Origin of the sequence: Micromonospora sp. DT15 (assembly GCF_049841475.1) — a bacterium.
In the GTDB taxonomy this organism is placed as follows: Bacteria; Actinomycetota; Actinomycetes; order Mycobacteriales; family Micromonosporaceae; genus Micromonospora.
The window spans coordinates 1-56,879 of sequence record NZ_JBNCKJ010000015.1; the positions used below are offsets into that span (position 1 = coordinate 1).

The window sequence follows — 56,879 nt, forward strand, 5'->3', positions numbered from 1 at the left end:
AGCGCCGATGGTACTGCACTCGTGAGGGTGTGGGAGAGTAGGACGCCGCCGGACAATCTTCCAGAGAAGCCCACCCCGATTCGGGGTGGGCTTCTCTGCGTCTCCCCCTTTTTTCCGGGGGTCATCAGGGTCCCTGAACCCGGAGACCCGTCAAGGTCACGCTCGATCCTGGTTGTAGTGGTTTCGCGGTGTGTGGAGACCACTACATCCAGGATGTTGCACGATCTTGCGGCCGGCGGGGCAGCCCGCGTACTCGCTCAGTTTCGGGTCTGCATGCCGGCGCGGAGGTTGCGCAGCAGGCCGCCGGCGTCGCTGACCGACCGGCCCGGGAACATCGCCATGACCACGCTGCCGTGGTCGGCCCAGCCGCACACCGCGAAGTCCCCGCCCTCGCCGCTGGTGCTGCCACACTTCAGGACCCCGCCGAAGTCACCCGCGGGCAGCTCCCGCAGACCGTTCACCGCACCGGTCTCGTCCGACATCAGGCGGAAGAGGCTGTCCAGGTCCCGTTCCGGCTGCCAGAGCAGGGTGGTGCCCCCGAAGATGAGCACTGAGCGCTTGTCGTCGGCCGGGTCGCGGTAGACGGTGCCGAAACTGCGGTCCAGTTCGATGTTCGCCGCCAGGCCGCTGCGGAGATAGTCGGCCGTGCTCTTCGCCCGCTCGCTGTCGTCGCGAGTCAGACCCGCCACCCGATCGGGTGAGGCCAGTTGGGTGTCCTTCTGCTGCGCCACCCGCCACCCACCGACACCAAGAACGCCGGCACCGGCGAGACCGACCACCAGCGCGACCGTCCAACCGATCTTGCGTCGGCGTGACCAACCGCTGGACCGCTCGTCGGGGTCGCCTCCGGAGTCCCGGGTGCTCAGCTGGATCGGCTCTTCGGTGAGCTCGACCGGCTCGCGGCCGCCGTCGCGCGACCGCTCGGTGAGATGTGCGTCGGACATAGCCGACACCGTACGCGAACGGCAGGTGGCGCACGTCAGGTCTGCGGAAGCCCTCCGTAGACTTGTCCGGTGACCGAGAGACTGGATGCCCAACGCCCCGACGCCCCGACCCTTGCCGGCCAGTACCAGCCCGGTGAGGTAGAGCAGCGACGGTACGAGCAGTGGGTAGCCGGCGGGCACTTCCGGGCCTCCGCCGACAGCGACAAGCCCCCATTCACCATCGTCATCCCGCCGCCGAACGTCACCGGCTCGCTGCACATGGGCCACGCGTTCGAGCACACGCTGATGGACGCGTTGACCCGGCGTAAGCGGATGCAGGGCTTCGAGGCGCTGTGGCTGCCGGGCATGGACCACGCCGGCATCGCCACCCAGAACCTGGTCGAGCGTCAGCTCGCCGCCGAAGGGCTGTCCCGGCACGATCTCGGTCGCGAGAAGTTCGTCGAGCGGGTCTGGCAGTGGAAGGCCGAGTCCGGTGGCGCCATCCTCGGCCAGATGCGTCGCCTCGGCGACTCCGTCGACTGGGACCGCGAGCGCTTCACCATGGACGAGGGGCTGACCCGCGCCGTCCAGACGATCTTCAAGAAGCTCTTCGACGACGGTCTGATCTACCGGGCCAACCGGATCATCAACTGGTGTCCGCGCTGCCTCACGGCGCTCTCCGACATCGAGGTCGAGCACACCGACGACGACGGCGAGCTGATCTCGATCCGCTACAGCGACGAGGTCGTGGTGGCCACCACCCGGGCCGAGACGATGCTCGGCGACACCGCCGTGGCGGTGCACCCCGACGACGAGCGCTACCAGCACCTGATCGGCACCGAGGTCGAGCTGCCGTTGACCGGTCGCCGGATCCCGATCGTCGCCGACGCGCACGTCGACCCGTCCTTCGGCACCGGCATGGTGAAGGTGACGCCGGCCCACGACCCGAACGACTTCGAGATCGGCCAGCGGCACGACCTGCCCGCGCTGACAGTGATGGACGAGCGCGGCGTGATCACCGTGCCCGGCCCGTTCGAGGGGTTGGACCGGTTCGAGGCGCGGCCGGCGATCGTGGCAGCGCTGCGGGAGCAGGGCCGGATCGTCGCCGAGAAGCGTCCGTACGTGCACGCGGTCGGGCACTGCTCACGGTGCAAGACCACCGTCGAGCCGCGGCTGTCGCTGCAGTGGTTCGTCAACACCGCCCCGCTGGCCCAGGCCGCGGGTGACGCGGTGCGTGACGGCCGGGTCCGCATCGAGCCGGCCGAGCTGGCCAAGCGCTACTTCGCCTGGGTCGACAACATGCACGACTGGTGCATCTCCCGGCAGCTGTGGTGGGGGCACCGCATCCCGGTCTGGTACGGCCCGGCGGGTGAGATCGTCTGCGTCGGCCCCGACGAGGCGCCGCCAGCCGGCGAGGGCTGGCACCAGGACGAGGACGTCCTGGACACCTGGTTCTCCAGCGGCCTGTGGCCGTTCTCCACCCTGGGCTGGCCCGAGCAGACCCCGGACCTGGCGAAGTTCTACCCGACCAGCGTGCTGGTGACCGGGTACGACATCCTGTTCTTCTGGGTCGCCCGGATGATGATGTTCGGCCTCTACGCGATGGACGGCCGCCCGCCCTTCGACGTGGTAGCGCTGCACGGCATGGTGCGCGACCAGTTCGGCAAGAAGATGTCGAAGTCGTTCGGCAACGTGGTCGACCCATTGGACTGGATCGACCGGTACGGCGCCGACGCCACCCGGTTCACCCTGGCGCGGGGCGCGAACCCCGGCCAGGACGTCCCGGTCAGCGAGGAGTGGTGCCAGGGCTCCCGCAACTTCTGCAACAAGCTCTGGAACGCCACCCGGTTCGCCCTGATGAACGGCGCGCACACCACTGGTGACCTGCCCCCCACCGAGCAGCTCTCCACCGTCGACCGGTGGATCCTGTCCCGGTTGGCGCACGTCACCGCCGAGGTCGACGAGCAGTTCGAGGCGTACGAGTTCGCCAAGGTGTGCGACCTGCTCTACCACTTCGCCTGGGACGACGTCTGCGACTGGTACGTCGAGCTGAGCAAGCCGGTGCTCGCCGAGGGCGGTGAGCGCGCGGAGGCCAGCCGTCGGGTGCTCGGGCACGTGCTCGACCAGCTGCTGCGGCTGCTGCACCCGGTCATTCCGTTCGTCACCGAGGAGCTGTGGCTCGCGTTGACCGGCGGCGAGACGGTGCAGGCGGCCGCCTGGCCGGTGGCCGACCGGTCGCTGGTCGACGACGCCGCCGAGGCCGAGCTGGTCGGCGTTCAGCGGGTGGTCACCGAGATCCGCCGGTTCCGTTCCGACCAGGGGCTGCGCCCCACGCAGCGGGTGGCTGCCCGACTGGACGGGCTGTCCGGCGCGGGTATCGCTGCCCACGAGCCGCTGATCCGCTCGCTGGTCCGGTTGGATCCGGCCGGTGACGACTTCCAGGCCAGCGCCACGTTGGCCATGCCCGGCGCGGTCGGTGTCGCGTTGGACACCCGGGGGTCGATCGACGTGGCGGCCGAGCGGGCCCGGCTGACGAAGGACCGCGCGGCAGCCGAGAAGGAGGTCGCGCAGGCCCGGGCGAAGCTCGACAACCCTGCCTTCATCGGCAAGGCCCCCGAGCCGGTGGTCGCGAAGATTCGCGGCCGGCTCGCCACCGCCGAGGCCGACCTGGTCCGGATCGACGCTGCTCTGGAGACACTGCCCTCGTGACCGACCGTACCGAATTCGCCGCCGTCGAGGCCGAGCTGAACGCCCGTGGCTTCACCCGCATGGTCTTCGAGCTGGACCGGATCGAGTCGCTGCTCGACCTGCTCGGCAGCCCGCAGCGGGCGTACCCGGCGATCCACCTGACCGGCACCAACGGCAAGACCTCAACCGCGCGGATGATCGACTCGCTGTTGCGGGCGCACGGCCTGCACACCGGGCGGTACACCAGCCCGCACCTGGAGACCGTCCGGGAGCGGATCAGCCTGGACGGGGAGCCGGTCAGCGAGGAGCGGTTCGCCTCGGTGTACCGGGAGATCAAACCGCTGGCTGAGCTGGTCGACGCGCGGTCGGACGAGCCGCTGACGTACTTCGACATGACCACCGCGCTGGCGTTCGCCACCTTCGCCGACGCGCCGGTCGACATCGCGGTGGTCGAGGTTGGCCTCGGCGGGGCGGAGGACGCCACGAACGTCCTCCAGGCCGGGGTCTGTGTGATCACCCCGATCGGGCTGGACCACACCGAGTGGCTCGGTGACACGATCCAGGACATCGCGCTGGCGAAGGCCGGCATCATCCACCCGGGGGCCACCGTGATCTCGGCGGCCCAGGAGGAGGAGGCCGCCGGTCCCCTCCTCGACCGGTGCGCCGAGGTCGGGGCCACCATCGCCCGGGAGGGCGGTGAGTTCGGCGTGCTGGGTCGGGCGGTCGCGGTCGGCGGTCAGGTGCTCACCCTCCAGGGGCTGGGTGGCGTCTACGACGACGTGTTCATTCCGCTGCACGGTGCCCACCAGGCGCAGAACGCGGCCATGGCGCTTGCCGCCGTGGAGGCGTTCCTGGGCGCCGGGGCTCGACGTCAGCTGGACATCGAGGCGGTCCGCGAGGGCTTCGCCTCAACCAGCTCCCCGGGTCGGTTGGAGCGGGTCCGTAACGCCCCGACCATCCTGCTGGACGGTGCGCACAACCCGCACGGCATGAAGGCCACCGTCACCGCGCTCCAGGAGGAGTTCGCGTTCAGCAAGCTGGTGGCCGTCATCGGCGTACTGGCCGACAAGGACGCCGAGGCGTTGTTGGAGCTGTTGGAGCCGGTGGTCGACCAGGTGGTGGTCACCCGCAACAGCTCGCCACGGGCGATGCCGGTGGAGGAACTCGCGGCGCTGGCCGAGGAGATCTTCGGCGATGAGCGGGTGGACTCGGCCGAGGAGATGCCGGACGCCATCGAGTTGGCGGTGGCGTTGGCCGAGGAGGACGTCCCCGGTGAGCTGAGCGGGGTCGGGGTGCTGGTCACCGGGTCCGTGGTGACGGTCGCCGACGCGCGCCGGCTGCTGAAGCGATGACCAGCCCGGAGCGGGACCCGCACCCCACCGAGGACCCGACCGGCCCGCCGGTCGGGCAGCCGGTGGGGGAGGAACCCACGGCCGGGCAGCCGCGACGCTCCGGGTTGCGCAACCCGGAGCGGGCGGTACGCGGTCTCGGTGCTGGCACGCTCAGCCTGGAGGCGCTGGTGCTGTTGCTGGCGATCCAGCCGATCCGGGTGGTCGGCGGTGACCTCGGCGGTGCCGCGATCGGTGCGGTGGTGGCACTGGCGGTGGCCGCCGTGGTGCTCGCCGGCATGATGCGTCGGCAGTGGGCCTGGAACGCCGGCACCGTGCTCCAGGGGCTGCTGTTGCTGGGCGGTCTGCTGCACTGGTCACTGCTCGGGCTGGGCATCATCTTCGCCCTGGTCTGGGCGTACGCGTTGCACGTCCGCCGCGTCATTCTCGGCTGACGGCGGACCCGGCCGGCGCTAGGCGGGCCGGGTCAGGCGTCGGCGCGTTCGCGCCACTGGGTGAGCGCGACGCCGTGGCCATCCGGGTCGCGGAAGGCCGCCGCCCACCCCTCCAGCTTGGTGCCCCGGTTGACCACCCGGGGCGCGTACGTGAAGCGGACGCCCGACTCGCGCAACCGCTCGTACGCCGCCTCGATGTCGCTCACCTCAAGGTTGACGTGCACGAGCCGGCGGCTGATGGGCGCCGCCCCGGTCACCTCGCGCAGGACGATCCGGGTCGCCCCGGACGCCAGGACGGCGTTGTGGGCACCCTGGTCGACCTCGCTGAAGCCGAGCACGTCGCGGTAGAAGTTGAGCGACCGCTGAAGGTCGGTGACCAGCAGGGTGAGGCCCACCCCGCTGATCGGTGCGGCCGGGTCCGTGCCCGAGCCGGCGTCGAACCCGAAGATCGCCTGGTCCAGTTCCTCGTCGGTCACTGTCGTGCGTGCGGCCCCAGCCGGTGAGGGATCGTCCAGCGGAAGATCGAGTGGGTCCAGCGGGTCGGGAGTGCCCGGGCCGGAGCGCTGCGCGGGCGGCGGGTCGAAGCGCTGCGCGCTGGGCGGGTCGACGGGGTCCTCGGCGGGCGGGGCACTCGCGCCGCTCGCCTGCGAAGCGTCGAACCGGTCGGCGGCGGGCTCGTCGAAGCGCTCTTCGGCGGGCGGGCGCGGCGCCGGAGTGGTTGCCCGTCGGGGCAGCCCACCGGCCTGCGGCTCGACGACCACGCCCTCCAACACCACAGGGCCACCCGGGCTCTGGTGCATCACCACGGGCTCGCGTTCCTCGGGCACGACGCCCGGCTCGTCGCGCCGGAGGTCGTCGCGCGAAGGGTCGGTGCGCAGCGGGTCACCGAGCGGGTCGCGGAACGGGTCACCGGCCGGGTCCCGGAACGGGTCACCGACCGGGTCGCGGAAGTCGTCGTCGGGTGCGCGGTCGGCCCACGGCGGCGCGTCCTGCTGGATCAACAGCTCGTCCACCGGCTCCGCGTCGGCGAACTCCGGCGGAAGATCGGCGACGGCAGCGGCGGTCTCGGCATGGGTGAGCACCTCGTCCCAGAGGACCTTGACGTGCCGCTGGTCGTCCAACGCGACCCGGATCGGCAGGGTCTGGCCCAGCGACGGCCACTTGGAGACCGGCACCCTCGGCTCAATGATCTTCTTGGACCGCGGCGGCAGACCAGGGGCGTCGATCACCAGTTGCAGTTCGCAGCGGCCGAACGCGTACTGGGTGGGTGGTTCGGAGGCGCTGTGCACGTGCCCGACGCCGACGACCCACGTGCGACCGCCGCCGCGTACGGTCGCCAGCGCGATCGCCAGCACCAGCAGGGCGACCCCCAGAGCCACGATGGCCCAACTCGTCATGCCGAGCCCGAACAGGACGACGAACGTGGCAACGGTGCCCAGCACCGCGCCGATCAGCTTGCGTACCGGCGCGATGGGTCGGTTCCCGCCATTCGCCACAGTGGACCTCCCGGGGTCAGGACCAGGCTAGGCCGGATCGGCCACCGGGGGAAAGACCGGCCGCCGCGCCGGTGTCGGGACCGGGTCGCTAGGCTGACCGTACCGATCCCAAGCGTTCATCGCGTACAGGAGGAACCCAGCGTGTCCACCAACAGCCCGGATGAGCGCAGCCTCGTTCTGATCAAGCCCGACGCGGTCCGCCGCGGCCTGGTCGGCGAGGTCCTCTCCCGCTTCGAGCGCAAGGGGCTGCGGATCGACGCGATGGCGCACCGGACGATGGATGCCGCGCTGGCCGACGAGCACTACGCCGAGCACGTCGACAAGGCGTTCTACCCGCCGCTGAAGGACTTCATGACCGGCGGCCCGCTGGTCGCCCTGGTGCTCTCCGGCGACCAGGTCATCGACGTGGTCCGCGGGCTGGTCGGCGCCACCGACGGACGCAAGGCCGCCGCCGGCACCATCCGGGGTGACCTGTCGCTGTCCAACCGGGAGAACCTGGTGCACGCCTCCGACTCGACTGACAGCGCCAAGCGCGAGATCGCGCTCTGGTTCCCCGAGCTGGGCTGACGCCCACCGGCCCGGGGTCGACCGACGACATCCGGCTTCAGCCGACCGCCGGCACCTTCGCCGGGTTGCCGACCACGTAGATCCCGGTGATCCGTCCGTCGGCCGCGGCGATGGTCAGCGTGTACCGACTGCCGTCGGCGCGGGTGATCAGCATCGCCGGTTCCCCGTTGAGCTCCACCGGATCCATCGCCACTCGGTGACGCGGGCCGTAGACCCCGGCGTAGAACCGGGCGATCCGGTCGGCGCCGCTGACCGGGTTGAGGGCGGCCCGCACCCGACCGCCGCCGTCGTTCCAGGCGGTGGCGTCGGCGGCCACCAGGTCGGTGAGCCTCGCCAGGTCACCGTCGCGGGCCGCGGCGAGGAACGCGTCCAGCAGCCGCTCCCGCTCCGGGCGGCTGGCGGTGAACCGACGCTGCTCCTGCCGTACCCGCGCGGTCGCCCGGTGGTACAGCTGCCGACAGCCGGCGACGGACCGCTCCAGTATCTCGGCGATCTCCGCGTACGGCAGGTCGAAGGCCGTGTGCAGGACGTACACCGCCCGCTCCGGCGGGGTGAGCCGCTCCAGGACGTGCAGCAACGCGGTGGAGAGCGAGTCGCGTAGCTCCACCCGGTCCAACGGCCCGAACGGCGAGGGCGCGGTCGGCACCGGCTCGGGCAGCCACGTCCCGACGTACGTCTCGCGGGCCGCCTGCCGCGCGCGCAGCCGGTCCAGTGCCAACCGGCTGACCACCCTGGACAGGTACCGGCGTGGCTCCTCGACCCGGGCCCGGTCCACACCGAGCCAGCGCAGGTACGCCTCCTGGAGCACGTCCTCCGCGTCGTGCCGGCTGCCGAGCAGGCGGTACGCGAGACCGAGCAGCATCGGCCGGTGCGCCTCGAGCGCACCGGCCGCCTCCGCTGCCGCCTCGGTTGTCACGCCTGGGCTGGAGGCTCCAGCCGCATCGTCACCCCGATCCGATTCCACACGTTGATTGTGGCAATCGCGATGACGAGGTCGGCCAGTTCCTTCTCCGACCAGACCTTTGCGGCGTCATCCCACACCTCGTCCGGCACCCCGTGCTCGCCGAGCCGGGTGACCGCGTCGGTGAGGGCCAGCGCGGCCCGCTCCCGCTCGTCGAAGAAGGGAGCCTCCCGCCAGGCGGCTACCGCGAACAGCCGGCGGCTCGACTCGCCGCCGGCGAGCGCGTCCCGGCTGTGCATGTCCACGCAGTACGCGCACCCGTTGATCATCGACGCCCGCAGTTTCACCAGCTCCAGCACTGTGCGGTCGACGTTCGTCTGAACGTACTTCTCCAACCCCAAGACGGCCTTGTACGCCTGCGGCGCGACCTCGGCCGGGTTCATCCGTTGCACGACTACCTCCTGATCGGTCCGACACCGTTACGACGGCCGGGCCGGGCGGGTCGTGACAACCAGGGCTGTGATCCCGCTCATCTCAATGGAGAAGCCTGGATCGGCGGGCCGTCCCCGACCCCCGGTCGATCATGGAGTTGTTGCCACGACACGCCGTCGAGCGAGGCAACAACTCCATGATCAACGGGGGCTGGGTCGGGGATGGGGCCTGCCAGCGCCGTCTGGCCCCGGCAGGCCGAACAGCTCCCCGTTGCCGACCGTCAGGTCGACGCCGCGGTCTGCCCGGACCTTCCGACGCTCGTGATCAGCAGGCTAGAAGTGACGGGTACGGGTGGGAAACGGATTCGGATCGAGCCGAATGCTCAGGCCGAGGCGCTCGTCGGCTCGTCACCGACGAGCTGCACCAGTGCCAGACCGGCCGGTTCCAGGCCGTACAACACCCGCCGGCCCACCCGGCGCCGGTGTACCACGCCGGCGGCCAGCAGCGCGGAGAGCTGCTCCGACACGGTGCTCGGAGCCAGCCCCAACGTGGCCGCGAGGCCCGCGGTGGTGGCTGGCCTCGCCAGCGCCCGCAGCACCTGGGCGCGACCCCGACCGACCAGCACCGCCAGCCGGTCCGTGGCCGGTGTCGTCCGGGCCGCCGAGACCGGCCCACCCTCGGCGAGCACTGCCGCCCCGCGCGCCTGGTAGGAGACGGCGATGATCTCCGGATGGTCGGTGGCGCAGACGAGTGCCCCCTCCGAGAAGATCAAGGGGAGAAGCAGCAGTCGCTGGTTCACCGCCGTGAACTGCTGCTCCGACGGCTTCACCAGGGTCAGCACCGGCTTGTTCCAGCGCACCCGTTCGTGCAGGTTCTCCAGGAGCGCGTCCGGGCCGTACGCGGCGAGCGCCCGGGCCCGATGCAGCACCTCCTCGTCCAGCGCCGCCTGCATCGCCGGCCACCACGGCGCTATGGCCGCGTCCCAGTACGCCTGGATGCCGTCGGCGAGCCGGTCCAGGGCGGCCCGCCGGTCAGTGACGAACGGGCGGAGCCACTCCGGCAGGTCGTCCGGGTGGTAGTAGTGGGGGATCTGCTCGGCGATCACCTCGGCCGGCGTCGCGCGCAGCTCGGCGAGCTGGTCGGCCAGGGTCGGCGCGGCCAACGTGGGGATCGGGCTGAGGAAGTCCGGTGCGGGTAGGCCGATGGTCAGCAGCCGGGCCGGTGCGGTCGCCGGCACGTCGTCGAGCACCCGCCGTGCGTGCCGCGCCCAGGCGGTGTACGGCCAGGGCGCCTCAACCGGATTGCGGTGCAGCAGTAACAGACTGGTCAGCACCTCCCAGAGCGGGCTGGTGGCGATCCGGGTCCGGAGCAGCGTCGGCTCGTCCAACTCGATCCGGATCACCCGGTCAGCCTAGGGTGCCGGCGCGGGCGTTCACTCGGCGGCGGGGCGGTCGGCGGGTCGAGTATCGTTGGACCCCGAAAGGCGATGACCCGGCCATCACCGGTGAGCCTCCGGAAGAACAGCCGGGCAACCGGCCCAGTAGAACCGGACGGGTGCGGCCCGTCACAGCCGACAATGAGCGGGCGGTCGATCCTGACCGCCAAGCGGGGTGGTACCGCGGGCCACCCGGGAGCGCCGTTCCAGGCGTACCCGGAGGTTCGTCCTCGCAGACCCACGTTGAGTGAGCTGCATGAGGAGAGCGACCCCCGATGGCCTATCCGTTGCACGACGCGACCGCCGCCGGTGTTCCGGCGAGCCCGGACCTGCCCGCGGTCGAGCGCCGCGTGCTGGAGCACTGGACGGCTGACAAGACCTTCGAGGCCAGCATCGAGGCCCGCCCCGCCGGCACCGACGGCAAGAACGAGTACGTCTTCTACGACGGCCCGCCGTTCGCCAACGGCCTGCCGCACTACGGTCACCTCTTCACCGGCTACGTCAAGGACGTGGTGCCGCGCTACCAGACCATGCGGGGCCGGCACGTCGAGCGGCGTTTCGGCTGGGACTGTCACGGCCTGCCCGCCGAGGTGGTGGCCGAAAAGCAGCTCGGCATCACCAGCAAGGCGGAGATCATCGACCTGGGCGTGGACCGGTTCAACGAGGCCTGCCGTACCTCGGTGCTGGAGTTCACCCAGGACTGGGAGCGGTACATCAACCGGCAGGCCCGCTGGGTCGACTTCACCAACGACTACAAGACCCTCGACCTGGACTACATGGAAAGCGTCATGTGGGCCTTCAAGACCCTGCACGACAAGGGTCTGATCTACGAGGGCTTCCGGGTGCTGGCGTACTGCTGGCGCTGTGAGACGCCGCTGTCGAACACCGAGACCCGGATGGACGACGTCTACCGGGACCGGCACGACCCCACCCTGTCGGTGTGGTTCGAGCTGACCGCCGACGAGTCCGCACCCGAGCTGCTGCGCGGGCCGGTCAAGCTGGGCGTCTGGACCACCACGCCGTGGACCCTGCCGTCGAACCTGGCGCTCGCCGTCGGGCCCGACATCGAGTACGCGGTGCTCGAACACCGGGGTTCCCCCGACAGCGAGCGCAGTGGCGACCGCTACCTGGTGGGGGCGGCGAGGCTGGCCGCGTACGCCAAGGAGCTGGAGGGCTACGAGCAGGTCGGCTCGGTGTACGGCCGGGACCTGGTCGGACGCCGCTACACGCCGCTGTTCGACTTCCTCGTCGAGCAGGCCGGGGAGAACGCCTACCAGGTGCTCGGCGCGGAGTTCGTCACCACCGAGGACGGCACCGGGATCGTGCACCTGGCCCCGGCCTTCGGTGAGGACGACCAGAACGTCTGCAACGCCGCCGGCATCCCCACCATCGTCACTGTCGACGACCACACCCGGTTCACCGCGCTGGTCCCGCCGTACCAGGGTGAGCAGGTCTTCGACGTCAACAAGCCGGTGATCCGGGAGCTGAAGGACCGGGGGGTGGTGCTCAGGCAGGACACCTACACCCACTCGTACCCGCACTGCTGGCGTTGCGACACCCCGCTGGTCTACAAGGCGGTGTCGTCGTGGTTCGTCGCGGTGACGCAGTTCCGGGACCGGATGGTCGAGCTGAACCAGGAGATCAACTGGACGCCCGGCCACATCAAGGACGGCTCGTTCGGCAAGTGGCTGGCCAACGCCCGGGACTGGTCGATCAGCCGGAACCGGTTCTGGGGCTCGCCGATCCCGGCGTGGAAGTCCGACGACCCGAACTATCCGCGCCTGGACGTCTACGGTTCGCTGGCCGACATCGAGCGGGACTTCGGCGTACGCCTGACCGACCTGCACCGGCCGGCGGTCGACGACCTGGTCCGCCCCAACCCCGACGACCCGACCGGGCAGTCGATGATGCGCCGGGTGCCGGAGGTGCTGGACTGCTGGTTCGAGTCCGGGTCGATGCCGTTCGCCCAGGTGCACTACCCGTTCGAGAACGCCGACTGGTTCGAGCACCACTACCCGGGTGACTTCATCGTCGAGTACATCGGGCAGACCCGTGGTTGGTTCTACACGATGCACGTGCTGGCCACCGCGCTGTTCGACCGGCCGGCGTTCCGTAACTGCCTGAGCCACGGGATCCTGCTCGGCTCGGACGGGCGCAAGATGTCCAAGAGCCTGCGCAACTACCCGGACGTCTACCACGTCTTCGACGCGTACGGCTCGGACGCGATGCGCTGGATGCTGATGTCCTCGCCGGTGCTGCGCGGTGGGGACATGGCGGTCACCGAGGCGGGCATCCGCGACGCCGTCCGGCAGGTGCTGCTGCCGCTGTGGAACGTGTACTACTTCTTCACGCTCTACGCCAACGCCGACGGGTATCAGGCCCGGCGACGTACCGACTCCACCCATCTGCTCGACCGGTACGTGCTGGCGAAGACGAACGAGCTGGTGTCCACTGTCGGCGCGCAGATGGACGCGTACGACATCTCCGGTGCCTGCGCCACCGTCCGGTCCTACCTTGACGCGCTGACCAACTGGTACGTGCGCCGGTCCCGGGACCGGTTCTGGTCCGGTGACGCCAACGCCTTCGACACCCTGTCGACGGTGCTGGAGACGCTCTGTCGCGTGGTGGCGCCGCTCGCGCCGCTGACCGCGGAGGAGATCTGGCGTGGCCTGACCGGGGAGCGTTCGGTGCACCTGACCGACTGGCCCTCGGCGGAGGAGTTCCCGGCCGACCACGATCTGGTCCGCGCGATGGACAACGTTCGGGCGGTCGCCTCGGCGGCGCTGTCGCTGCGCAAGGCCAAGGGGCTGCGGGTGCGACTGCCGCTGTCGACGCTGACAGTGGCCTCGCCGGCCGCGGAGCAGCTGCGGCCGTTCGCCGACCTGGTCGCCGACGAGGTCAACGTGAAGACCGTGGAGTTCAGCGCGGAGCTGTCCGCGTACTGCGAGCAGGTGTTGACTGTGGTTCCCCGGGCGCTCGGCCCACGCGTCGGCAAGCAGGTGCAGCAGGTGATCAAGGCGGTCAAGGCGGGCGAGTGGGAGCTGGTCGACGGCGCCCCGGTGGCCGCCGGCGTCACCCTCGCCGAGGGCGAGTACGAGTTGCGCCTGGTCGCCGCCGACGCCGAGCACTCCGCGCCGCTGCCCGGCGGCGAGGGAGTGGTGGTGCTGGACACCGACGTCACACCGGAACTGGCCGCCGAGGGGCTGGCCCGCGACGTGGTGCGGGTGGTGCAGCAGGCCCGCCGTGACGCCGACCTGGACGTCTCGGACCGGATCGTGGTGTCGGTGTCGGCGTCCGACGAGGTACGAGCGGCGGTGTCGGCGTACGTCGACTTCGTCTCCGCGGAGGTGCTGGCCGACTCGGTCGACTTCGTCGAGGGGCTGGAGGGCTTCGCCGGCGAGGTCGGCGATGGTGAGCGGGTAACGGTGGTCGTCCGCCGGGTATAACGGACCATCGCCAGGGTGCGGGCGCCTCACCACCTCCGTCCGGGAGGTGTGGAGGCGTCCGCTACCGTGACACCGCCTGCTCGCATTTCATCTGCCGGAGGACCAGTGCCGCTGCTCTACACCATCGGCAAGCTGACCGTGGGCCCCACGCTGCGGGTGGCGTTCCGCCCGACCGTGGAGGGTCTGGAACACGTGCCGGAGACCGGCGGCGCGATCTTCGCCGGCAACCACCTCTCGGTGGCCGACGAGTTGTTCCTCGGCACGGTCGTGCCCCGGCACCTGGCTTTCTGGGCCAAGTCGGAATATTTCAACGGCACCGGCGTCAAGGGTGCGATCTCCAAGTTCGTCCTCACCGGCCTGGGTGCGATCCCGGTCGAGCGGGCCGGCGGCCGGGCGGCGCTGTCCGCGTTCGACGCGGCGATCCCGGCGCTCAAGGGCGGTGACCTGGTGGTGGTCTACCCGGAGGGCACCCGCTCGCCGGACGGCAAGCTCTACCGGGGGCGGACCGGCGCGGCCCGGCTGGCGATCTCGGCCGGCGTGCCGATCATCCCGGTCGGCATGATCGGCACGGACAAGGCGCAGCCGATCGGCGCTCGGGTGCCCCGGCCGGGCACTGCCAAGATCACGGTTCGATTCGGCAAGCCGCTGGACTTCACCGGCCGACCGGACGACCGCGCCTCGCTGCGGCAGATGACCGACGAGCTGATGAGCGAGATCCAGAAGCTCACCGGCCAGGAGTACGTGCCCCGCTACGCCCCGCCGCGCGCCCACCCGGACCCGACCCGCGACGCCTGACCCCGCCGGCCGCACCCCGGCCGGGGCCAGGGTGCGGCATCAGCCCCGCTCGGGTTGGACGATCTGGGCGCGCAGGGTCCCCAACAGGTCGGAACTGTCGGCGACGGAGAGTCGGGTGAACACCCCGGTGGCGATGCTGCCGTGGTCGACCGACGTGCATACGACCACGGCGCCACCGTCGGCGCTACCCACCGCGCACCGTTCGTGCCGGCCCCGTACCCCGGTGTCCACGCTCTCCGGGGCACCCAACGCGTACCGATCGGTGAGCCGGCTGATCTCGGCCTCCGCGTCCGACTCCGGGGTCAGCCGGAAACCGGTGCCGCCGAAGACCGTCACCCGCTTGCCGCTCGTCGTGGCGTAGACGCCGGCGAACGTGTCCTCGGCCAGCCAGTTCTCCTTGCGTACCTCGCTCTCCAACTTCTGGGCCGCCTCGGTGCTGCGGCTGTCCTGTCGCAGGCTGAGGTCGTCCACCTGCACGGGCAGGGCCGCGCGCGCCGGGTACTGGGCCGAGATCGGGAACCCGTAGTAGGCGGGGCAGCCACAACAGCAGGCCAGGGTGAGCAGCAGCAGCCACGGCCAGCGGCGTCGTCGGCGGACCGGAACCGGCACGTACCCCTTGGGGGCCTGCCACCCGGGCGGCGGTGATGGCGGTGGCGTGGTGGATCGCCGACCCCGGCGCTGCTTCGGCACCTTCGGCGGCGCGGGTGGTGCGGGTGGCGACATCGGCCGGGCCGGCACCATGGGTCCGATGGCCCGGGTTGCGCCCGGGGCGGCCGGCGGCGGCACCGGGTGCGACGAGGCCGGGGGAACGGGCGGCCCGGACCACTGCCGGGTGTTCCCCGACGAGGCCGGGGGAGCGGGCGGCCCGGACCACTGCCGGGTGTCCGGCGGCGTCGGATACGACATCGTGGGCGGCAGCGGGGGCAGTTCGGCGGAGGGCAGGTCCCAGCCGCCGGTGTCCACGCCGGCCCACGGGTCGACCGGGGTCTGGTCCTCCGGCGGCCCGGCGGCCACCGGCGGGAGAGGGGTCGGCTCGGCCGACTCGCCCCAGGCCGCTCGGCGGGGCAGCGGGGGTGGAACCGGGGCCGAACCACTCCACCTGGGCGCCGGGACCTCCGAGGCCGGGACCTCCGCGGTCGGGGCAGGCTCCGGTTGGTCCGGCTGGTCCGGCGGTTCTGGCTGGTCCGAGTGGTCCGAGGGTTCTGGCTGGTCCGAGGGGTCCGGCTGGTCCGAGGGGTCCGGCTGGTCCGAGGGTTCCGGCTGCTCCGGGGGTACGGGTGGGGAGGTCGGCTCGTCGGCGACCGTCCGGTCCCGCTCCGGCTCCGCGCCCGGGGTGCTCCCGTCGGCCGGCTGTGCTCCCGGCTGGGTCTCCGGCATCGCGGCAATCTCCTCTCGCGCCGAACCGAGGTTAGTACCGCGCCGCCACCCCCGCCGATCGGGCGTGCGCGCGATCGGCGGCGGACGAACGCGTACCCTTGGGCATCATGAGTGCCCCGTCCACGAGCCCGCACGCGGCCGCGACCAACTCTCGCGACGACTCCAGCTCGGCCCGTCCGACGCCGCGCGTCGGCTCGGAGCCGTCGGTCTGGCCCCAGCTCGAGCCGCTGCTGCCCCAGATCTCCAAGCCCATCCAGTACGTCGGGGGCGAGTTGGGTGCGGTGACGAAGGACTGGGACGCGGCGACCGTGCGTTGGGCGCTGATGTATCCCGACGCCTACGAGGTGGGTCTGCCCAACCAGGGCGTGCAGATCCTCTACGAGGTGCTCAACGAGCTGCCCGACACCCTCGCCGAGCGGACGTACGCGGTCTGGCCGGACCTGGAGACGCTGATGCGCACGCACGGCGTGCCGCAGTTCACCGTCGACGCGCACCGGTCGGTGCGCGGGTTCGACGTGTTCGGCATCTCCTTCTCCACCGAGCTGGGTTACACGAACATGCTCACCGCGATCGACCTGGCCGGCATCCCGCTGCTGGCCGCCGACCGCACCGACGCCGACCCGGTGATCGTGGCCGGCGGGCACGCCGCGTTCAACCCGGAGCCGATCGCCGACTTCATCGACGCCGCGGTGCTGGGCGACGGCGAGGAGGCGGTCCTGGAGATCACCGCGATCGTCCGGGAGTGGAAGGCTGAGGGCTCGCCGGGCGGCCGCGACGAGCTGCTGCTGCGGCTGGCCCGCACCGAGAGCGTCTACGTGCCGCGCTTCTACGACGTCGACTACCTGCCGGACGGCCGGATCCAGCGGGTCGTACCGAACCGGGCGGACGTGCCGTTCCGGGTGCACAAGCGCACGACGATGGACCTGGACGCCTGGCCGTACCCGAAGAAGCCCCTCGTGCCGTTGGCCGAGACGGTGCACGAGCGGTACGCGGTGGAGATCTTCCGGGGTTGCACCAGGGGTTGCCGGTTCTGCCAGGCCGGGATGATCACCCGTCCGGTTCGGGAGCGGTCGATCACCACTGTCGCGCAGATGGTCCGTGAGGGCCTGGAGTTCTCCGGCTTCTCCGAGGTCGGCCTGCTGTCGCTCTCCTCGGCGGACCACTCCGAGATCGGCGACATGTGCTCGGGCCTCGCCCAGCAGTACGAGGGCACGAACGTCTCGCTGTCGCTGCCCTCGACCCGGGTGGACGCCTTCAACATCGACCTCGCGCAGGAGCTGTCCCGCAACGGGCGGCGTACCGGCCTGACCTTCGCCCCGGAGGGCGGGTCGGAGCGGATCCGCAAGGTCATCAACAAGATGGTGTCGAAGGAAGACCTGATCCGTACGGTCGTCACCGCGTACACCAACGGGTGGCGGCAGGTGAAGCTCTACTTCATGTGCGGCCTGCCCACCGAGACCGACGAGGACGTCCTCGAGATCGCCGAGATGGCCCACGAGGTGATCAGGGCCGGCCGGGCCGCGACCGGCTCCAAGGACATCCGCTGCACGGTCTCCATCGGCGGGTTCGTGCCGAAGCCGCACACCCCGTTCCAGTGGGCCGCGATGGACCGTCCGGAGGTCATCGACCATCGGCTCAAGATCCTCAAGCAGGCCATCAACGCGGACCGTTCGCTGGGCCGGGCCATCGGCTACCGCTACCACGACGGCGAGCCGTCGCTCATCGAAGGGCTGCTCTCCCGGGGTGACCGCCGGGTCGGCTCGGTCATCCGCAAGGTCTGGGAGAACGGCGGCCGGTTCGACGGGTGGAGCGAGCACTTCTCGTACCAGCGCTGGGTGCAGGCTGCGGCCGAGACGCTGCCCGCGTTCGGGGTGGACCTCGACTGGTACACCACCCGTCAGCGCGACGAGCTGGAGGTCCTGCCCTGGGACCACCTCGACTCGGGCCTCGACAAGGACTGGCTCTGGCAGGACTGGCAGGACGCGTTCAGCGAGTTCGAGCAGGACGACTGCCGGTGGACGCCCTGCTTCGACTGCGGCGTCTGCCCATCGATGGACACCGAGATCCAGATCGGCCCCACCGGTAAGAAGCTGCTGCCGCTCACCCCGCTGGGCGGCAACGGCATGAAGGTCCCGTCGGGTCACTCGCACTCGCACCCCTGACCGCGCCGCAGTGAGGTAGCGCCGGCTGGCGCTGACCCGCCACCCTCCACATCCGACATGTCGCCCAACGGGTCCGCGTCTCGCGGGCCCGTTGGCGTTGTTCGGGCTCGGCCCGTCCGGTGGCCCGCGCCGAACCGTCCACGAGATCGGCCGTCATCTGTACCACGTGCTGGTGGCTGGGGCTGCCTCGACTAGGTCAGACTCGATACGCTGCGTCTGACATGGACCGACCCGGCGGGTCGGGGACGGGGGAGGAATCGCATGGGTAGCATCCCGCCGCCGAGCATCGGCGATCTGCACGTCAGCGTCGAGGACCTGGACGCCGCCGCCACATACGTCGAGCGGCTCCGGCAGTACATCGACGACACCATCAAGTACGAGATGGAACGCATCAAGACGCGGATGAAGGGCGACAGCAACAACGCCCAGGCCGTCCCCGGCGGCACGCCGTTCGGCGCGTACGAGGACGCCGTCATGCAGTGGCGGGCCCTGGAGGCGTCAACGGTGAACATGGAAGCGCACCTCAACGCCCTCTCCCAGAAGCTCGCCGCGCTCAAGGAAGGCACCGAGGAGATCGCCAAGGCGTTCCGCGACACCGAGGCGCGCAACGGCGCCAACGGCAAGGAGATCGAGCGGCTGCTGGAGTCGGCGGCCCCGCCGCCCACTGCCAGCGGCGCGCCCACCTACCCGTACACGGCCTGAGGGGGACGTCATGGCTGGAGGAACCTGGGAGCGGTGCGTCCGTGAGGTGACGCTCTCCGCGGACCCGGAAACGGTCGGATCGGTCGGAGCGGGCTGGAGCAACCTCTCCAGCGGCCTGCAACAGCTGCGGGACGCGCTCGTCGGTCGCTCGTTCGTCGGCCCGATCGCGACCGGCCAGGAGCGCCCGCACGTCGGCGGGCTGCCCGGGATGCTCGCCGGTTGGAAGGGCGGCGGTGGTGACGCGTACCGCGAGCACCTGGGCAAGATAGGCAAGCAGATCGAGGATCTCATCACCGACGCGACCAACGTCAGTGGCGCGTTGACGCGGATCGAGGGCGACATCCGCAAGTCGGTCTCCACGATCCCGATTCCGCTGATGGACGACTTCGGCTTCAACGAGTGGAGCCTGCCCAACGGCACCGAGCTCGACGATGCCCGCGACGGCGAGAGCTCGTCGGGGTTCCTCGCCGCGCTGCGCAAGGACTACCAGAGCAACCCCGGCTCGTACGCCGACGGCGCGTTCCGGGACAAGGCCGACGACCTGGAAGCGACGATGAAGGTCGACGGCCAGGCCGGTGACCAGAAGCGGGGCGGCTGGTGGGACACCGGAGCCCACCTGGACAACTGGTACCGGGACAATCAGAACGCTGCGAACACGGCGATGGCACCGCTGCCCCAGGCCGTCTATACGGAGCGCCCCAAGCTCACCGTCAACAGCCCGGAAAAAGTGGTCATAGAGGACGATCTTCGTCGGGACCCCCGGGTCCCGCCCTCGGGGCGGCCCGACATCAGTGGTGGCGAATTCGGCGGGAAGCCCGACATCGGTGGTGGCGGCCCCACGATCGGCAGCAGGCCGCCGGGCATCGGTGACACGGGCGGTCCGACGTCCACCGTCGACCCGTTCAACCCGACCAAGCCCGGTGGGCTTGGCGAGGGCTCGCCCACCGGCGGCACGGGTCAGTTCACACCCCCGTCGACGGGCTCCGGCTTGCCAGGCTACGCGGACGGCGACGCTGGCTACAGCAGTGGTCTGGCTGGCGCCACCCCGGGCGGCGTCGGTGGATTGGGTGGTGGCATCGGCGGCGGCGGGGTCGGCAGCGCCGGTCTCGGTGGCGCCGGCGGTGGTTTCGGCGGCGGTGCCGGCGTCGGCTCGGCCGGCGGGATCGGCGGCGGTGCCGGCGGTGGCCTGGGCGGCGGTGCCGGGATCGGCGTGGGCGGCATCCCCGGCATGGTGGGTGGCGGCAACGGAAAACTGCCGCCGATGACGAGCGCGGCGAACGCGTTGCGCACCGCCCAGGCCGCCGGCGGCGCCGGGATGGCGGGCGGCGCGCGTGGTGCCGGCGTCGGCGGTGCCGGAATGATGGGCGGCGGCATGATGGGCGGCGCGGGTGGTGCCGGGCACGGTGGCGGCACCGGCTCCGAGCACTCGTCGTGGTTGACTGAGGATGACGATCCGTGGGGCCCTGGTGACGGGGCGTCCCCGGGTGTCCTTCGATGAGGATGGACGGATGAGGGTGAACGTCGGAGGCCTCCGGCCGGTAGTCGCCTGTCTGTTGGCGGGGTTCCTGGTGGTGGGGGCCGCTCAGCCGGCGGCCGCCGCTCCCCGTCGGGCCGAGCAGTGGTATCTGGACGAGCTCCGGATCGACCAGGTGCACAAGATCTCGACCGGGCGGGGCGTGGTCGTGGCCGTGATCGACACTGGCGTCGAGGCCAGCCACCCGGACCTGCGAGGTCAGGTGCTTCCCGGTGGACGCAGCTACGGCGCCTCCGGAGACGGCCGGGCCGACGAGGACGGGCACGGCACTCACATGGCCGGCATCATCGCGGCGAAACCCAGCGGCGACGGGGTGGACGGCATCGCCCCCGGCGCGAAGATCCTGCCCATCAAGATGCGCAGGGAGGACGGCTTCTACACCGACGCCGGGATTGCCCGGGGCATCCGGATGGCCGTCGACGGCGGGGCCAAAGTGATCAACATGTCCATTGGTGGCCCCGGCTTCGCCAATCCCGTGCAGACGAGCGCAATCCAGTACGCGTTGGACCATGACGTCGTCCTGGTCGCCTCCGCTGGTAACACCGCCCAGGGCCGCACCACAGTGGGCAAGCCCGCCAACACCCCCGGTGTCATCGCGGTGACCGGGACGACCAGGGGCGGCGCGTTCTGGTCCGGTTCGGTCCAGGGACCGGAGGCGGTGGTCGCCGCTCCGGGCGACGGGATCTACAACGTCGCCAACGAGGGGGGCTACGGCTGGGGCGACGGGACCTCCGACTCGAGCGCGATCGTCTCCGGTCTCGCCGCGTTGATCCGGTCGAAATATCCGGATCTCAGCGCTCCCAACGTGATCAACCGGATCATCCGGACCGCGCGGGACGCCGGTGCGTCCGGGCGGGACCCGCAGTACGGCTTCGGGGTGATCGACCCGACGCGGGCGCTGACCGCGAACGTGCCACCGGTCACCGCCAATCCGCTGCTCGACCCGGCCGTCGCGGCGACCGACCCGGGCCCGGGCCGTGCCGAGGGTGCGGACGAGGAGTTCGACGTCACCCAGCACGGCGATCGCGGTGGCCCCACCGACCAGCAGGTCATGGTGGTCGGCATCGGCATCGCCGTGGTGCTGGTGTTGCTGCTGGGTCTGGTGGTCTTCCTCATCTGGAACCGTCGTCGGTACCGGCGGGAGGCGGCCCGGGCCGCCGACATCCCGGACGAGGTGCTCGACCGGGTGGCCCAGGGCGCGTACCCCCCACCTGACGCGGGTTACGCCCCACCGCCGGGCTACCCGAACCCACCCGGTTACGCCCCTCCTGCCGGGTACGCGCCGCCTTCCGGCTACGCCCCACCCTCGGGCTACACCCCGCCCCCGCCCTCCGGCTACGGTCCGCCTCCGGGCGGGTCGCCGCCCGCGCCGCCGTCGGAGCGGTAACCGGTCCCGATCATGGTGGCCGGCCGGTGACCTCCGCGGTCGCCGGCCGGCCACCGACTTTCCCGGCGGGGGGTCACGGCCGTCGCGACCGGTTTGTGCCCGTCCGTCACTGCGGTTTCGGCCGCCCCGGCTGCGTACCGTCACGAGCCCTGCGCCAGGATGGGCGGACACGCAGGTACACCCGAGGAGCCCACGATCGCCAAGAAGCCTCAACCCGAGGGCGGCCAGGCACCGGTCGTCCAGCGCGTCCGCATCCGGTACGCCAAGCGCGGGCCGCTGCGATTCACCTCGCACCGGGACTTCGCCCGGGCGTTCGAGCGCGCGCTACGGCGGGCGGCTGTGCCGGTCGCCTTCTCCCAGGGTTTCCACCCGCACCCGAAGATCTCCTACGCCAGCGCCGCCCCGACCGGGGTGGCGAGCGAGGCGGAGTACCTGGAAATCGCCCTTCAGGCGGCGGTCGACCCGGAGGCGTTGCGCGCCGCGTTGGACGCCGCGCTCTCGCCGGGGCTGGACGTCCTGGACGCCGTGATCGCCGAAGGGGGCAACCTGCCGGACCGGATTGAGGCGTCGCACTGGCACATCGAGTTGCCTGAGGTCGACACGGCGGTGCTGCGCGACGCCGTGGACGCCTTCGTCGCGGCCGACGAGGTGCTGGTCGAGCGGATGACCAAGCAGGGTCGACGTACTTTCGACGCCCGAGCCGCCGTGATGTCGATCGATGTCCAACTGCCGACGCCGACGCCTTCCGGGGCGCCGGCCGTACCGTGTGCGATACTCGAACTGGTCGTGCGGCAGGTCACCCCGTCCGTACGGCCCGATGACGTCCTTTCCGGCCTCCGCGTGGTGGCCGACCTGGAGCCGCCGGTTTCGCCGAGGGTGACACGGCTGGCTCAGGGCACGTTGACCGCGCAGGGTGCGATCGTGGATCCGTTGGATGCGGACCGCGACGGGGCAGCCATCGTTGGGCACTGACCGACGGTCGGTGTTCTGGCAGGCAGACTTCGGCGGTCGCGCACCACGCGCGCCCGGCGGAAACACTTTTGCGGCGACCCTGCGTGGCAGCGCTCACCCGCGCCCGGGCTAGCCAGAACTGGAGAACGTCCATGCTCGAGAACGAGCCCGAGGGCGGCGAACGGGCCGGTTCACAGCCGGCCGGTGCAAGCGCCGACCAGAGCACCACGGCCGACGGCGGCGCCGTCGAGACCCCCACCACGGCTGTCGGTTCGGCCTCGGTGGAACCGGCGGAGAGCGCTTCCGCTGAGGCCGCCGAACCCGCCGCGCCGGTGCGGCGCACCCGGACGACCCGTCGTCGGGCCGCTCCGCTCAACCAGCCGGAGCAGACCGACGCCCCGATCGAGGCGCCCACCGGTGGCGCCGGCAACGTCGAGTCGCCGCAGGCGGAGGTCTTCGCCCCGATCTCCGGCGACCTGGACGTCGCACCGAAGACCCCCCGGCGTCGCCGCAAGGCCACCCCCGTCGAGACGACAGCCGAGGAGCCGCTGGTCGCCGCCGCTGCGGAGGCGGCCTCGGCCGAGGTGGTGCCGCCGGTCAAGGTGACCCGTACCCGGCGCAAGAAGGCCACGCCGGCGGCCGTCGAGGAGCCGCCCGCCGTCGAGCAGCCGGCCGCGGCCGACGAGCAGCCCGCGGTCGAGGAGCCGGTCGTCGAGGAGCCGGTCGTCACCGAGGAACCGGCGGAGTCCGACCTGCGCGAGGCCGAGGCCGAGTTGAACGACTCCCCGGCCCTCCCGAGCACGTCCGCTGCCGAGCTGGCCTGGAGCAGCGGTGCGCAGGACCGCTCCGGCGAGGTGCCACCGGGTGTGGCCGTCTCCGGTGTGACGGATGAGCCGAACGAGCCGGCCGAGATCGAGCCGGAGCAGCCGCGTACCCGTCGTCGGCGCGCTGCGCTCTCCGCGCCCACAGTGCTGTTCATGGCACCCCAGCCGGACGCCGTGCCGGTGACCCGCCCGGTGGAGCCCGCCGCGGCGACCGAGGAGCCGGCCGTCGAGGAAGCCGCCGAGCCGTCCCGCCGCCGTCGGCGTGGTCGCCGTGAGGCCGAGCCGGTGGAGCCGATCGAGGCCGTCGAGGCCGAAGAGGAGCCGACCGACGAGGCCGACGAGGCCGCCGAGGCGGATGAGGATGACGAGGACAGCGCCGCCGCGCGCCGCCGCCGCCGACGTGGTCGCCGGGGCCGTGGCCGGGGCAAGGGCGGCGCCGACGACGCCGAGGACGAGGAGTCCGAGGAGGCGGCGCAGGCCGACGAGGAAGAGACCGCCGAGGTCGAAGCCGAGGGCGACGAGGACGAGGAGTCCGAGGGCGGGGACGGTCTGACCCGTCGTCGTCGTCGCCGCCGCCGTCGTGGCGCCGGCGACACCGAGGGTGCGGCGGACGACGGCGTGCCGACCGTGGTGAAGATCCGCGAGCCGCGTCGGACCGTCGACGAGGTGCAGGGTGTGTCCGGCTCGACCCGGCTGGAGGCCAAGCGCCAGCGCCGCCGGGACGGTCGGGAGCAGCGCCGTACCCGCCCGCCGATCCTCAGCGAGTCGGAGTTCCTGGCGCGCCGCGAGGCCGTCGACCGGGTGATGGCGGTCCGCCAGCGCGGTGACCGCACCCAGATCGCCGTCCTGGAGGACGGCGTGCTGGTCGAGCACTACGTCACCCGCAATTCCTCCGGGACGATGGCCGGCAACGTGTACCTCGGCAAGGTGCAGAACGTGCTGCCGAGCATGGAGGCCGCGTTCGTCGACGTCGGCCGGGGCCGTAACGCCGTGCTGTACGCCGGCGAGGTCAACTGGGACACCTCCGGGTTGGAGGGGCGGGCCCGCTCGATCGAGCAGGCGCTGCGCTCCGGCGACTCGGTGCTGGTCCAGGTCACCAAGGACCCGATCGGGCACAAGGGCGCACGGCTGACCAGCCACATCGCGCTCTCGGGCCGGCACCTGGTCTACGTGCCCAACGGCAACGCCTCCGGGATCAGCCGCAAGCTGCCGGACAACGAGCGCAAGCGACTGCGGGACGTGCTCAAGAAGCTGGTCCCGGACGGCGCGGGCGTGATCGTCCGGACGGCAGCCGAGGGCGCCACCGAGGACGAGTTGGCCCGCGACGTCAAGCGGCTCCAGGCGCAGTGGGAGGACATCCAGGCCAAGGCTGCCGAGGGTGGCGCTCCGGTGCTGCTCTACGGGGAGCCCGACCTGGTCATACGGGTGGTCCGGGACCTGTTCAACGAAGACTTCCGCGAGCTGGTGATCGAGGGCGAGCAGTCGTACGACATGGTCGAGTCGTACCTGTCGCACGTCTCCCCGGACCTGGTCGACCGGGTGCGCCGGCACGTCGGCACGAGCGACGTCTTCGCCGAGTACCGGATCGACGAGCAGATCATCAAGGGCCTGGACCGCAAGGTCTTCCTGCCCTCCGGCGGCTCGCTGGTGATCGACCGTACCGAGGCGATGACTGTCGTCGACGTCAACACCGGCAAGTACACCGGCTCCGGGGGCAACCTGGAGGAGACCGTCACCCGTAACAACCTGGAGGCGGCGGAGGAGATCGTCCGTCAGCTCCGGCTGCGGGACATCGGCGGCATCGTGGTGATCGACTTCATCGACATGGTGCTGGAGTCGAACCGTGAGCTGGTGCTGCGCCGACTCACTGAGTGCCTGGGCCGGGACCGCACCAAGCACCAGGTCACCGAGATCACGTCGCTCGGCCTGGTGCAGATGACTCGTAAGCGGATCGGCGCGGGCCTGCTGGAGGCGTTCAGCGAGACCTGCGAGTGCTGCAAGGGCCGGGGCGTCATCATCCACACCGAGCCGGTGCCGGAGAAGCCGCGTCCCGCCGGTGCGGGGGAGAAGGTCAAGGCGGTCGCCTCAGCGGTGGCTCCCGCCCCGGCGGCCGAGCAGGGTGCCCCCTCGTCCCGTCGCCGGGCGCGCAAGAACGCCCCGGCCGCGGCCGAGCGGACCGCTGTCGAGGTCGTCGACACCGACACCACTGCTGAGCCGGACGCCGACTACCAGGACACCATGGGCTACGACCTGTCCCGCTACGAGTCGGAGACCGCCGCCGCACCGGCGATCTCCGACGCTCAGCAGGGTGAGTCGGCTCGGTTGGCCGCGGCGGACGACCCGGACGCGCTCGCCGACGCTGAGGGCGACGAGGAAAGCACCGAGGGCGGTGGCGGCCGTCGCCGGTCGCGTCGCGGTGGCGCCCGTCGGCGGACCCGCCCCTGAGCGCCTGACCGGCCACGTGTTTGACGAGGTCCCTCTCCCGGCAAAGTGACGGGGGAGGGACCTCGCCGTTGTGGCCACCCGGTCCTCGGTCGGCTGTCCCCGGTCAGGAGAAGAAGATGCGCCGTCTGCTCGCGGTCACCGCGCTGCTCACCATGCTCTCCGTCGCGGCCGGCTGCTCCACCGGTGGGACCGCCGAGGACGCCGGCTCGGCGGTCGCTGGCACCCCTGGGGGCCCGACCGGCATGCCGGCCAGCGGTGGTGTGGCGGGCGGCGACGCCACCCAGGTGTGCGCCGCCGCACAGGAGGCCAGCACCACTGCCGTTCGGACGTACGTGGGTGAGCTGGGTCGGATGCTCGCGGCGGTGGGCGCCGGGGACAGCCGCACCGCCGAGGCCGCCCGGGGCCGGGCCGAGGGGGCGCTGGCGGGCTGGCGGACCGTCCTGCGGGAGCAGTCGGAGCGGACCGACGATCCGCAGCTCAAGACGCTGCTCACCGACCTCGGCGCCGAGGTTTCCGCGCTCGGGGCCGACGTCGAGTCGATCGACGAGACCGAACTCGACCGGCTCCAGCAGCGCCTCGACCAGCTCTGTGAGCGCTGACCAGGGCGGGCCGGTTTGGGGTCCGGGCCAGCGATGGCGTACTCTTGCCTGCGGCCCACCTTTGGTGTGCCGAGTTCCCGTGTGCCCGCGCCGCCGTGCACTGCTACCCGGCGAGCCGCTGCGGGAACGACCGCCAGCAGCCTCAACGACAGGGAGTCCGCCTCCGATGTACGCGATCGTCAAGACCGGCGGCAAGCAGTACAAGGTCGCCGAGGGCGACGTGATCGAGGTCGAGAAGCTCACCGGTGCCCCCGGTGACGCGGTGAAGCTCACCGCGGTGCTCCTCGTCGACGGTGACGACCTGGTGACCGACGCGGCGAAGCTTGCCGAGGTCGCGGTGTCCGGCGAAATCGCCGCGCACACCAAGGGCCCGAAGATCCGGATCCACAAGTTCAAGAACAAGACTGGCTACCACAAGCGCCAGGGTCACCGTCAGCCGTTGACCCAGGTCAAGGTGACCGGCATCTCCAGCGGGAAGTAGGTCGTCCTCCAATGGCTCACAAAAAGGGTGCGTCCAGCTCGCGTAACGGTCGTGACTCCGCGGCCCAGCGACTCGGCGTGAAGCGCTTCGGTGGTCAGGTCGTCAGCGCCGGTGAGATCATCATCCGGCAGCGTGGCACCAAGTTCCACCCCGGTGACCTGGTCGGCCGTGGCGGCGACGACACGCTGTTCGCGCTGTCCGCCGGTGCGGTCCTGTTCGGCACCAAGCGCGGTCGCAAGACCGTCAGCATCGTTCCGCAGCAGTAGTTCTCGGGCTTAAGCGGGCCGCGGACCTCCGGGTCCCGGCCCGCTTAGCCTTTTTCGCGAAGTGCGAGGTTGGACCTCGCTGGAAGGATTGACGCCGTGGCAACGTTCGTTGACCGGGTCGTTCTGCATCTGCAGGCCGGCGATGGCGGGCACGGTTGTGTCTCGATCCACCGCGAGAAGTTCAAGCCCTTCGGTGGACCGGACGGCGGCAACGGTGGGCACGGGGGCAGCGTGTCCCTGGTGGTCGACCCGCAGGTGACCACGCTGCTCGACTTCCACTTCCACCCGCACGTCAAGGCCGACAACGGCAAGGGCGGCGCTGGCTCGAACCGGGACGGGGCCAACGGCCGCAACCTGGTGCTCAAGGTGCCCAACGGCACAGTGGTGCAGACCTCCGACGGTACGGTGCTGGCCGACATGGTCGGCGCCGGCACCACCTTCGAGGTCGCCCGTGGTGGGCGCGGCGGGCGGGGCAACGCCTCGCTGGCCAACGCCAAGCGCAAGGCGCCCGGCTTCGCCGAGCTGGGGGAGCCCGGCGACCAACTGGACATCGTGCTGGAGCTGAAGAGCGTCGCCGATGTGGGCCTGGTGGGCTTCCCGTCCGCCGGCAAGTCGTCGCTGATCTCGGTGATCTCCGCCGCGAAGCCGAAGATCGCCGACTACCCGTTCACCACCCTGGTGCCCAACCTCGGCGTGGTCCGGATGGACAACCACACCTTCACCGTCGCGGACGTGCCGGGCCTGATCCCCGGCGCGGCCACCGGTAAGGGTTTGGGCCTGGAGTTCCTGCGGCACATCGAGCGCTGCGCGGTGCTGGTGCACGTCATCGACTCGGCGACCCTGGAGCCCGGCCGCGACCCGGTGGCCGACATCGACGCCATCGAGGCGGAGCTGAGCCAGTACGGCGGCCTGGCTGACCGCCCACGTCTGGTCGCCGTGAACAAGGTCGACGTGCCGGACGGTCGCGACCTCGCCGAGATCGTGCGCCCCGACCTGGAGGAGCGCGGTTACCAGGTGTTCGAGGTCTCCGCGGCCACCCGGGAAGGGCTCAAGGAGTTGACGTACGCGATGGCCGAGCTGGTCGACGCGGAGCGTAAGGCCGCTCCGCCGGCCGAGCCGACCCGGATCGTCATCCGCCCGATCGCCGTGGACGACGACGGTTTCACCATCACGGCCGAGGCAGACGGCTCCTTCACTGTGCGCGGTGTGCGTCCGGAGCGTTGGGTCAAGCAGACCAACTTCGACAACGACGAGGCGGTCGGCTACCTGGCTGACCGGCTGGCCCGGCTCGGGGTGGAGGACAAGCTGGCCAAGGCCGGCGCGCAGCCCGGTGATCTGGTCCGGATCGGCGCGCGCGAGTTCGACTGGCAGCCGACGCTCTTCGCCGGCGTGGAGTTCGTGCCCGGTAACCGGGGCACCGACGTCCGCCTGGAGGAGAAGTCGAACCGGGCCTCCGCCGCGGATCGGCTCGCCGCCCGGAAGGCTCGGCGCGTGCGGCCGGAGGACGAGGTGGGCGCGGACCTCTCCGACGACGACATCGACGATGACATCGACGACGAGGACGACGCCGAGTAGTTCGTTGCGCTCCGTGGTGGGGTTGATTTCCGGAAACCTCCGCGAAATCCACGCGTCCTAGCGTGGGGTGATGCTGATCGAGTCCCGGCCTGCCACCGATCCGGAGATCGCCGCCATGGTCATCGCGCAGCAGCGTGAGCTGCGCGAGGCCGATGGCGGGTTGGACGGGCAGGTCTTCGTCCCCCATGACGACGTCAGCTACCTGGCGGTGGTGCTGAACGGTCGGGCGGTCGCCTGCGGCGGGCTCCAGGCACTCGATGCCGAGACCGGCGAGGTCAAGCGGATGTACGTCCGGCCCGCGTACCGGGGGCGGGGGATCGGTCGTCAGTTGCTGGCCGCGCTGGAGGAGTGCGCGTTCCGGCAGGGGCAGTCGGTGGTCTGCCTGGAGACGGGCACCTACCTGCCGGCCGCGATCGCTCTCTACTCCGCGTGTGGCTACCAGCAGATCCCGGTGTACGGCGAGTACGTGGGCAACCCGTACAGCGTCTGTTTCGCCAAGCGGTTGCCGGTCGCGGCCTGACGGCCGCGTCGCCGCTGCTGGCGTGCTCGACGGTCACCGGCTTCGGCCCGGCCGAACCCCGCTGCACCGAAACCCAGGTCAGTGCCGGTCGGCGGGGCTGTCCAGGCGTCCGCCGGTGCCGGCCTGGTTCGACAGCAGCAGCCCGAGCGCGAGCATTCCGAAGCCGAGCGCCAGGTGCAGCCAGTTGTCGGCGTCATTGACCGGCAGGATGTTCGCGCCGCCCTCCGGGTTGACCGCCTCGATCGCCAGGCCGTACAGCCAGAGAGCGAGGTAGACCGCGCCACCGGCGGCCAGGAAGACGCGGGCACCGGCGACGCTGCGGGCCAGCACCAGGCCGACCAGCCCGAAGAGCAGATGCACCACGTTGTGCAGGATCGACACCTGGAACAGCCCGAGCAGGTGGGCGTCCGAGTGGTGCCCGGCGAACCGCAGCTCGCCGTAGTCGGTGGTGATGCCGGGGATGAAGCCGAGGACGCCGATCAGGAGGAAGACCCCGGCCACCACCAGCGCGGCCAGCTGGACCCGGGGTCGGGGTCCGGCCGTTCGGCCGCCTCGTGCGTCTCGTGCCATCGCTGCCCCCTCCGTGGATCTGCCGATCTCGCGAACCTCACTGTCCGCAGCGGCGACGTGACGCAGCCCGACGATCCTCCATTTTGAAGACCAACCAGGGGGCCGCGCAGATAAATGCACGAAGAGGTATGGAAGCCGAAACGGAGGGTAGGTCAATGGTCAGCGGCCGCAGCAACGGGCCGCATCCCCCCAGCACAACCGCTACGACTTTCTGAGCGGAAGGGAAATCATGACTTACGATCTTTCACCTACGTCTTCCACGTACGGGCAGCAGTCGACCAACGGCGGTGGCGTCCGCGACCAGGCGCGCCAGGTCGGGTCGGAGGCCGCGCAGGCTGGTGGCGCGGTCGCCCAGACCGCCAAGGAGCAGGGCACCGAGGTCGGCCGTGAGGCGGCCCGGCAGGCCCGCAACCTGTACGGCGAGGCCCGCAGTCAGCTGGCAAGCCAGACCGGTGAGCAGCAGCGCCGGGCTGCCGGCGGGTTGCGTTCGCTGGCCGACGAGATGCGCTCGATGGCCGAGCAGGGTGGCCAGGCCGGCCCGGTGAGCGAGCTCGCCCGCCAGGCCGCCGACCGGGTGCACGGCGTCGCCGGCTGGCTCGAGGAGCGTGAGCCCGGCGACCTGATCACCGAGGTACGCGACTACGCGCGGCGTAACCCGGGCACCTTCCTGGTCGGCGCGGCGGTGCTCGGTGTGCTGGCCGGCCGGCTGACCCGTGGCATCTCGGCTGCCGGCGACGACTCCGGCAACGGTTCCTCGAACTTCCGGGGCGCCGGGGCGTACGACCCGGAGCAGACCGCTGTGATCCCGACGCCGCCGCCCGCGCCCCGCGCGGTGCCGGACGCCGTCCCGTCGGGCGGCTACCTCGACCCGACCCCCGGTACGCACACCCCGCCGACGTCCGGTGGCTACGCCGACCAGACGCCCGGTACCTACGCCGACTCGGCGCCCGGTGACTACGCCGATCCCACTCGGGGCGATCACCCGGAGCACTCCGGCACCGGTCAGCCGCTGCCGCCGGTGACCCAGACCGACCCGCTGCCGGGCGTGCCGTCCAGCGGCAGCCCTCGCCCGTGAGCCGCCGAGTCATCCGAAGGGAGGCGACGGCATGAGCATGCCGACACAGGGGTCCGGACTGGACTCCGGTTACCACCCCGACGCGGGTGCCCCGCACACCGCGTCGGAAGTGAAGAGCAGCTCGCTGGGTGACCTGATGCGTCAGGTCACCACCGACCTGTCGACGCTGATGCGTCAGGAGGTCGAGCTGGCCAAGGCCGAGATCCGGCAAGAGGGCAAGAAGGCCGGCAAGGCCGCAGGCCTCTTCGGCGGTGCCGGCTTCGGTGGCTACATGGTGGCCCTGTTCGTGTCCATCGCCATCTGGCAGTTCCTGGACAACGTCATGGACTCCGGCCTGGCCGCGCTGATCGTGGCAGTGATCTGGGCAGTGGTCGCCGCGGTCCTCTACTCGATGGCCAAGAAGAACGCCCAGCACGTACGCGGGCTCAAGCAGACGAACGACAGCGTGCAGCGGATCCCTGACGCGCTCAAGCCGCACCCGGAGGGAGTCACCCGATGAGCACCGATCCCGATCAGATCCGCCGGGAGATCGAAGCCACCCGTAACAGTCTCAGCTCCGACGTGGACGCGCTGGCGTACAAGGTCAGCCCGAGCCGCATCGTCGACGACCGTAAGCAGCGGGCCCGTTCCGCTCTGCAGAATGTGAGGGACAAGGTCATGGGAACCGCGTCTGACCTCGGCCACGGCACCGGCCAGGCCGCCCACTCGGTGGGTGACCGCGCCTCGTCGGCGGCCTCCAGCGTCAGCGACGCCGCGCACTCGGCGGCGACCACTGTCAGCGACGCCGCGCACAGCGCCCCGCGGGTGATCCGGCAGAAGTCCCAGGGCAACCCTCTCGCCGCCGGCCTGATCGCGTTCGGGGTCGGCTGGCTGGCCTCGTCGCTGATCCCGGCTTCCCGCCGCGAGCAGGAGGCCGCCGCCCAGATGAAGGCGAAGGTCAGCGAGCACAGCGGGGCGGTGAAGGAGAAGCTGAGCGAGGTGGCCAGTGAGCTGCGCGAGCCGGCCCAGCAGGCCGCCGAGTCGGTGAAGTCCACCGCTCAGGACGCCGTGCACGCGGTCAAGGACGACACGAGGTCCGCCGCCCACCAGGTCAAGGACCACGCCACTCCCTGAAACACCCCCAACCAGCACGACAGCTCGCGGTCACCCTCCGGTGCCCGCGAGCTGTCGCGTTGAGGTCAGCGCCGATCTTGCGGTTTCGGCTGGGGTTCTGTGCGTTTACCGGCGGTAATGTCCCAACCGGAAGTGCAAGATCGCGGGGAGTCGTGGGTTGCGCGGGGCGGGGTTGGCGGCTCGACGGATTCGGGTGTCGCCGTAGCGGACGCCGCCCAGCAGGAGGCGTCGGGTGACCGCCAGCCAGCCGCACACACCACGTTCCAGCAGCCAGAGTGGGGCCGCCAGCGCCGTGCCCGGCGGGAACACACGGGTGCCGCCGGCGCGGCGGCGACCCGTCTCGGCCAGGGCGACGACACCGGCCACCGCGCCGAGCAACAGCCCGGGGCGGCGCGACGTGACCGCCACCGCCGGCAGCACCGCGAGCGCGGTCAGCAGGCGAGCCGGCTGAGCCAGATCGTCGTACGCCTGACGCACTCGTTGACCACGGAAATGCGCCGCGTCCGGAGGTAGTCGGCGGACGTACAGCCAGGCCGGCGTCGCCTCGGTGCCGCCGTACCCGCGCACCGTGCGGATCAGCTCCAGGTTCTCGAAGAGCACGTCCGGGTCGTACCCGCCCATGGCGAGGAAGGTGCTGCGCCGCACAGCGAGGGTGCCCGGGTAGTCCGCCCCGAGCGCCCGGTTGAGCAGGGTGCGGCCGGTGTCCCACCAGGCGTGCCAGGGCAGCGGGTCGAAGTAGTTCTGCGGGCGTACCAGGTCGGCCCGGTCCAGCAGCCGGTGTACCGCGGTCAGCGCGGACTCGTCGTACCGGACGTCGTCGTCGGCGATCACCACGTGCTGGTGGCCGGCCGCGCGGACGCCGGTGTGTACACCCAGCACCTTGCCGTTGAGCCCACGCTCACCCGGATCCGGTGGAAGGTGCCGGACCAGCCCTCGCCACGCTTCGGCGTGCCGGGCGAAGACCGGCGGAGGCGAGCCGTCGACAACGAGCACCTCCACCCGGTCACACAGCCAGCGCAGGTAGTCGGTCAGCTCGGTCAGGCCGGTGTCGGTGTGCCAGCGCAGCGGCAGTACGTACGTCATCGGTAGGCGGGTCGGTGGGGCTTCGGTCCGCCGTGTCACGTCGTCACCTCGACCACGCACGATCATCGTCCGTGCGGGAGAAATGGCGGACGTTGGTGAGGGTCAGTCCGATGGGCGGCAGCGCGGGCATCCGGTGCAGATCCAGGGCCAGGTTCTGGACCGGCACGTCGTAGCGCATGGTGGTGGTCAGGTTGGTGACCGCCCGTTTCATCAGGTCGATGGTGATCCACTCGCCGGCGCAGCGGTGCCCGGCCCAGTGGTCGCCACCGCCCTGCGGGATCAGCTCGAACGGGTTCACCCGGCGGCCGGCGAACCGCTCCGGGCGGAACAGCTCCGGTTGTGGCCAGAGCGTCGGGTGGTGGTTGGTGCCGTAGAGGTCGAGCAGCACCCGTCGACCCTTCGGGAAGTGGTGGCCCTGCCAGTCGAAGGACCGCCGGACCCGGGCCGCCGCCATCGGAAAGAACGGGTAGTAACGGCGTACCTCCTGGACGAAACGCTCGGTGGACTCGTCGTCGTCGCGGACCCGTTCCCGCCAGGCCGGATGGTCGTGCAGGGCGAGCGCGGCAAAGGTCATGTACTGGTCGACGGCGACCACCGGGCGCAGCACGTTGAGCAGCTCCACCGCAGCGATCCGCCGGGGCAGGAGGTTGCCGCGCCCGTCCCGGTGTTCGGCGATCACGGCCAGGGCGCTGCCGGCCGGCGCCGGGGCGAAACCGACCCGGGTCCGTTCGACGAGGTCGGCGAGCCAGCGTTCGGCGCGGTACCGGGCGATCCGTCCCCGCCAGTGTCGGGGTCCCATCACCGCCGGGGCCTCGATCATGGCGTGCAGCTCGACGGCCCGGCGTTCGACCCGTGACGCGGGCAGCGGTACCCCGGCCCAGGCGCAGACCACCCGGGTCAGCAGCCGACCCAGCTCGTCGTAGAGCGACACCGGACCGGCACGTTCCCAGGCGGCGATCCGGGTCCGCCACTCGTCGTCGAAGAGCTGACCGAGCCGCTGGATCGCCGCCGGCGTCATGATCGACATGAACATGGCCTTGCGGTCGACGTGCTCCGGCCCGTCCAGCCCCTGCACCCCGCCCCTCCCGGTCAGGGTCCGCTGCACGCGCAGCGGCATAGCTGTGGCGCGCTGGAAGCGGTCGTTGTCGTAGAACAACTCCGCCGCCGGCCGGCCCCGCAGGCAGATGGTCGGGGCGAGCAGGATCCGGGTCGTGAAGACGTCGCTGCCGTACCGCTCGCAGCGCTCGCCGATGAACCGGTAGCCGGCGCGGAGCAGCGCGAGGGTGCTGTCCGGGCTGCGGTCGGCCGGCATGGTCGCCATCGGGTCTCCTCACGCGCAGGTGGGGCTGGTCGCGTTTGCCGCTGCGCTTACCCCCGTCGTCGCCGCTGAACCCCGCTCGGCTGGCCCCTCCCAGGGACGGCGGAACCTGGTTTGCTGGTGAAACGAGCACGGGGAGGGCGGATGCGCGACAACAGAGCGCCGCACTGGCGGCAGCGGCGAGTGGCCGGGGCACTGGGCGGAGGCCGCGACGGGCGGTCCCTGATCGGGCCGCCTCGGCGGCCCACCCGTCCGCACCGGTTCTTCACGGTGCACCTGGGCTTCACCGCGCCCGGCCCGGCCGAGGCGCGCGAGCTGGCGGTGGCGTACGCGGAGGCGCTGAGCCTGCTGCGCTCCGAGGTGGCACTCGGCGCGGCGGCCCTGTCGCCGGCGGACGCCTGGCAGCGGGCCGAGCGGCTGTTCTGCGGGGCGGTCGGCCCGGACGGAGAGCGCTGCGTCGACGTCGCCGACCATCCCGGTTTCCACCACGCCCCGGGCCCGGGTGGCCTCGGTTGGGGCGACGGCGACGGCCCCGGCGATGGTTGACCACCAGCCCCGGGTGGCCGACCCGGCAGTGCGCCGGCCAACCAGCCAGCGTGGCCGTGCCGGTGTCCCGACCATGGGCACCGGCACGGCGATCCACCACCGACTGGTCGGCGGGCGCGGTCAGTCCAGGTCGAACTCGCCGTCCTGCGCGCCGGCCACGAAGGCGTCCCACTCGGCCTGGGTGAAGACCAGCACCGGCCCGTTCGGCTCGGCCGAGTTGCGCATCCCGATCAGATCGTCGACGAAGGCGACCTCAACGGCGCTGTCGGAGGTGTCCCCCTCGGCCCGCTGCCAGACCGCCCGAGAGAGGTCGAAGTCGCCCTTGGGGTGCTGCGCCATTGTTCTTTCCTCCAGTGCCGAGGGTCGTGTGGTGACCGGGTGCCGATCCCCATCGGGCAGGATAAGCGGATGCCGAGCCTGACCCGTGTAGAGGCGACCGCGCGTGGCGCGGCGATTACTGTCGAGTCCTATCAGGTGGACCTCGACCTGACCGCTGGCGGCGACCTGTTCCGCTCCCGCGTCGAGATCCGGTTCCGGGCCACCGCCGGCGCCGCGACCTTCGTCGAGGTCAGGCCCGTCAAACTGCACGGTGTACGCCTCAACGACCGTGACCTGGACCCCGGCCTGCACACCGACAACCGGTTGCCGCTCGACGGGCTGGCCGAGGAGAACACGCTCGTCGTCGAGGCCGACATGGCGTACTCGAAGACGGGGGAGGGGATGCACCGCTTCGTCGACCCGGCCGACGGCGAGACGTACCTCTATGCCATGTCGTTCCTCGACAACGCGCAGCGCATCTTCGCCGCCTTCGACCAGCCCGACCTCAAGGCGCCGATCACCCTCTCGGTCACCGCGCCGTCGCAGTGGATCGTCGCGGGCAACGCCGAGCTGGCCGCCAACCCGGCCCCCGGGCGTTGGGAGTTCGCCCCGAGCGAGCCCCTGGCCACGTACTTCTTCTCGCTGATCGCCGGGCCGTACCACGTCCGGCGGGCCGAGCACGACGGCGTGCCGCTGGGCATCTACTGCCGTCGGTCGCTCGCCGAGCACCTGGACGCCGACGCCGACGAGATCTTCGACGTCACCCGGCAGTGCCTGGACCGGTTCCACAAGCTCTTCACCGAGCGCTACCCGTTCGGCAAGTACGACCAGGCGTTCGTGCCCGAGTTCAACGCCGGGGCGATGGAGAATCCCGGCATCGTCACCTTCCGCGACGACTACGTGTTCCGTTCGGCGGTCACCGACACCGAGCGCGAGCAGCGGGCCACCACCATCGCCCACGAGATGGCGCACATGTGGTTCGGTGACCTGGTCACCATGCGCTGGTGGGACGACCTGTGGCTGAACGAGTCCTTCGCCGAATACCTCGGCACTCGGGTCACCGCCGAGGCGACCCGCTTCGACCAGGCCTGGACGACCTTCGCGATGCGGCGCAAGGCCTGGGGCTACGCCGCCGACCAGCGGCCCTCCACTCACCCGATCGCCCCGCCGGAGGTCGTCGATGCCGACGCTGGCCTGCTCAACTTCGACGGCATCTCGTACGCCAAGGGCGCCAGCGTGCTGCGGCAACTGGTCGCGTGGCTCGGCGACGAGGCTTTCCTCGCCGGCCTGAACGCGCACTTCGCCGCACACCGCTTCGGCAACGCCACCCTCGCCGACCTGCTGGCCAGCCTCTCCGCCAGCAGCGGGAGGGACCTGTCAGACTGGGCCGAGCTGTGGTTGCGCCGCCCGCAGGTCAACACGCTGCGCGCCGAGGTCGCCGTGGACGCGGACGGTCGCTACAGCGAGGTGGCAGTGGTGCAGACCGCGCCCGAGTCGTACCCGGTGCTGCGCCCACACCGGATCGGCGTGGGCCGCTACTCGATGGACGGCAGCGCGCGGCGCGACGAGGTGGACATCGACCCGAACGCCGACGGGGGCCGTACCGTTCTCAGTGCGTTGACCGGCGAGCCGGCGGCCCGGTTGTTCCTGCTCAACGACGGTGACCTCACCTTCGCGAAAGTGCGCCTCGACCCGGCGTCGGCGGCCGTCGTCCCGCAGGTGCTGCCCGCTCTGACCGACCCGCTGGCCCGGGCGGTGCTCTGGCGCGAGGCACTGGACGCGACGATCGACGGCGAGCGGCCGGTCACCGGCCTGGTCGACCTGATGGCCGCCGCGCTGCCCGCCGAGACCGAGGTGATCATCGCGGAGGACGTCCTGACGCTGAGCCGGTCCCTGGTCGACCGCTACCTCGACCCGCTGACCCGCTCCGCGGCGCTGGCCAGGGTCGCGGGGACGTGCCAGCGGCTGCTCGACGGCGCACCGGCCGGGCAGTCGTTGCAGCTCGCCGCCGCACGGGGTTGGATCGCCGCGACCACCGACGCGGATCTGCTCGTCGGTTGGCTCGCCGGCCGGGATGTGCCAGCCGGTCTGAAGGTCGACGCGGAGCTGCGCTGGGCGGTGCTGCGCCGCCTGGTGGTGCTGGGCGCCGCCGGCGAGGCCGAGATCGCCATCGAGGCCGCCGCCGACAACAGCTCCACGGGCGCGGAACGGGCCGCCCACTGCCGGGCGGCGCTGCCCGACCCGGTGGTGAAGCAGGCGACCTGGGAGATCATCGTGCGGGACACCGCGCTGTCCGGTCGGCTGCTGGAGGCGATCGCCGAGGGGTTCTGGCAGCCCGAGCAGGCCGACCTGACCGCCGCGTACGTCGATCGGTACTTCGCGGAGATGCCGGCCGCCGCGCACCTGCGTACCCCCTGGACGGCCGACCGGGTGGCAGCCCTGGCGTTTCCCCGCTACGCCGTGGCGCAGCCCACCCGGGAGGCGGCCGCGGCGCTGCTGGCCCGCGACGACCTGACCCCCGGTCTGCGCCGGGTGGTGACCGACGCCGACGACGACCTGCGTCGCGCGCTGGTCGCCCGGACGGCGGTGGCCGCCGCCTCGGCCTGACCGCTGCCCGCGCCTCCTGACGCCGTGGGTGGCCGGCCCGCGGTGGCCGCTGCGGGGTGGCTGGCCGGCCACCCCGCAGTCACCGCTCAGCGCAGGGCGGGCTCCGCCGTGACCGGCGAGTCCCAGTCGATGACGTAACGCTGCTCGTCGGCGACGGTCTTCTCCGGGTCCAGCACCGTGCGCACCATCAACGGCATCAGCAACGGCATCAGCGTCCGCGCTACCGCACCGGGGGCCTTCGCGTGGTTGATCCGGGCCGCGCGGGCCGCGACCTTCTCCACCCGGGCACGCCGCAGCCGCACGTACGCGGCGAACGCCGCCTGGACGTCCGGCAGGTCCCGCAGGCAACGAGCGAGTTGCACGGCGCTCTCGATGGCCAGCGACGCGCCCTGCCCCGAACTGTTCGACGGCGCGTGCGCGGCGTCGCCGACCAGCACCATCCGGCCCCGATACCAGTGCGGCACGGGCGGCATGATCTGCAACGACCCGACCACCTGGAGGTCGTCGGCGTTGCTGGTCGCCATCAACTCCCGGCCCGGGTCGTCGTCGCCGTAGGCGGCGCGCAGCGTGTCCAGCCACTGCTCCGCCGGCAGCGCCCGGGCCTCGACGAGGCTCATCGGCCGCTGCTGCGGCAGGTTGGCCCCCCACCGGGTGCCGCCGCCCGGCTCCGGCCAGTACAGGTAGTAGCCGCGCCGGCCGAACGCGAACGTCATCGTGCCCGGCTCGGCGTCCACGTCGTGCCTGGCGACCGCCTCGAAGCCGAGCAGCCCGGTGAACCGGGGGCCCGGCGCGGCCGGGTCGATGAGACCCCGGACCGTGGAGCGGATCCCGTCCGCGCCGACGAGGATGTCCGCGGTCGCGGTGCTGCCGTCCTCGAAACGTGCGATCACGCCCTCGTCGGTCTGCTCGGCGTCGACCAGCCGCTTGCCGTACGCGAACGGCACGCCCTCGGCGAATGCCTGGTCGTGCAGCACCTGGTACAGCTCGGCCCGGTGCACCACGCGCAGCGGCGGCACCCCGGTCAGCGTGGGCATGGCGATGCGACGCCGGCCGACGGCCAGAGCGCTGCGTTCGATCGGTGTGGCGATCGCCGTCACCGCCTCGTGCGCGCCGACCGTACGCAGAGCCGCCACGCCGTTGGGCGCGAGGGCGAGGGTTCCGCCGATGCCGCTGGCCGTGGTCGGGTACGCCTCGTAGACGGTTGCGGTGATGCCGGCGCGGCGCAGCGCGAGCGCTGTCACCGGCCCGGCGATGCCACCGCCGATGACGATCGCGGTTCGTACAGTGGTCATGCTCTCTCCCTGGTGTGGTCGTCGGTGCGCGGGCGCGCCGACCTGGTGTGGTCGGTGCGCGGGTGCGCGGACCTGGGAGGGAGCCCGGTTATCCTCGTGGTTGCCGCTTCGGGCCGGGTGCCTTCCCAGGCGTCGGTTCGGGGTCAGGGCCCCGGTGAGGTGTTGGCGCACCTCGCCGGGGCCGCTCTTCAGCCGGTGGTGTCGGTGCCTGCCTCCGGGGTGGGGGTGTCGGGGTTGGACTTCGGGGCGGCCGTTCTCTCGGCCAACTCGCTCAGTTCGGCCGGCATCTCGCCCGTCTCGTGGAAGGCCCGCCAGGTGTCCAACCCGGGGTAGGTCCCCGAGGTCAGCTCCGCGAGCAGTGCCCGCAGCCAGTCGGCCTCCGCGTTCCGGATGGCGAGGTCGTACTCCGACTCCACCAGGAACAGCCGAGGGATCTCCCGCAGGTGCGTGTCGAGCGTCTCGCGGTCCTGGCGAAGCGCGGCCTCCAGCAGGTCGAGTCGTTGCCGCAGCAGGCCGGTGGCCTCGTCCGGGTGCAGCGCGGCGAGCACTGACAACCCGGCCCGGAAGCGGGGATGCTCCGCCATCGGGGTGGAGACCAGCTCGCGGGCCCAGTCGACCAGCTCCGTCCGACCGGCGTCGGTGATCCGGTAGACGGTTCGTTCCGGGCGTCGGCCCTCGCGCACGTTCTCCACCGCCTCGATGAGGTGGTGTTTGTCCAGGTTGCCGATCACCGTGTAGAAGGACCCCCACTTGAAGTCCATGTCCTGGTCCTTGCCCCAGGCCCGCAGTGCGGTGGCGATCTCGTACGGGTGCATCGGCCGCTGGACCAGGGCGGACAGCACGGCCAGCGCCAGCAGGTTGCCGACCTTGCGCCGCTTCGGCACTGTGACCCCCTCGCTCGTCAACGGTTACTCGTTTACGAATATACGCTGACGGGCGAAAAACTGCGACCCCCTGCAAGCTGAGCCGAGTCGATCACCGTGCGGCGTCGGGCTGGTCACGGCGCGCTGGACCGTGGGCTGGAGTGAGGTGACGTACGGCGGGGACGGGCCGGGACGGTCGGCCACGACGCTCGGCCTACGATCATCGGGTGGAGGAAGATATCCGGCGGATCGGGATCATGGGTGGCACCTTCGACCCGATCCACCACGGGCACCTCGTCGCGGCCAGCGAGGTGGCGGACCGGTTCGGCCTGGACGAGGTGGTCTTCGTGCCCACCGGGCAGCCGTGGCAGAAGGCCGACGAGCCGGTCAGCCCGGCCGAGGACCGCTACCTGATGACGGTGATCGCCACCGCCTCCAACCCCCGCTTCCAGGTCAGCCGGGTCGACATCGACCGTAGTGGGCCGACCTACACCGTCGACACGCTGCGTGACCTTCAGGCCGAGTACGGCCCGAAGGTGCAGTTGTTCTTCATCACCGGCGCGGACGCCCTGCAACGCATCCTGTCCTGGAAGGACCTGGATGAGATCTTCGAGTTGGCCCACTTCGTCGGCGTGACCCGGCCCGGTTTCCCGCTGAGCGACAAGCACCTCCCGGCGGACACCGTCAGCCTGATCCAGGTGCCCGCGATGTCCATCTCGTCGACCGACTGCCGCGCCCGGGTCGCCCGAGGCGAGCCGGTCTGGTACCTGGTGCCGGACGGTGTGGTGCAGTACATCGCCAAGCGGAGCCTCTATCAGCGCTGAGGACGCCCGTTATGACCAGGTTCGTGGCGCTAACCGACCAGAACTGGACGATCGGGGTGCCGCCGGGTATGAGACGCTTGGAGCATCGCACGCTTGATCGAAGGAGAACGGTGACAGTTTCCGAACGCGCTCACGAGCTGGCTATCGCTGCCGCCCAGGCCGCCGCCGACAAGAAGGCGCAGGACATCACGATCATCGACGTCGGCGACCAGCTCGCCATCACCGACGCGTTCGTGCTCGCTGCTGCCCCCAACGAGCGTCAGGTGCTGGCCATCGTCGACGCCATCGAGGAGAGCCTGCTGGAGCTTCCGGAGAAGGCGAAGCCGGTGCGGCGCGAGGGCGAGCGTGGTGGCCGCTGGGTGCTGCTCGACTACGTCGACGTCGTGGTGCACGTCCAGCACACCGAGGAGCGCGAGTTCTACGGGCTCGACCGCCTCTGGAAGGACTGCCCCACCATCCCGTTCGTCGATCGCGACCTGGTCGAGGCCGACGCCAGCGGGTCCACCGCCGCCGAATGACCCGACTGATCGTCTGGCGGCACGGCAACACCGACTGGAACGCCGCCAACCGCGTCCAGGGGCAGCTCGACGTACCCCTCAACGAGCGTGGTCGCGACCAGGCTCGCGCCGCCGCGCCGCTGCTCGCGGCGCTGCGGCCCGACGCCATCGTGGCCAGCGACCTGAGCCGCGCCGCGGAGACCGCCGCCGCGCTCGCCGCGCTGACGGGCCTGCCGGTCCGCACCGACGCCCGGCTGCGCGAGCGGCACTTCGGCCAGTGGCAGGGTCTGCACCTCACCGAGGTCGCCGAGCGATTTCCCGACGAGTACGCGCGCTGGCGGGCCGGCGACCCGGACCCGGGCGCGGATCTGGAGCCCCTGCACGACCTCGGCGAGCGGGTCGGTGCCGCGCTGCGGGAGGCGGCCGAGGCCGCAGCCGGCGGCACGGTGGTGATCGCCACCCACGGTGGCGGCTCCCGACAGGGCATGGGTCATCTGCTCGGCTGGGACACCGGTGTGCTGCGCTCCGTCGGTTCGTTGGCCAACTGCCACTGGAGTGAGCTACGGCACGACGACCGTGCGCCGTCCATCGGGCGTCCGCAGGACGTCAGTGGCTGGCAGTTGCGGGCGCACAACGTCGGCCTGATCACCGCCCCGGTCGCCGTCGACGCGGTCTGAGCACTCGCGCCTCGGCGTTCGCGGCCTCGATCGGCTAGCGTGCCGGGCATGCCCGTCGCGGTTGTCATCGACTCCACCGCCTACCTTCCGTCCGAGCTGGTGCAGGCGCACCAGCTGACCGTCGTGCCGTTGACCGTCGTGCTCAACGGCGCGGAAGGGCTGGAGGGGGTGGAGACCCAGCCGGCCGACGCCACACGGGCGTTGAGCGCCCGCCGGGTCACCGCGACCACCTCCCGCCCGGCACCCGAGCAGTTCGCCCGCACGTACCGCCGACTGCTCGACGCCGGCGCCGACGGGATCGTCTCCGTGCACATCTCCGCCGCGCTGTCCGGCACGGTGGAGGCCGCCCGGCTCGCCGCCGCCGACCTGGACGGCCGGGTCGAGGTGGTGGACAGCCGCTCGGCGGGCATGGGGCTGGGCTTTCCGGCCATCGCCGCCGCCACCGCCGCCGAGGCCGGCCACGACCTTGCCGCCGTACGCGACGCGGCGCTCGCCGCCATCGCCCGCACCACGGTCTGGTTCTACGTCGACACGCTGGAGTTCCTCCGCCGGGGCGGCCGGATCAACGCCGCCGAGGCATTGGTCGGCACCGCGCTGTCCGTCAAGCCGATCATGCACATGCCGGACGGGGCGATCGTGTTGCGCGAGAAGGTTCGCACCGCCAGCCGGGGAGTGGCCCGTCTCGTCGACCTGGCCGTCGAGGCGGCCGACGGCGACGACGTGGATCTCGGGGTGCACCACCTGGCCGCGCCGCAACGGGCCGAGGCGTTGCGTGCCGCACTGACCGAGCGGTTCGGCGACCGGCTGCACGACACGTACGTCTCCGAGGCCGGTGCCGTCGTCGCCGCGCACGCCGGACCGGGCCTGGCCTGTGTGGTCGTCCACCGCCGGCCGGAGGGTTGAGCGGTGTCCACCTCACAGGTGGTGACCGGAGGCGGTCGCGGTGTCGGCCGGGCCGTGGTGGAACGGCTGCTGGCGACGGGCGCCACCATCGTCGTACTGGAACGCGACGCCGACGCGGTCGACTGGTTGGCCGACCATCCGGCCGCCGATCGGCTCGTCGCGGTGGTCGGCGACGCCGCCGACGAGCGGGTGGCCGAGCACGCCGCCGAACTGGCGGACCACGCCGCGCCGCTGACCGGCTGGGTGAACAACGCAGCGGTGTTCCGCGACGCCACGCTGCACTCCGCGTCGGCCGACACGGTACTGGACCTGATCGGGTTGAACCTGCGGCCAGCCGTGGTGGGCGCCGCGGTCGCCGTCCGCCGCTTCCTGGCCCGCGAGGCCGGCGGCGCGATAGTCAACGTCTCGTCGCACCAGGCCCGTCGACCGGTGTCCGGTGCCCTGCCGTACGCGACGGCGAAGGCCGCTGTGGAAGGGCTGACCCGGGCGCTGGCAGTCGAGTACGGGCGGCACGGCATCCGGGCCAACGCCGTAGCGCTCGGCTCGATCGCCACCGAGCGGCACGCCGCATTCCTTGCCACCCAGGAGCCCACCCAGGCCCAGTGGATCGACGCCGAGCTGACCCGGCTGCACCCGGTGGGCCGCATCGGGCGGGCCGACGAGGTGGCCGAGGCGGTCGCGTACCTGCTGTCACCCGCGGCGAGCTTCATCAACGGAGTGACGTTGCCGGTGGACGGCGGACGGGCCGTGCTCGGCCTCGACCCAGAGGCCCGCTGACCGTCGGTAGCCCGCGTCCCGGTCGGAGCCTAGCTGTCGGCGACGAAGACGCCCTGACCCTGCTGACCGTAGATCAGGTTCCGCTCGTGCAGTTCCTTGACGGCTCGATAGGCCGTTGAGCGTGCCACGTTGTACAGCTCGCCGATCTCGGACACCGATGGCAGTTGTTGGCCAGGTGAGTATTCGCCCGAGCGGATCTTCTGCTCGATGTCATCCGCCACCCGGCGGTAGTGCGGTGGTCTCGTCGGCATGAGCGGCTCTCCCGGACTTCAGCGGAGATCATGTTTCCAGCCCGGGCGTGATCGAGGCAAGGCGACAACGCAGCAAAGTGGAGATAGTGAGAACTTGACTACACCGAGACAGTGGATACAGTGAGACAGTGACCGGGTGCTCCTGGACTTCAGCACTCCTGAGGTGTCCGGTCTGCCCGCCCTGAGGGAGTTCATCGCAAGGCTTCGGCCCCCGGGGCGGGCCACTTCGGATCGCGCGGAGGCGCCGAACATGCCAATCGACGAACCGGTGTCCGCGGCGACCGAACTGTTCATGGCCAGGCGGGTGCTGGATGCTCACTGGACCCGGGCGATCGACCTGCCGTGGCGGGCGGGCGGATGCCTGGAGTGCCGAGGACACAGCGACTGCCGGCAACTCGACTGGGCGTTGGCGCTTCTGGCAGAAGTCGCCTCGGTCATGCTCCAGAAACGGTGAACGATCCCTGCCCGCGCCGCTGTGTTAGCCTCCGTGCGCGCCCCAGATGGGCCTACCCCCCGGAGGTTCTGGCTACTTCAGCCACCACGCCGAGATCGACGCGACGTACGCGTCTCTCGTGCGGGATCCGGGGCGTCGGTGCCCTCGGGGCTTCGTCATCTGCGGGGTTGGGTGAACGCTGCTGGGCCTCCGGTCGGGTCTTCGGATCGACCGGGAAGAAGACGGTACGCATGACAGTCACGTTCAACCACACCATCATCGCCAGCAAGGACAAGAGTGCCTCGGCGACGTTCTACCGGGAGCTGTTCGAGCTGCCGGAGGCACCGTCGTGGGGGCCGTTCGCCAACGTCCAGCTGGACGAGGGTGTGCTGCTCCAGTTCGCCGAGCCGCCGGTGGACATCCAGATGCAGCACTACGCGTTCCTCGTCGACGACGAGTTGTTCGTACGGTGCCTGGCGTTCGTCGAGGGGCGTGGCATCACGTACTGGGCCGACCCGCAGCTGAAGCGGGAGGGGGAGACCAACACCGAGCACGGTGGGCGGGGCTTCTACTTCTTCGACCCGGCGGGCCACGCCATCGAGATCATCACCCGCCCGTACCTGTAGCAGGCCCGTCGGCCGGTTGGGTGCTGTCGCCCCACCGGCCGTCAGCCTCGCTGCTTCAGGTGTGCGCGGGCAGGTCGAGGAGGTCACGGGCCCCCTGCCGGAGCAGGGCGGCGGCGACCGAGGTACCGAGGGTGATCGGGTCCGTCGCCCACTCGTGTACGTCGAGCACCGTCTTACCGTCGACGCTGATCACCCTCGCCCGTAGGCCGAGGCGTCCGTCGGATTCGGTGCGGGCAAGCGCGGCGATGGGGGAGTGACAGTTGCCCTGAAGGATGTGCAGCATGGTCCGTTCCGCCACGGTCTCCCGCCAGGCCCGGGGGTCGCCGAGGCTGATCGCCAGGTCGCGGGTGCTGGTGTCGTCTTCGCGGCACTGAAGGACCAGGGTGCCGGAGCCGACGGCCGGGACCATCGTGTCGACGTCGATCGGGTGGGTGATGCGGGCGGCCTGCCCGATCCGCTCCAGCCCGGAGACCGCGAGCAGCAGTGCGTCGTACCTGTCCCCGGCGTCGAGTTTGGCGAGCCTGCTGTTCGCGTTGCCACGGATCGCCACCGGCACCAGGTTCGGCCAGTGCAGCGCCAGTTGCGCCACCCGCCGGACGGCGGAGGTGCCGATCCGGGTACCGGAGGGCAGTTGGTCCATCCGCAGCCCGCCCGGGTGCACGAGACAGTCGCGGACGTCGTCACGGGCCAGGTAGGCGGCCATCACCGTGCCGGCCGGCGCCGGCCGGTCTCCGGGGACGTCCTTGACGCAGTGCACCGCCAGGTCCACCTTGCCGGCGACCAGGGCAGCGTCCACCTCCTTGGTGAACGCCCCCTTGCCGCCCAGGGCGGCCAGGTCACCGTGCCAGCGGTCCCCGCTTGTCGACATCGACGTCACGTCCACGACGAGATCGGGGTGTCGGTCGGCGAGCATCGCGCGGACCCGCTCAACCTGCGCGAGTGCCATCGGAGAGTTGCGCGTGCCGATGCGCAGACGGCGGGAGTCGGGCATACGGCGAGGGTAGTCCGCTCGATGTGTGCGCCGTTGACCAGACCGGCTTTCCCAGGCCACGCTCCGCGTTCGCTCTTGCGCATAACAGATCGATGCATGATCAGGGCGTTGTCCACAGTGGCGGTGGTTGTCCACAGGATGAGCCGGTCACCGTCCGCCGTCGGGGCCGCCGCCATAGCGTCGCGCTGTGTCGCACGACGAGGAGACAGAGGTACGCCAGCGCCTGCGCCGGCTGACGGAGCCGGCCGTCGCACCGCCGCCCCGGCCGGAGACGCCGCACGCGGGCGTACCCCCGTCGTCCCTGATCGGTGCGCTGCCGGCGGACGTGTTGTCCTCCCCGCCTTCCCTGCCGGTCGTGGCGCCGGCTGCGGACGGTCCGGCGGCCCGTCCGGAGTCGCGGCTACCCGGCCCGGGCGCGTTCGACCCCGGGCGTCGGGGTGTGCGGGCGTTGGCGGTCGTCGCCGTGGTGGTGGTGTTGGGGGCGGCCGGTTGGGCCTGGCGCTCGCGGCCGCAGTCGGAGCCGGTCGCCCCGCTGGTCGCCGAGGCTGCGTCGGCCGCACCCTCGGGTGACCCGAGCGTGCCAGGCTCCGGCGAGCTGGTGGTGGCGGTCGCGGGCAAGGTCCGAAAACCCGGTCTGGTACGCCTGCCAGCCGGGTCCCGGCTCGCTGACGCGGTGCAGGCGGCCGGCGGCGCGCTCCCGGGGGTCGACGTGGCGTTGCTCAACCCCGCCCGAAAGGTCACCGACGGTGAGCTGATCGTGGTCGGGGTGACGCCACCGCCGGTGCCGGGCGGTGCGGCCGGGCCTGCGGGGGGCGGTGCGGCTCCCGCCGCCGGGCCGGTGAACCTCAACACCGCGACACTGGCGCAGCTCGACGCGCTGCCCGGGGTGGGGCCGGTGCTCGCCCAACGGATCCTCACCCACCGGGATCAGCACGGCGGGTTCAAGTCCGTCGGCGACCTACGCCAGGTCGACGGGATCGGCGATGCCCGTTACGAGCAGCTCAAGGACCTGGTGACGGTGTGAGCGAGCCAGCCGTCGCCGCTGACCCCCGGCAGGTCAGCGGACCCCAGCCCGCGCCGCCGGCCGGGCCTTCTCAGGCCGTGCCATCGGCTGGACCTTCTCAGGCCGTGCCATCGGCTGGACCTTCTCAGGCCGTGCCGCCGGCCGGGCCTTCTCAGGCCCTGCCGTCGGCCGGCGGGACCTGGTCGGAGCCGCCGGATCTGCGACTGGCGGGGCTCGCCGTGGCGGCGTGGCTCACCGCGCTCGCCGGGCTGCACCTCGGCAGCCGCGCGGTTCTGCTGGTGGCCGGCGCGGCGGTCGGTCTGACGGCAGTAGGTGCTGTGCACCTGCTCGGCCGTCTCGGCCGTCCCCGAGCCATGGTGCTGCGCTACGGGTGGGTGGCCGTGGCGGTCGGTCTCGGTGTGGTCTGCGGGGGTGCGGCCACCGCCGCCCAGCTCGCCGTGCGCGACGCGCCGGCGATCCGTGCCCTCGCCGAGCAACGCGCGCCGGTCACCGCCGATCTGGTGGTCCGGGACGACCCGCGCCCGATCCGGAGCGCCGGGCGACCGGGGATGTTGCTGGTGTCGACCGAGCTGGTCCGGCTCACCGGCCCGGATGGTCGACGGTTCCACGCGTCGGTGCGGCTGCTCGTCCTGGCGACCGACCCGGCGTGGCGGGGCCTGCTGCCCGGGCAGCGCCTCACCGTCGACGGTCGGCTCGGCGTTCCGCGTGGGGGCGATCTCACCGCAGCGGTGCTCAGCACCAATGGCCCACCGGAACGGCACGGCAAGCCGTCCTGGGCGCAGCGGGCCGCCGGGACGCTGCGTACCGGCCTGCAACGGGCCTGCGCGCCGCTGCCCGATGACCGCGGCGGGCTGCTGCCGGGTCTGGTGGTGGGCGACACCAGCCGACTCCCACCCGCCGTCGAGGCGGACTTCCAGGCCACCGGGATGACCCACCTCAATGCGGTTTCCGGCTCCAACGTCGCGATCGTGGTGGGTGCGGTGTTGTTGCTGGCCCGGTGGTCGCGCGCCGGCCCGTGGCTCGCCGCCGCGCTGTGCGGGGTGGCGCTGGTGGGGTTCGTCATTCTGGTCCGCCCGTCGCCGAGCGTCGTACGGGCCGCCACGATGGGAGCGATCGGGCTTGCCGCGCTCGCCGCCGGTCGACCTCGGGCGGCGCTGCCCGCGCTGGCCGCCGCCGTGACCGTGCTGGTGCTCGTCGACCCCGAGTTGGCCGGGGATCCCGGGTTCGCCCTCTCCGTGCTGGCCACTGGTGGCCTGCTGCTGCTCGCGCCGCGTTGGCGGGACGGACTGCGTCGGCGAGGCGTTCCGCCCGGGCTGGCCGAGGCGTTGGCCGTGCCGGCGGCTGCCCAACTTGCCTGCGGCCCGGTCGTCGCCGGGATCTCCGGCACCGTGAGCCTGGTGGCGGTGCCGGCGAACCTGCTGGCGGTGCCGGCCATCGCGCCAGCGACAGTGCTGGGCGTGCTGGCGGCCATGGTGTCGCCGATCTGGCCGGCCGGCGCCGAGTTCGTCGCGTGGCTGGCGAGTTGGCCGGCCTGGTGGCTGGTGGTCATCGCCCGGCACGGAGCCCGACTGCCAGGTGGCACCCTGCCGTGGCCGGGCGGGGTGCCAGGTGCCCTGCTGCTGACCGGGCTGACCGTCGCGCTGCTGATCGCGGTGCGCCGGCCACTCGTACGCCGGCTGGTGGCCGTGGTCGGGGTCGCCGCCGTGCTGGGTGCCCTGCCGGTTCGACTGGTAGCCGCCGGCTGGCCGCCCGCCGGTTGGGTGGTGGTGGCCTGCGCGGTGGGGCAGGGCGACGCCCTGGTGCTCCCGGTCGACCCCGGCCGGGCCGTGGTGGTGGACGCCGGGCCGGAACCGGGTGCGGTGGACGGTTGCCTACGTCGGCTCGGCGTACGGGAGGTGCCCCTGCTGGTGATCAGTCACTTCCACGCGGACCACGTGGGCGGGGTGGCCGGGGTGTTCCGGGGACGGCGGGTGAGTGCCGTGCTGACGCCGTCGTCCACCGACCCGGAGAGCGGTCGGGACCTGGTTCGGGCGGCGGCCACCGGCGGGCGGGCCGCGCTGCTGACCACAGTGGCCGGCGCTCGTCACCCGGTCGGCGGGGTCGACCTGCTGGTGCTCGGCCCGCCGTACCCGCTGGCCGGGACCAGGTCCGACCCGAACAACAACTCGCTGGTGCTGCGCGCCACAGTGGCCGGGGTGCGGATCCTGTTGGCCGGCGACGCGGAGACCGAGGAGCAGCACGCGATGGTGGCGCGGGCGGCCCCCGGCCAGTTACGGGCGGACGTGTTGAAGGTCGCGCACCACGGTTCGGCGTACCAGGACCAGGGTTTCCTCGATGCGGTGCGGCCGGCGGTGGCACTCGTGCCGGTGGGCACGGGCAACACCTACGGGCACCCGAGTCCGCGGCTGCTCGCCCAACTGGGCAGGGGCGGCGTGCGGGTGCTGCGTACCGACACGGACGGCGACGTGGCGGCGGTCCGGACGGACGACGGTCTGGCGGTAGCCCGGCGAGGTGTGCCCTCCGGCCGGCAGCCCTGACCCCGTGGGGCGACGGCCTCTGATTAATTGGGCGACTTGCGAATTAGAAGGGGAATCGAGTCGTATGTCTGGATTTGCGCTGTGTGCGGGCTGCGCCGATCAAGCAGCGAATGAGCAGGCACGATCCCGCCGCAGGCCGTGCGAATATGGGCGGCGTGACCCCCGCCAGCCTCGCCCCCATTCTGCTCGTCCTCGGTGACGAGGAGCTCCTCGCCACGCGCGCGGTCACCGAAGCTGTCGCGAAGGTTCGCAGTGTCGACCCCGAGGTGGATGTCCGCGAGTACCAGGCCAGCGCGCTCACCGTCGGCGAGATCGCCGAGATGCTCAGCCCCTCGCTGTTCGGCGGGCGGCGGCTGCTGATCCTGCGCTCCGGCCAGGACGCCCGCAAGGACCTGGTCGCCGCGCTGTTGGCGTACGCGAAGAATCCCGACCCGGAGGTCCAGCTGCTGGTGCTGCACCTGGGCGGCGCCAAGGGCAAGGCGTTCGCCGACGGTCTGCGGGCGGCTGGCGCGACGGTGGTCCCGGCCGCCAAGCTCAAGGGGCACCGTGACCGGTTGGCCTTCGTCCGCGACGAGATCCGCCGGGCCGGCGGAAAGTGCACCGACGACGCCGCCGAGGCGCTCATCGCCGCGGTCGGCAACGACCTGCGTGAGCTGGCCGCCGCCTGCTCCCAACTTGTCGCCGACACCGATGGGCGGATCAGCGCCGAGACTGTCTCCCGTTACTACCGGGGCCGGGTCGAGGTGACCGGCTTCACGGTGGCGGACGCCACAATGGTCGGCGACGTGCCGGCGGCGCTCGAAGCACTGCGCTGGGCCCTGCACGTCGGGGTCGACCCGGTGCCCATCGCCGATGCCCTGGCGGACGGGGTGCGCACTGTGGCCCGGGTGGCATCGGCCGGCCGGGGTAGCCCGTACCAGCTCGCCAGCAGCCTCGGAATGCCCTCGTGGAAGATCGAGCGGGCGCAGCGGCAGGGGCGGGGCTGGACACCGGAGGGCCTGGTCCGGGCCATGCAGGTCGCCGCCGAGTGCAACGCGGCCGTCAAGGGCGGCTCCGACGACCGGGCGTACGCCCTGGAGCGTGCGGTCTTCTCGGTCGCGGCGGCCCGGCAGGGCAGCGCCAGGTGACGGGGGCGAACCGCCCAGCCTGGGCCACCATTCCCGTGGACGAGGCGCGTTACAGGCCGCTCTACGCCCGGCTCCTCGGCCTGCGGTTCGTCAACCCCGGCGGCGTGCTGTGCTTCCTCTTCTTCGAGGGTGCCATCGCCCTGGCGGTGCTGCTCGCCCTCGCCGAGTTGGTCAGCTGGTGGGCGGTGCTGGTGCTGCCGGTCCTGGTGGCCGCCATGGTGAAGCTCAACGACATGGTGGCCGCGATCGTGGTCCGCTCCGCCGCGCTCGTGCCCGAGCAGGAACGGGACCGGTTTCGCCGGCAGATGGAACCGGTGGTGGGCCGGGCCCGGGTGGAGTGGGTCTCGCACAGCGTTCCCGGGGTGGTGATCACCGCCGATCCGGTGCCACCGCCCCGTCGGGCCAACCCGTCAGACTGAGCGCCGCCGCCCGTCGGGCCCTCGCCCGCAACGGCCGGCTCGGTTGAACACGGCCGGCTCGGTTGAACACGGCCGGCCTCCGGACACACGGAAACCCCGGGCCTGGGGCCCGGGGTTTTCCGAATCAGTCTGACTGAAATCGTCAGGCGGAGAGCGACACCACGCGCTTCGCGATCGCGGACTTGCGGTTCGCGGCCTGGTTGGAGTGGATCACGCCCTTGCTGACGGCCTTGTCCAGCTTGCGCGAGGCGTCCAGCATGAGCGCGGTCGCCTTCTCGACGTCACCGGCCTCGGCAGCCTCGTGGAACTTCCGGACGGCGGTCTTCAGCGACGACTTGACCGACTTGTTGCGCAGCCGGGCCTTCTCGTTCTGCCGGTTGCGCTTGATCTGGGACTTGATGTTCGCCACGCGACAGCCTCGTCTTGATAGCTCGGGTTGGTCAGCTTATTGCGCGTGATGACGAACGTGCGTCATCGCTGCGCGAAGAGCCAGGTTACCAGGTCGCCCGGGACGAGCCAAAACGGCTCGGCCTTTCGCGCGAACGGACCCGGCCCGTCGGGGACCAGGCTACGCCCTCGACCACGGTGGCGGCTCACCGCCAGCCCGGCAGCCGGCCGGTCCGCGTCGCCGGGAATCCAGGCCGTCCCGGGGCCGGTCCGCCTCAGCGCCAGCCCTGGCGGTGGGCCAGCCAGTCGAGTGACTGCTCGCCGCTCCACCGCTGGTGGGCGGGCAGGTGCGGCGAGGCCGTCGGCGGTGGCGCCGCAGCACCGGTGAGGTAGTAGCCGGCCAACGCCGCCAGGGTCGCGTCCAACGCGTCCGGGGGCGCGCCGGCGGTGGCCGGGTGCGCGGCGAAGAGCCGGTCCGCGTCCAGCCCGCTGGCGTACGCGGTGAGCAGCAGGCCGGCCAGGTCGAACCAGGCCGGCCCGGAGCAGACCCAGGTCCAGTCGCAGAACCAGGCTCGGCCGTCCGGGCCGATCAGCACGTTGTCGACCCGCAGGTCGCCATGGATCAGGCCGGTCGCTCCGGCGGCGTACCGGGGGAGGAGAGACTCCAACTCCACCAGCTCGGGCAGCCGGCCGAGCAGTGGCGCGGGCAGTGGTGGGGTCGGCTCCCGACCGGCGGCGACCTCTTCCCACCAGAGGATGTCCGACCGGGCCAGGTCGGCCAGGTGCGGCAGGCCGAGCGCGGTCAGCTCGCCCGGCGGGTCGGCCAGGGCGGCGGCGATACGCGCGTACCCGGCGAGGGTGGCGTCCAACTCGGCGGGCACCCAGGGCAGGCGCGGGGTGTGCCCGTCGACGGCGTCGGTGCAGAGCACGAACCAGCCGGCCGCGGAGAGGGTCCACCGGGGGCGGGGCGCCGGCAGGTCCGCCGGCAGCCGGTCGAGGATCGCGGCCTCCCGGGCGTACCAGTCGACAAGGTGCGGTTGCTCGGCGGCGGGCGCGGCCTTCACGAAGGCCCGACCACCGTCGGCGGTGTCGAGCACGGCGGCGAACCCGCGGGTGAAGCCCGCGCCCGCGACCCGGGCGGTGACCACCGGCGCGCCGAGCCGTTCGGCGACGGCGGCCCGCAGCGCCGCCGGTAACGCCGGCCACGACGGGCGCAGGGCGCTCGCGTGGTACGGCGGCAGCGGGGGAGGGGACATCACACCATGCTGCACCGGGGTACGTGCGCGACGCACGGCGACACTGCCAGACTGCCAAGCCATGAGGACCGAGGACTTCTGGCAGCTGATCGACCAGGCGCGGGCCGGCGGCGGGGGTGAGCCTGGCCCGGTCGCCGCGCGAGCCGTGGCGTTGCTCGCCGAGCGCGACCCGGAGGACATCATCGGGTACGCGCGGCACCAGACGCGGGTGCTGGCCGCCTCGCACAAGGCGGATCTGTGGGGTGCGGCGTACCTGATCAACGGTGGCGCGTCGGCTGAGGGCTTCGAACACTTCCGGGGCTGGCTGATGACCCAGGGTCGGGCCGTCTTCGCCAGCGCGGTCACCGAACCGGACTCGCTGGCCGAACTGCCCCAGGTGCGGGCGGCCTCGCTCAGCGGCGAGGAGTTCTCCGCCGAGCAGATGCTCTCGGTGCCGTGGGACGCGTACCGCAAGGCCACCGCTACCGAGTTGCCGGCGGACCGTGACCCGGTGCGGACGCCGGATCTCAACGACTTCTGGGACTTCGACGACGAGGACGAGGCGCGTCGCCGGCTGCCCCGGCTGGCCGCGCTCTTCGTCGAGCCGCCGATGGAGTGAGGGGTCCTCGGGTCGTTCCATCGCCCGCGCAGTGGGTGCACCCCGGCGGCGTGGGAACATAGAGGGGGTCGGCGGCGCGCCGGCCTGTTCACGTCAGCCGACCAGAACGGACCGCTGTGCCACCGAAGCTCGATCCCGGCGCGAACGCCCCTGGTGCCACCGACCCCGGTCGCATCCGGAACTTCGGCATCATCGCCCACATCGACCACGGGAAGTCGACCCTGGCCGACCGGATGTTGCAGCTCACCGGTGTGGTCGACCCGCGGCAGATGCGCGCGCAGTACCTGGACCGGATGGACATCGAGCGCGAGCGCGGCATCACCATCAAGAGCCAGGCCGTCCGCATGCCGTGGACCATCCGCGAGGGTGAGCGGGCTGGTGAGCAAGCGGTGCTCAACATGATCGACACTCCGGGGCACGTGGACTTCACGTACGAGGTGTCCCGGTCGTTGGCCGCCTGTGAGGGTGCCGTGCTGCTGGTCGACGCCGCGCAGGGCATTGAGGCGCAGACCCTGGCCAACCTCTACCTGGCCCTCGAGAACGACCTGCGCATCATCCCGGTGCTCAACAAGATCGACCTGCCGGCCGCGCAGCCGGAAAAGTACGCCGAGGAGTTGGCCCACCTGATCGGCGGTGACCCGGCCGACTGCATCCGGGTCTCCGGCAAGACCGGCGAGGGCGTTCCGTACCTGCTCGACGAGATCGTCCGGCAGTTCATCCCACCGGTCGGTGACGCCGTGGCGCCCGCCCGGGCGATGATCTTCGATTCGGTGTACGACGTCTACCGTGGCGTCGTCACGTACGTGCGGGTCATCGACGGTCGGATCAGCGCCCGCGACCGGATCAAGATGATGTCCACCGGCGCGGTGCACGAGCTGCTGGAGATCGGTGTCATCTCACCCGAGATGGTCAAGGCCGAGGCGCTCGGCGTCGGCGAGGTCGGCTATCTGATCACCGGTGTGAAGGACGTCCGGCAGTCCCGGGTCGGTGACACCGTCACCATCAACAGCCGGCCGGCGGCCGAGGCGTTGGGTGGCTACAAGGACCCGAAGCCGATGGTCTACTCCGGCCTCTACCCGATCGACGGGTCCGACTACCCCAACCTGCGCGAGGCGTTGGACAAGCTCAAGCTCAACGACGCCGCCCTCGACTACGAGCCGGAGACCTCCGGCGCGCTCGGGTTCGGCTTCCGCTGCGGCTTCCTCGGCCTGCTCCACCTGGAGATCATCCGGGAGCGGCTGGAGCGCGAGTACAACCTCGACCTGATCTCCACCGCGCCCAACGTCGTCTACCGGGCGATCACCGACGACGGCGAGGAAATCGTCGTCACCAACCCGAGCGAGTACCCCACCGGCAAGATCGCCGAGGTGTACGAGCCGGTGGTCCGGGCCACGGTGCTGACGCCCAACGACTACGTGGGCGCGGTCATGGAGCTCTGCCAGGGCCGGCGCGGCACCCTGCTCGGCATGGACTACCTCTCCGCCGACCGGGTGGAGCTGCGCTACACGCTGCCCCTCGCGGAGATCATCTACGACTTCTTCGACCAGTTGAAGAGCCGTACCAAGGGCTACGCCTCACTCGACTACGAGCCCTCCGGCGAGCAGGCATCCGACCTGGTGAAGGTGGACATCCTGCTGCACGGCGAGCCGGTGGACGCGTTCAGCGCCATCGTGCACAAGGACAAGGCGTACAACTACGGGGTCACCATCGCCGCCAAGCTGCGCACCCTGATCCCGCGCCAGCAGTTCGAGGTGCCGATCCAGGCGGCCATCGGCAGCCGGGTCATCGCCCGGGAGACCATCCGGGCGATCCGTAAGGACGTGCTCGCCAAGTGCTACGGCGGTGACATCAGCCGTAAGCGCAAGCTGCTGGAGAAGCAGAAGGAAGGCAAGAAGCGGATGAAGATGGTCGGCCGGGTCGAGGTGCCGCAGGAGGCCTTCATCGCCGCCCTCTCCTCCGACTCCGGCGACGGCAAGGCCGCCGGCAAGAAGTAGTTCGTACCGCCGTACGCGCCCGGGTGCCATCCGCACCCGGGCGCGTCGCGTTTCGGGGTGCGCTCGCCCACCCTGGCCCCGGTGCGCCGCCGTGCCTGCCGGCCGCCGAGCGCTGCGGTTCGGTGCGTGCGACCACCCGTGCGGAAATTTTTTCGGTCGTTGCCGCGGGGTTGGTGGATCGAGGAGATGGGCTCCTACCTGTGTGGACGTACTCCCGCGCCAACCGACGCACCTCCGAAGCATTGACAACCGGCGTTGTCTTTTGAGGTGAGTCGGTTTGGGCTTTCGGTGGGTCGGGCACTTAGTCGTCACGACAGGAAGCACACACCTCGTGTGTCAGACATTCTTTTGAAGGAGGGCGACCGTGGAGTTCACCGTGTGGGGCATCATCACTGCGATCGTTGTTGGTCTCATCGTCGGCGCGCTCGGCCGCCTGGTCGTCCCGGGTAAGCAGAACATGCCGATCTGGCTGCACATGCTGATCGGTATCGGCGCGGCCCTGCTGGGCACCGTCCTGGCCCGGGCCATCGGCATCGCGACCGAGACGAGCGGCATCGACTGGGGCGAGCTGCTGGTGCAGGTCGTGCTGGCCGCGATCGCCGTCGCGCTGGTGGCCGGTGTGGGTGGCCGCCGCCGCGTGACCCGGTAACACCAGCAACTCGTAGTACCGCAAACCTTCGAGGGGCGCTCGGCCATCAGGCCGGGCGCCCCTCGGTGCTTGATCGAGTTCGATCGACGAGGGTCTGATCCGGCGAATCGCTGCGTCCGACTCGGCCGCAGTGTCGTCCAGCCCTCAGTGCGCGCCGCGCCCTGCGTCCTGCGCCTTTGTCCGGGGCCCGTGTCCTGCCCCCCCGCGCGTCCGGGCGCCCCGTGTCCTGCCTCCCGCGTCCGGGCGCCCCGTCCAGCGCCAAGATCGCGCTCCATCCTGGTTGTAGTGGCTTCCACCTGGCCGCGATACCACTACAACCAGGATGAAGCGCGATCTTGGGTGCGATACGGGACGGGCACACTGGAGCGTGAGCGCGAGACGCGGTTCGAGCAGTACCGCGGAGTCACGGAGTCACGGAGTCACTCCCGACCGGGCCGATCTTGCACTGCGGGGCGCCGGGCGCGGGGCGGTTTGTGGTCCGTGCCTGTGTTCATCAATTCGTGATCGTCTGGGCCGTGTAGTCGGTTTGGATTTTCGGTGGGTAGGGCAATTAACGGTCACGACAGGAAGCACACGCACCGTGTGTCAGACATTCTTTGAAGGAGGGTGGCCGTGGAGCTCACCGTGTGGGGCATCATCACTGCGATCGTTGTTGGTCTCATCGTCGGCGCGCTCGGCCGCCTGGTCGTTCCGGGTCGGCAGAACATGCCGATCTGGCTGCACCTGCTGATCGGCATCGGCGCCGCGCTGCTGGGCACCGTCCTGGCGCGGGCCATCGGCATCGCGACCGAGACGAGCGGCATCGACTGGGCCGAGCTGCTGGTGCAGGTCGTGG

Annotated in this window: 53 protein-coding genes (1 of these 53 running past the window's edge); 37 read left to right on the forward strand and 16 right to left on the reverse strand. The window is 71.4% G+C overall.

Going from position 1 to position 56,879, the window contains the following annotated elements; all coding sequences use genetic code 11:
- Positions 1-257: 257 nt before the first annotated feature.
- Positions 258-944: a hypothetical protein gene (locus ACLQ3F_RS27810; protein ID WP_425852398.1), complete on the reverse strand. Its 687-nt coding sequence runs from the start codon at positions 942-944 to the stop codon at positions 258-260.
- 69 nt (positions 945-1,013) lie between these two features.
- On the opposite strand from ACLQ3F_RS27810, the gene ACLQ3F_RS27815 reads away from it, so the two are divergent.
- From ACLQ3F_RS27815 to ACLQ3F_RS27825, 3 genes are read left to right on the forward strand one after another with little or no spacing between them, the layout of a single operon-like run.
- Positions 1,014-3,632 carry a valine--tRNA ligase gene (locus tag ACLQ3F_RS27815; RefSeq protein ID WP_357207475.1) on the forward strand — a complete coding sequence of 873 codons (2,619 nt, stop codon included), beginning with the start codon at positions 1,014-1,016 and terminating at the stop codon, positions 3,630-3,632.
- Positions 3,629-4,963, forward strand: a complete 1,335-nt coding sequence (locus ACLQ3F_RS27820; protein WP_357207471.1) for a bifunctional folylpolyglutamate synthase/dihydrofolate synthase — start codon at positions 3,629-3,631, stop codon at positions 4,961-4,963. The genes ACLQ3F_RS27815 and ACLQ3F_RS27820 overlap by 4 nt, the downstream gene beginning before the upstream one ends.
- Entirely contained in the window at positions 4,960-5,394 is a 435-nt protein-coding gene (locus ACLQ3F_RS27825; protein ID WP_393222814.1) for a DUF4233 domain-containing protein, read from the forward strand. The genes ACLQ3F_RS27820 and ACLQ3F_RS27825 overlap by 4 nt, the downstream gene beginning before the upstream one ends.
- 32 nt (positions 5,395-5,426) lie before the next feature.
- Here ACLQ3F_RS27825 and ACLQ3F_RS27830 read toward each other — a convergent pair whose 3' ends face one another.
- A complete protein-coding gene (locus tag ACLQ3F_RS27830) occupies positions 5,427-6,890 on the reverse strand; it encodes a VOC family protein (protein ID WP_425852401.1) in 1,464 nt (487 codons plus the stop codon).
- A 141-nt stretch (positions 6,891-7,031) separates the two neighbouring features.
- Between ACLQ3F_RS27830 and ndk the strand changes: the two genes are divergently transcribed.
- The gene (gene ndk / locus ACLQ3F_RS27835; protein WP_425852404.1) at positions 7,032-7,457 is read left to right on the forward strand and encodes a nucleoside-diphosphate kinase; all 426 of its coding nucleotides are present in this window, start codon (positions 7,032-7,034) and stop codon (positions 7,455-7,457) included.
- 37 nt (positions 7,458-7,494) lie between these two features.
- Here the strand turns inward: ndk and sigJ are convergent, their stop codons facing one another.
- From sigJ to ACLQ3F_RS27850, 3 genes are all read right to left on the reverse strand, one after another.
- Positions 7,495-8,373 carry an RNA polymerase sigma factor SigJ gene (gene sigJ / locus ACLQ3F_RS27840; protein ID WP_425852406.1) on the reverse strand — a complete coding sequence of 293 codons (879 nt, stop codon included), beginning with the start codon at positions 8,371-8,373 and terminating at the stop codon, positions 7,495-7,497.
- Complete coding sequence (locus tag ACLQ3F_RS27845) at positions 8,370-8,801, reverse strand: carboxymuconolactone decarboxylase family protein (RefSeq protein ID WP_425852597.1); 432 nt, start codon at positions 8,799-8,801, stop codon at positions 8,370-8,372. Before ACLQ3F_RS27845 ends, sigJ begins: the two co-directional genes overlap by 4 nt.
- Positions 8,802-9,172: 371 nt before the next feature.
- A complete protein-coding gene (locus ACLQ3F_RS27850) occupies positions 9,173-10,192 on the reverse strand; it encodes an ArsR family transcriptional regulator (RefSeq protein WP_425852407.1) in 1,020 nt (339 codons plus the stop codon).
- 308 nt (positions 10,193-10,500) lie between these two features.
- Here ACLQ3F_RS27850 and ileS point away from each other — a divergent pair, with 308 nt between their 5' ends.
- Entirely contained in the window at positions 10,501-13,671 is a 3,171-nt protein-coding gene (gene ileS / locus ACLQ3F_RS27855) for an isoleucine--tRNA ligase (protein ID WP_425852409.1), read from the forward strand.
- Between the two features lie 105 nt (positions 13,672-13,776).
- Positions 13,777-14,466 (forward strand): lysophospholipid acyltransferase family protein, encoded by a 690-nt coding sequence (locus ACLQ3F_RS27860; protein WP_355009324.1) that lies wholly within the window; start codon positions 13,777-13,779, stop codon positions 14,464-14,466.
- Positions 14,467-14,505: 39 nt separating this feature from the next.
- Here the strand turns inward: ACLQ3F_RS27860 and ACLQ3F_RS27865 are convergent, their stop codons facing one another.
- Positions 14,506-15,843, reverse strand: coding sequence for a hypothetical protein (locus tag ACLQ3F_RS27865; protein ID WP_425852411.1), 1,338 nt, complete (start codon positions 15,841-15,843; stop codon positions 14,506-14,508).
- Between the two features lie 107 nt (positions 15,844-15,950).
- Between ACLQ3F_RS27865 and ACLQ3F_RS27870 the strand changes: the two genes are divergently transcribed.
- The 11 genes from ACLQ3F_RS27870 to ACLQ3F_RS27920 all read left to right on the forward strand — a co-directional run bounded on the left by ACLQ3F_RS27870 (position 15,951) and on the right by ACLQ3F_RS27920 (position 29,289).
- On the forward strand, positions 15,951-18,005 hold the full coding sequence (locus ACLQ3F_RS27870) for a TIGR03960 family B12-binding radical SAM protein (protein WP_357195358.1): 2,055 nt from the start codon (positions 15,951-15,953) through the stop codon (positions 18,003-18,005).
- A 261-nt stretch (positions 18,006-18,266) separates the two neighbouring features.
- On the forward strand, positions 18,267-18,707 hold the full coding sequence (locus ACLQ3F_RS27875) for a hypothetical protein (RefSeq protein ID WP_357195360.1): 441 nt from the start codon (positions 18,267-18,269) through the stop codon (positions 18,705-18,707).
- Between the two features lie 10 nt (positions 18,708-18,717).
- Positions 18,718-20,205, forward strand: a complete 1,488-nt coding sequence (locus ACLQ3F_RS27880; RefSeq protein WP_425852412.1) for a hypothetical protein — start codon at positions 18,718-18,720, stop codon at positions 20,203-20,205.
- Between the two features lie 10 nt (positions 20,206-20,215).
- Entirely contained in the window at positions 20,216-21,628 is a 1,413-nt protein-coding gene (mycP, locus tag ACLQ3F_RS27885) for a type VII secretion-associated serine protease mycosin (RefSeq protein ID WP_425852414.1), read from the forward strand.
- A 159-nt stretch (positions 21,629-21,787) separates the two neighbouring features.
- A complete protein-coding gene (locus tag ACLQ3F_RS27890) occupies positions 21,788-22,600 on the forward strand; it encodes a TIGR03936 family radical SAM-associated protein (protein WP_357195368.1) in 813 nt (270 codons plus the stop codon).
- A gap of 131 nt (positions 22,601-22,731) precedes the next feature.
- Complete coding sequence (locus tag ACLQ3F_RS27895) at positions 22,732-25,848, forward strand: Rne/Rng family ribonuclease (RefSeq protein ID WP_425852416.1); 3,117 nt, start codon at positions 22,732-22,734, stop codon at positions 25,846-25,848.
- 116 nt (positions 25,849-25,964) lie between these two features.
- The gene (locus ACLQ3F_RS27900; protein ID WP_425852418.1) at positions 25,965-26,447 is read left to right on the forward strand and encodes a hypothetical protein; all 483 of its coding nucleotides are present in this window, start codon (positions 25,965-25,967) and stop codon (positions 26,445-26,447) included.
- Between the two features lie 166 nt (positions 26,448-26,613).
- A complete protein-coding gene (gene rplU / locus ACLQ3F_RS27905) occupies positions 26,614-26,928 on the forward strand; it encodes a 50S ribosomal protein L21 (RefSeq protein ID WP_007464063.1) in 315 nt (104 codons plus the stop codon).
- A gap of 11 nt (positions 26,929-26,939) precedes the next feature.
- Entirely contained in the window at positions 26,940-27,194 is a 255-nt protein-coding gene (gene rpmA, locus ACLQ3F_RS27910; RefSeq protein WP_007464062.1) for a 50S ribosomal protein L27, read from the forward strand.
- A gap of 96 nt (positions 27,195-27,290) precedes the next feature.
- The gene (obgE, locus tag ACLQ3F_RS27915) at positions 27,291-28,769 is read left to right on the forward strand and encodes a GTPase ObgE (protein ID WP_357195377.1); all 1,479 of its coding nucleotides are present in this window, start codon (positions 27,291-27,293) and stop codon (positions 28,767-28,769) included.
- A 70-nt stretch (positions 28,770-28,839) separates the two neighbouring features.
- A complete protein-coding gene (locus tag ACLQ3F_RS27920) occupies positions 28,840-29,289 on the forward strand; it encodes a GNAT family N-acetyltransferase (protein ID WP_355009314.1) in 450 nt (149 codons plus the stop codon).
- 78 nt (positions 29,290-29,367) lie between these two features.
- On the opposite strand, the gene ACLQ3F_RS27925 is transcribed toward ACLQ3F_RS27920, so the two are convergent.
- Positions 29,368-29,859, reverse strand: coding sequence for a DUF4383 domain-containing protein (locus ACLQ3F_RS27925; protein ID WP_357195381.1), 492 nt, complete (start codon positions 29,857-29,859; stop codon positions 29,368-29,370).
- A 229-nt stretch (positions 29,860-30,088) separates the two neighbouring features.
- Between ACLQ3F_RS27925 and ACLQ3F_RS27930 the strand changes: the two genes are divergently transcribed.
- From ACLQ3F_RS27930 to ACLQ3F_RS27940, 3 genes are read left to right on the forward strand one after another with little or no spacing between them, the layout of a single operon-like run.
- On the forward strand, positions 30,089-30,934 hold the full coding sequence (locus ACLQ3F_RS27930; protein ID WP_425852419.1) for a hypothetical protein: 846 nt from the start codon (positions 30,089-30,091) through the stop codon (positions 30,932-30,934).
- A 31-nt stretch (positions 30,935-30,965) separates the two neighbouring features.
- Complete coding sequence (locus ACLQ3F_RS27935) at positions 30,966-31,433, forward strand: phage holin family protein (protein ID WP_357280365.1); 468 nt, start codon at positions 30,966-30,968, stop codon at positions 31,431-31,433.
- Positions 31,430-32,047, forward strand: coding sequence for a DUF3618 domain-containing protein (locus ACLQ3F_RS27940; protein ID WP_425852421.1), 618 nt, complete (start codon positions 31,430-31,432; stop codon positions 32,045-32,047). Before ACLQ3F_RS27935 ends, ACLQ3F_RS27940 begins: the two co-directional genes overlap by 4 nt.
- Positions 32,048-32,152: 105 nt before the next feature.
- On the opposite strand, the gene ACLQ3F_RS27945 is transcribed toward ACLQ3F_RS27940, so the two are convergent.
- Both ACLQ3F_RS27945 and ACLQ3F_RS27950 read right to left on the reverse strand, forming a co-directional pair.
- Positions 32,153-33,169, reverse strand: a complete 1,017-nt coding sequence (locus ACLQ3F_RS27945; RefSeq protein WP_425852423.1) for a glycosyltransferase — start codon at positions 33,167-33,169, stop codon at positions 32,153-32,155.
- Positions 33,170-33,173: 4 nt separating this feature from the next.
- Positions 33,174-34,451 (reverse strand): cytochrome P450, encoded by a 1,278-nt coding sequence (locus tag ACLQ3F_RS27950; RefSeq protein ID WP_425852425.1) that lies wholly within the window; start codon positions 34,449-34,451, stop codon positions 33,174-33,176.
- A gap of 141 nt (positions 34,452-34,592) precedes the next feature.
- On the opposite strand from ACLQ3F_RS27950, the gene ACLQ3F_RS27955 reads away from it, so the two are divergent.
- On the forward strand, positions 34,593-34,994 hold the full coding sequence (locus ACLQ3F_RS27955; RefSeq protein ID WP_357263814.1) for a hypothetical protein: 402 nt from the start codon (positions 34,593-34,595) through the stop codon (positions 34,992-34,994).
- Positions 34,995-35,114: 120 nt separating this feature from the next.
- On the opposite strand, the gene ACLQ3F_RS27960 is transcribed toward ACLQ3F_RS27955, so the two are convergent.
- The gene (locus tag ACLQ3F_RS27960) at positions 35,115-35,333 is read right to left on the reverse strand and encodes a DUF397 domain-containing protein (protein WP_124817462.1); all 219 of its coding nucleotides are present in this window, start codon (positions 35,331-35,333) and stop codon (positions 35,115-35,117) included.
- Between the two features lie 69 nt (positions 35,334-35,402).
- Between ACLQ3F_RS27960 and pepN the strand changes: the two genes are divergently transcribed.
- Entirely contained in the window at positions 35,403-37,919 is a 2,517-nt protein-coding gene (gene pepN / locus ACLQ3F_RS27965) for an aminopeptidase N (protein WP_425852427.1), read from the forward strand.
- Positions 37,920-38,005: 86 nt separating this feature from the next.
- Here pepN and ACLQ3F_RS27970 read toward each other — a convergent pair whose 3' ends face one another.
- On the reverse strand, positions 38,006-39,211 hold the full coding sequence (locus ACLQ3F_RS27970; protein WP_425852429.1) for an FAD-dependent monooxygenase: 1,206 nt from the start codon (positions 39,209-39,211) through the stop codon (positions 38,006-38,008).
- A gap of 188 nt (positions 39,212-39,399) precedes the next feature.
- Positions 39,400-40,116, reverse strand: a complete 717-nt coding sequence (locus tag ACLQ3F_RS27975) for a PadR family transcriptional regulator (RefSeq protein ID WP_425852431.1) — start codon at positions 40,114-40,116, stop codon at positions 39,400-39,402.
- A gap of 185 nt (positions 40,117-40,301) precedes the next feature.
- On the opposite strand from ACLQ3F_RS27975, the gene nadD reads away from it, so the two are divergent.
- The 5 genes from nadD to ACLQ3F_RS28000 all read left to right on the forward strand — a co-directional run bounded on the left by nadD (position 40,302) and on the right by ACLQ3F_RS28000 (position 43,752).
- Positions 40,302-40,898, forward strand: a complete 597-nt coding sequence (gene nadD / locus ACLQ3F_RS27980; RefSeq protein WP_355009302.1) for a nicotinate-nucleotide adenylyltransferase — start codon at positions 40,302-40,304, stop codon at positions 40,896-40,898.
- A gap of 110 nt (positions 40,899-41,008) precedes the next feature.
- The gene (gene rsfS, locus ACLQ3F_RS27985; protein WP_425852433.1) at positions 41,009-41,416 is read left to right on the forward strand and encodes a ribosome silencing factor; all 408 of its coding nucleotides are present in this window, start codon (positions 41,009-41,011) and stop codon (positions 41,414-41,416) included.
- Positions 41,413-42,072 carry a histidine phosphatase family protein gene (locus ACLQ3F_RS27990; RefSeq protein WP_425852435.1) on the forward strand — a complete coding sequence of 220 codons (660 nt, stop codon included), beginning with the start codon at positions 41,413-41,415 and terminating at the stop codon, positions 42,070-42,072. The genes rsfS and ACLQ3F_RS27990 overlap by 4 nt, the downstream gene beginning before the upstream one ends.
- Positions 42,073-42,120: 48 nt before the next feature.
- Positions 42,121-42,975, forward strand: a complete 855-nt coding sequence (locus ACLQ3F_RS27995; RefSeq protein WP_425852437.1) for a DegV family protein — start codon at positions 42,121-42,123, stop codon at positions 42,973-42,975.
- Between the two features lie 3 nt (positions 42,976-42,978).
- Positions 42,979-43,752, forward strand: a complete 774-nt coding sequence (locus tag ACLQ3F_RS28000; RefSeq protein WP_425852439.1) for an SDR family NAD(P)-dependent oxidoreductase — start codon at positions 42,979-42,981, stop codon at positions 43,750-43,752.
- Positions 43,753-43,781: 29 nt separating this feature from the next.
- Here ACLQ3F_RS28000 and ACLQ3F_RS28005 read toward each other — a convergent pair whose 3' ends face one another.
- Positions 43,782-44,003, reverse strand: coding sequence for a GntR family transcriptional regulator (locus ACLQ3F_RS28005; RefSeq protein ID WP_091409860.1), 222 nt, complete (start codon positions 44,001-44,003; stop codon positions 43,782-43,784).
- A 136-nt stretch (positions 44,004-44,139) separates the two neighbouring features.
- On the opposite strand from ACLQ3F_RS28005, the gene ACLQ3F_RS28010 reads away from it, so the two are divergent.
- Positions 44,140-44,457 (forward strand): hypothetical protein, encoded by a 318-nt coding sequence (locus ACLQ3F_RS28010; RefSeq protein ID WP_425852441.1) that lies wholly within the window; start codon positions 44,140-44,142, stop codon positions 44,455-44,457.
- A 230-nt stretch (positions 44,458-44,687) separates the two neighbouring features.
- Positions 44,688-45,062, forward strand: coding sequence for a VOC family protein (locus ACLQ3F_RS28015; protein WP_425852442.1), 375 nt, complete (start codon positions 44,688-44,690; stop codon positions 45,060-45,062).
- A 55-nt stretch (positions 45,063-45,117) separates the two neighbouring features.
- Here ACLQ3F_RS28015 and hemC read toward each other — a convergent pair whose 3' ends face one another.
- On the reverse strand, positions 45,118-46,053 hold the full coding sequence (gene hemC / locus ACLQ3F_RS28020; RefSeq protein ID WP_425852443.1) for a hydroxymethylbilane synthase: 936 nt from the start codon (positions 46,051-46,053) through the stop codon (positions 45,118-45,120).
- Positions 46,054-46,240: 187 nt separating this feature from the next.
- On the opposite strand from hemC, the gene ACLQ3F_RS28025 reads away from it, so the two are divergent.
- The 4 genes from ACLQ3F_RS28025 to ACLQ3F_RS28040 all read left to right on the forward strand — a co-directional run bounded on the left by ACLQ3F_RS28025 (position 46,241) and on the right by ACLQ3F_RS28040 (position 51,160).
- A complete protein-coding gene (locus tag ACLQ3F_RS28025) occupies positions 46,241-47,077 on the forward strand; it encodes a helix-hairpin-helix domain-containing protein (RefSeq protein WP_425852445.1) in 837 nt (278 codons plus the stop codon).
- Positions 47,078-47,208: 131 nt separating this feature from the next.
- Positions 47,209-49,614, forward strand: coding sequence for a ComEC/Rec2 family competence protein (locus ACLQ3F_RS28030; protein ID WP_425852598.1), 2,406 nt, complete (start codon positions 47,209-47,211; stop codon positions 49,612-49,614).
- A gap of 146 nt (positions 49,615-49,760) precedes the next feature.
- On the forward strand, positions 49,761-50,741 hold the full coding sequence (gene holA, locus ACLQ3F_RS28035; protein ID WP_355009295.1) for a DNA polymerase III subunit delta: 981 nt from the start codon (positions 49,761-49,763) through the stop codon (positions 50,739-50,741).
- The gene (locus tag ACLQ3F_RS28040) at positions 50,738-51,160 is read left to right on the forward strand and encodes a hypothetical protein (RefSeq protein ID WP_425852447.1); all 423 of its coding nucleotides are present in this window, start codon (positions 50,738-50,740) and stop codon (positions 51,158-51,160) included. Before holA ends, ACLQ3F_RS28040 begins: the two co-directional genes overlap by 4 nt.
- A 142-nt stretch (positions 51,161-51,302) precedes the next feature.
- On the opposite strand, the gene rpsT is transcribed toward ACLQ3F_RS28040, so the two are convergent.
- Together rpsT and ACLQ3F_RS28050 are read right to left on the reverse strand one after the other, a co-directional pair.
- Positions 51,303-51,569, reverse strand: coding sequence for a 30S ribosomal protein S20 (gene rpsT, locus ACLQ3F_RS28045; RefSeq protein WP_030491765.1), 267 nt, complete (start codon positions 51,567-51,569; stop codon positions 51,303-51,305).
- A 253-nt stretch (positions 51,570-51,822) separates the two neighbouring features.
- On the reverse strand, positions 51,823-52,803 hold the full coding sequence (locus ACLQ3F_RS28050; protein ID WP_425852449.1) for a phosphotransferase: 981 nt from the start codon (positions 52,801-52,803) through the stop codon (positions 51,823-51,825).
- 61 nt (positions 52,804-52,864) lie between these two features.
- Here ACLQ3F_RS28050 and ACLQ3F_RS28055 point away from each other — a divergent pair, with 61 nt between their 5' ends.
- From ACLQ3F_RS28055 to ACLQ3F_RS28070, 4 genes are all read left to right on the forward strand, one after another.
- Positions 52,865-53,401 (forward strand): DUF4240 domain-containing protein, encoded by a 537-nt coding sequence (locus tag ACLQ3F_RS28055; protein ID WP_425852451.1) that lies wholly within the window; start codon positions 52,865-52,867, stop codon positions 53,399-53,401.
- Between the two features lie 116 nt (positions 53,402-53,517).
- Positions 53,518-55,395 (forward strand): translation elongation factor 4, encoded by a 1,878-nt coding sequence (lepA, locus tag ACLQ3F_RS28060; RefSeq protein ID WP_091409831.1) that lies wholly within the window; start codon positions 53,518-53,520, stop codon positions 55,393-55,395.
- Between the two features lie 364 nt (positions 55,396-55,759).
- On the forward strand, positions 55,760-56,044 hold the full coding sequence (locus ACLQ3F_RS28065) for a GlsB/YeaQ/YmgE family stress response membrane protein (protein WP_357233897.1): 285 nt from the start codon (positions 55,760-55,762) through the stop codon (positions 56,042-56,044).
- 612 nt (positions 56,045-56,656) lie between these two features.
- Positions 56,657-56,879, forward strand: the 5' portion of a protein-coding gene (locus tag ACLQ3F_RS28070; RefSeq protein WP_357208614.1) for a GlsB/YeaQ/YmgE family stress response membrane protein. 62 nt of this gene lie beyond the right edge of the window; the window shows 223 of its 285 coding nt (coding positions 1-223); the start codon lies at positions 56,657-56,659; its stop codon lies off the right edge, out of view.

Coding starts and splice junctions, on each gene's coding strand:
- hemC (WP_425852443.1), bottom strand. CDS start 46,053: ATGCCCGACTCCCGCCGTCTGCGCATCGGCACGCGCAACTCTCCGATG.
- rplU (WP_007464063.1), top strand. CDS start 26,614: ATGTACGCGATCGTCAAGACCGGCGGCAAGCAGTACAAGGTCGCCGAG.
- ACLQ3F_RS27925 (WP_357195381.1), bottom strand. CDS start 29,859: ATGGCACGAGACGCACGAGGCGGCCGAACGGCCGGACCCCGACCCCGG.
- ACLQ3F_RS27990 (WP_425852435.1), top strand. CDS start 41,413: ATGACCCGACTGATCGTCTGGCGGCACGGCAACACCGACTGGAACGCC.
- ACLQ3F_RS27880 (WP_425852412.1), top strand. CDS start 18,718: ATGGCTGGAGGAACCTGGGAGCGGTGCGTCCGTGAGGTGACGCTCTCC.
- ACLQ3F_RS27955 (WP_357263814.1), top strand. CDS start 34,593: ATGCGCGACAACAGAGCGCCGCACTGGCGGCAGCGGCGAGTGGCCGGG.
- ACLQ3F_RS27940 (WP_425852421.1), top strand. CDS start 31,430: ATGAGCACCGATCCCGATCAGATCCGCCGGGAGATCGAAGCCACCCGT.
- ACLQ3F_RS27930 (WP_425852419.1), top strand. CDS start 30,089: ATGACTTACGATCTTTCACCTACGTCTTCCACGTACGGGCAGCAGTCG.
- ACLQ3F_RS27900 (WP_425852418.1), top strand. CDS start 25,965: ATGCGCCGTCTGCTCGCGGTCACCGCGCTGCTCACCATGCTCTCCGTC.
- ACLQ3F_RS28055 (WP_425852451.1), top strand. CDS start 52,865: ATGAGGACCGAGGACTTCTGGCAGCTGATCGACCAGGCGCGGGCCGGC.
- mycP (WP_425852414.1), top strand. CDS start 20,216: ATGAGGGTGAACGTCGGAGGCCTCCGGCCGGTAGTCGCCTGTCTGTTG.
- ACLQ3F_RS27875 (WP_357195360.1), top strand. CDS start 18,267: ATGGGTAGCATCCCGCCGCCGAGCATCGGCGATCTGCACGTCAGCGTC.
- ACLQ3F_RS27935 (WP_357280365.1), top strand. CDS start 30,966: ATGAGCATGCCGACACAGGGGTCCGGACTGGACTCCGGTTACCACCCC.
- ACLQ3F_RS27960 (WP_124817462.1), bottom strand. CDS start 35,333: ATGGCGCAGCACCCCAAGGGCGACTTCGACCTCTCTCGGGCGGTCTGG.
- ACLQ3F_RS28015 (WP_425852442.1), top strand. CDS start 44,688: ATGACAGTCACGTTCAACCACACCATCATCGCCAGCAAGGACAAGAGT.
- ACLQ3F_RS27890 (WP_357195368.1), top strand. CDS start 21,788: ATGGGCGGACACGCAGGTACACCCGAGGAGCCCACGATCGCCAAGAAG.
- ACLQ3F_RS27995 (WP_425852437.1), top strand. CDS start 42,121: ATGCCCGTCGCGGTTGTCATCGACTCCACCGCCTACCTTCCGTCCGAG.
- ACLQ3F_RS28005 (WP_091409860.1), bottom strand. CDS start 44,003: ATGCCGACGAGACCACCGCACTACCGCCGGGTGGCGGATGACATCGAG.
- ACLQ3F_RS27920 (WP_355009314.1), top strand. CDS start 28,840: ATGCTGATCGAGTCCCGGCCTGCCACCGATCCGGAGATCGCCGCCATG.
- ACLQ3F_RS27865 (WP_425852411.1), bottom strand. CDS start 15,843: ATGCCGGAGACCCAGCCGGGAGCACAGCCGGCCGACGGGAGCACCCCG.
- ACLQ3F_RS27895 (WP_425852416.1), top strand. CDS start 22,732: ATGCTCGAGAACGAGCCCGAGGGCGGCGAACGGGCCGGTTCACAGCCG.
- ACLQ3F_RS27970 (WP_425852429.1), bottom strand. CDS start 39,211: ATGACCACTGTACGAACCGCGATCGTCATCGGCGGTGGCATCGCCGGG.
- ACLQ3F_RS27870 (WP_357195358.1), top strand. CDS start 15,951: ATGAGTGCCCCGTCCACGAGCCCGCACGCGGCCGCGACCAACTCTCGC.
- pepN (WP_425852427.1), top strand. CDS start 35,403: ATGCCGAGCCTGACCCGTGTAGAGGCGACCGCGCGTGGCGCGGCGATT.
- ACLQ3F_RS27810 (WP_425852398.1), bottom strand. CDS start 944: ATGTCCGACGCACATCTCACCGAGCGGTCGCGCGACGGCGGCCGCGAG.
- ACLQ3F_RS27845 (WP_425852597.1), bottom strand. CDS start 8,801: ATGAACCCGGCCGAGGTCGCGCCGCAGGCGTACAAGGCCGTCTTGGGG.
- ACLQ3F_RS27950 (WP_425852425.1), bottom strand. CDS start 34,451: ATGGCGACCATGCCGGCCGACCGCAGCCCGGACAGCACCCTCGCGCTG.
- ACLQ3F_RS27825 (WP_393222814.1), top strand. CDS start 4,960: ATGACCAGCCCGGAGCGGGACCCGCACCCCACCGAGGACCCGACCGGC.
- rpmA (WP_007464062.1), top strand. CDS start 26,940: ATGGCTCACAAAAAGGGTGCGTCCAGCTCGCGTAACGGTCGTGACTCC.
- ileS (WP_425852409.1), top strand. CDS start 10,501: ATGGCCTATCCGTTGCACGACGCGACCGCCGCCGGTGTTCCGGCGAGC.
- holA (WP_355009295.1), top strand. CDS start 49,761: ATGGGCGGCGTGACCCCCGCCAGCCTCGCCCCCATTCTGCTCGTCCTC.
- ACLQ3F_RS28050 (WP_425852449.1), bottom strand. CDS start 52,803: ATGTCCCCTCCCCCGCTGCCGCCGTACCACGCGAGCGCCCTGCGCCCG.